The following is a 57,671-nucleotide window of genomic DNA, read 5'->3' on the forward strand; positions in this document are numbered from 1 at the left end:
ATAAGCATCCAAACTAAGTTCAAAAAAAATAGAGTCCGCGAGATTATTGTTTATGAATTGAAAATTTTTCTTACCTCATCGGCAATAATCTGCGCACCCTGCTCTACTACAGTGGCATCCTGACAATAAGTCACACGAATACACTCATGACAGTGTTGCCAATCACCCGCCAAACCGGGAAAGAAATGATGGCCGGAGACAACTAAAACACCGCGCACTTTTAATCGCTGATACAGCTCTTCACTGCTAATAGGCAAATCTTTAAACCAGAGCCACAGAAAAATCGCGCCTTCCGGTTTGTGGATATAACACGGCAAGTCGCCAAGATGTTTTTTAAAGGTTGCAACTGCGTGCTCCATACGCGCACGATAAAAAGGCGCAACGACCTCACGACTTAATTGCAAAATCTTTCCCTCTTCCATTAAGTGCCGCGCGAGTGCCGGGCCAAAATTCCCCGTAGCTAAACTTAAAATAGTATTGGCTTTAGCGAAGGCATTAATGATGTCAGGGTTTGCGATCACTATACCGGTACGCGCGCCGGGCAAACCCAATTTGGAAAGGCTGAGCACAAGAATAGTGTTATCGTTCCAATGAGGTTCAGCAGCGGCAAAAATAATATTCGGGAAGGGTGTGCCGTAAGCACCATCAACAATAAACGGGACTTGATGCACTCGCGCTAAAGCATCGAGCTTTAATAACTCTTCATCACTGATGACATTGCCAGTGGGATTAGTCGGGCGCGATGCACAAAGCGCACCTGTCTCGCCGGTAATCTTGAGCTGTGCAAAATCTACGTGATATTTAAAAAAACCATCGGGCAACATTTCGATACTGGGACGCGTGGCGGTAAAAAAATCCGCGCTGATACCTAAATCGCTGTAACCCAAATATTCCGGCGTAAGCGGTAATTGAATGCGCTTTTTAGAACCGTCGGCATAATCGCCGGCAAACAAATTAAACAACACAAAAAAGGCCGATTGGCTGCCGTTGGCGAGTGCAATATTCGCCCGTGTAATCGGCCATTGATATTCGTTGTGCAGCAAGTTGGCGATGCTATCCAGTAAGTCAGCATCGCCTTGTGGCGGTTGGTATACACCTAACAGCTGGTGGGTTTCATCAGGATTATTGAGTGTTGCACGCAGCGCCTCTTCAAACGCCTGCTCCATCGCAGGAATACGCGCGGGGTTACCGCCGCCCATAAAAATCATGTCGGGATTGACACGCAATGCTTCGCCCAAGTCATCCATCAAGGAGACTATGCCAGCATCGGTACAGAGTTTTTGCCCAAAGCGAGAAAATTGCATAAAAATACCGGTAGATTAGTTGCCGCAATTGAATGCGGGGCAATCTAGCGGGTCAGGTGAAAAAAAACTAGCGGATTGGATCAATCCAAATTTCTTTTTAGATCAATCCAAATTTTTTTAAAGTCGCCGCCAGTTTTTCTGGATTAACTGGTTTCTGAATAAACTCAATAGCACCCAATTGAGTGACGCGCGCATGAGCAGTCGGCTGAATATCGCCAGAGATGACGATAATCATGGTATCCAACCCTTCCGTTTTTACCGCTTCCAATACTTGATACCCGTCCATTTCCGGCATCGTCAGGTCAAGAAATACCATCTCGCCCTTGCCTTCACGAATAGCCTGCAAACCCTCGACACCGTTGGCGGCAAAGGTGATATCGACATCCCAGCCTTCAGGGAGGGAGCGCGCGACTTGCTTGCGCGCCATCATAGAATCATCACAAATCAGTAGAGGTGTCGCCATTGGGTAAACGTTTCTTTTAATTGGTGAAATGAGAGATACAGGTTAAATACTGACCTGACCATTTAGCACAAGAGTCAAAAATCAGTGAGCACTGAAGAGTATAGTCAGGGATTTTTACCCTGAGCGAGTTTTTTACCCAGCTTTGCGTTGCATTAATCAGCATTAAGCGCTTGACTGCGCGGTACAACAGGTTGCCGCTCAAAAAGCTCAGCCACTGAAACATTCAATAATTGTTTACTACACTCATCCACACCGCCCAAAACACGAATAGCCTCCCGCCCCCAAGGCACATGGACAAGGTCACTTTGATCCTCCGGAAGCTGACGGGGCAAGGCTACAATATCGCTCAACTGATTCAGGCTTAGTAGCTGAAGATTCTGACTGAGCAAATAGTCCCCTTGATAATCCGTACTAATCACATGCTTTTTCACCAATGCATCGCGGAGACGTTGCCACTGCCCTGCAGCCAACCCTTGCGCAAGCTCCCGTTCCGCTACCGCAGCCCCCTGCCCCGAAGCGCTATAACAGCGCCAAAGAATCATTAAACTGGCAAATAGATCCGGATAATTACGATCCCGCAGCACCACTTGGTGCGCGCCAATGGCATGCACAAAAACCGCGCCCCCCAAAATTACCGTCCAAATCAAATTGACCCATAACAAAAACAAGGGCAAGGCAGCAAAAGCGCCGTAAACCAGGGTGAATGACGAATGGCCGACAATCCAGCCAAACGCCGCTTTTAATCCCTGAAAGCCGAGCGTGGTAAAAAAACCGCCGATCATGGCGTGCCTTACTGACACCTTGCAATTAGGTACAGCGACAAACAACAGCGTGAATGCAGCCCAAGTTAGTACCCAAGGTGCAAACCGAAAAGTCCACTCAATAACACCCAAACTATCGTAAGGGCCGACTAACAGACGCAAAGAGGCAAGGTAGGTGCTCATGCCCAATGCGGCGCCGAGCAGTAGCGGCCCCAAACTCAGAATTGCCCAATAGAGTAAAAAATTGGCAACGCCGCGCCGACCGCGCGATACCCCCCAGATGCCATTAAAATTTTGCTCGATATTTTTGAGCATCAAATAGGCAGATACCAACAAAAATGCCAAACCAAATACGGTCAGATTGCGTGCTTGTGCAGAAAAGTCTTTCAGGTATTTACCCAAATCCTGTTCACTATTGGGCAAAAAGTGTTCGAACAACAATGATTGCAATTGATCGCCAAGATCCTGAAAGGCCGGGATAATCGAAAACATGGAATAGGTCACTGTCATCATCGGCACAGTGGCAAACAGGGTGACGTAGGTGAGCGATGCGGCACTCTTCTGGCATGATTTGGCTTGATACTGGCGTATCATCAGCGACAGAAATCCTCTCAACCAACGATATCGTGTATGGATAAACTCAACAAATGAGGATGAGCGAAGCATAACGTTAAATCCTTAAACCAAGTCGGGGGCGCAGCCGTTATAATCTGCCGCTGCCATTATGAATAAACCTTATCAAGAGACAATTATGATCACACTTTATCACAACCCGCGCTGCTCAAAATCGCGCGAGGCGCTGAGCCTGTTGCGTGAACAAGGGCAGGAACCCGAGATCATTCTCTATTTGGAAACACCGCCCAACGCTAAAACCTTAAAAGCCCTACTGAGCAAATTAGGCATAGGCGCGCGCGATTTATTGCGCAAAGGTGAAGATGCCTACAAAGAATTGAATCTTGCCGATGAAAAACTCAGTGAAACGGCGCTGATTAAAGCGATGGTAGAAAACCCTAAACTCATTGAACGACCGATTGCAATCAATGGCGACAAAGCCGTGATCGGCCGACCACCCGAACACGTAAAGACCATTCTATGACACCGTATATTTTAGTTTTGTACTACAGCCGCAACGGCTCAACCCTCGAAATGGCAAAACAAATTGCGCGTGGTGTTGAACAAGTCAGTGGCATTGAAGCGCGCTTGCGCACTGTACCTGCGGTATCCACCGTCACCGAGGCCACTGAAGCAGCAATTCCCTCTAGTGGTGCGCTTTATTGCAGCGAAGACGACTTAAAACATTGCAGCGGTTTAATCCTCGGCAGCCCTACTCGCTTTGGCAATATGGCCGCGCCGATGAAATATTTCCTCGATGGCACCAGTGGCCTTTGGCTAAATGGCGATTTAATCAATAAACCCGCCGCTGTGTTTACCTCAACCTCAACCTTGCACGGCGGGCAAGAATCCACTCTACTCTCCATGATGTTACCGCTGTTGCATCAGGGTATGGTGATTGCGGGCATTCCCTACAGCGAAGCGGCCGTCAGCAGTACACGCACGGGAGGCACACCTTATGGGGCATCCCATCTCGCCAGTGGCGATACACCCACCAAATTGAGCGGCGACGAAATTGCGCTGTGCCAGGCGCTGGGCAAACGTATCGCAACACTCGCGTTAAAACTTTCTCACTGAAACTTCGTACTGAAGCTCCCGTATAAAACACAAGGTTGATGTATGACTAACACACCAGAACACAATGACGCACACACCGCAGAAAAACCCAAAAAAGTTATTGTGATTAGCGATGCAGATTCAGTTGTACTGCATAAAAAATTGCGCATTGGTCAACTCCTGTGCAATAGCTGTTACATCGCACTGCTGATTGTGTTCACACTCAATTATGTTGTGAATGACAATGTAAAACTGGCAACTTGGTTAGTTTCAATATTTCCGCTGCTGATTTTTATTCCGGGGTTGCTCAAACCCAAACATCGCACCTACAGCTGGATGTGTTTTGTTTTGCTGATGTATTTCCTGATTATCATCCCGCTGCTGATGAGCAGCTGGCACTGGAGCTATTGGCTCATGACCATTCTTGTCTCTACGCTCTTTATCGCCGCGATGATGACCAGCCGCTGGCTGCAATACTGGAATTATTATTTGTCTACCAAAAGCAACCATTCATAAATTTTTCAGAAGGAAGTTATTGTGTCTGTGAATTATTACGAGCCACCTGCAGCGCCCGACTCTGCGCAACCCAATTCCGCGCAACCTAAACACACCGCACCGCAACTGCCCGTGCCAAAAAAACGCAGCGCCTGGAAGATTTTTTTTGGTGGGTTAGGCGCAGGCATTACCTGGTTTCGCAATGCACTGATGAACACTGTGTTTATCATTTTTCTGATTATTTTTATCGTCGCTATAAGTGCAAGTGCACCACAACCATTGCCAGACAGCTTTGCGCTGCGCCTTGCACCCACTGGTTTACTGGTCGATCAGCGCAGCCATATAGATCCAACCAGCATGCTCTTATCCGATGAAGATCCGGAAGAAAATGAAACAGTCGTAAGAGACCTTGTTAAGGCTATCAACAAAGCGGCAAAAGACAAACGGGTAACCATGCTGGTATTGGAACCCGGCCGCTTGCTCGGTGGCGGCATTAGCAAAATGGACGAGATTGGCCAAGCGTTAGAAAATTTTAAAAATGCCGGTAAAAAAATTATCTCGGTCAGTGACAATTATTCGCAAGACCAATACTACCTCGCCAGTTTTGCCGATGAAATTTATCTGCATGAAATGGGCATGATCGAAATTACCGGTTATGGCCGCTACATGAACTATTACAAAACTGCGCTGGATAAACTCGGCGTCACCATTCACGCCTTCCGTTCCGGTAAATACAAAGATTATTTGGAACCCTATCTGCGCGACGATATGTCGGCAGAATCGCGCGAACATAACGCCCAGTGGATCAACGAACTCTGGAGCAGTTATACCGGCAACATTGAAAGCCGCCGTAAATTACCGCCGGGTAGCATCAACGATTACATCAACAATATCGATGCACACATGGCGTTAACCACCGGCAATAGCGCTCAGCTCGCATTGGAAAAAGCATTAATCGACAAAGTGATCTCGCGTCAGGGCATGGAAAAAATGCTGCTCAAACAAGCAGGCAAAAGCCAAGACGGAGATTGGTATAACGGTGTTGGGGTTAAATCCTATCTTGCCGATATTCGCAAAACACCTTCAGTGAAAAAAGGTAAAGTCGCCGTCATTGTAGCCTCCGGCTCGATCGTCGATGGCCACCAACCCAATGGCAGCATCGGCAGCGAAAGCATGCTGGAACTACTGCGCCAAGTAAGAGATGACAAGAGCATCAATGCCTTGGTGATTCGTATCGACTCCGGCGGCGGCAGCGCCTTTGCCTCTGAAATTATTCGCTCGGAAGTTATCGCCCTGCGCGAGAAAAAAATCCCCATTTATATTTCCATGGGCACAGTCGCTGCATCCGGCGGCTATTGGATCGCCACCGCTGGCGATAAAATCTGGGCGCAACCCACCACTATCACCGGCTCGATTGGTGTCTTCGGTGCATTTCCGACTTTGGAAAATTCCCTGCAAAAAATCGGCATCAATACTGACGGTGTAGGCACCACCGAATTGGCCGGCACCATGCGCCTGGATCGCCCATTGTCAGACAAAGCCAGCAAAATAATTCAAATGGGTGTCGATCATATTTACCAACGTTTTATCACGTTAGTAGCCGATGCTCGCAAGCAAGAAATCAGTGCAATCGATGCAATCGCCCAAGGCCATGTATGGACTGGCAATAAAGCCAAAGAAATTGGTTTGGTCGATGAGCTGGGCACACTGAATGATGTCATTGTTGCAGTTGCTCAAGCCGCCAACCTCAGCAGCTATTCGGTTAAATTTGTGCAGCGCCCACTTTCGCCCAAAGAAGAATTGCTGCGCTCACTCACCGGCGGCCAAGCAGGCATGTTTGCACCTACATCCTTATTAGAAAAATTCACCTCGCTTAACGTATTAAATAATCTCGCCCCCGTGTTGAAACCACTCAGCGATTTACAACACATGAATGACCCGCAGGGAATTTATGTGCAATGTTTGGATTGTGTGGCGCCTTAACATTAAAAGTTGTGATTGGCGGGTGCACCTGCCAATCACCCTATTCTTTTCTCGCCGATCTATCTAATTGCAGCCAGTCAATCCACCAATCCAGGCTGCTATAACATCCACCGCATCCTGATCAACCAAATGCGAACCCAAGGGTGGCATTTGGTTGTCATCTCGCGCTTTCATACGCGCAAGCAATACTGAACGTTCGGGCTCACCCGGTGCAATGATACGTGCGTTACTGATACCCAAATCGCCCGCTACTGGTTGCATATTGCAAGTGAGGGTTGACGACAAAGCTGTGCTGAATCGCAAATCCAGATTTACTGGTGTGGGGCCGCTTGGGCTATGACAATTACTACAATTACTGTGCAAATAGCTGCGCGCACGTTGCGCGAGGGTTGCGCTGGTATCATCCAGCGCGAATAGTGTTTTTGTTTTTTGTGCAGCTGAAATCTCGGAGGAAAAGATATTGATATGGCCAAACGTATCCAATTGATGTGCAGTGACACCATTCGCGGTGTAGCGAATAGCATTATTGAGTTGCAGAGTTTCCAAACCCAATGCAAAGTTTGCGACCTGTGTATGACAAGTGAGGCATTGGCCGCGACTGGGGTATTGCCATTGAACACCTTCAATTAGTTTTTCTTTGCCGTCGGATAATAAGCGCGCGTCCGTTTGATCGTCGCGCCATTCGTAACTAAAACCCTGCCAGCCTAGTTCACCGCGTGCAAACAACCGTGTTTCTATATAACGGTTATTTAATTTGAAATGTTTCATCAACACACTGCCGACAGGAAATAAAAAATCACCGGCACTGGTTAAATCGATTGATGTGTTATTCGGCAGCGATAAATAGCGGTCTTTTTCTGCCGTATCAGACCAAAACGGGCTGGCAACTTTATAGGGGATCATAGCCGCAGCAGGCAGTGTTGGATTTGCCGAGTTGACACAGCCTGTTGCCGATAAACTCGCGGCCATTGTGCCCGGCTGCAATTCTCCACCAGTGGCCTGCATTTTTACGATTTGCGTACCGGCACCTGATTGGCCAAGTGCATACAGCTCACCTAAATTATCTTGCGCGAAAGACACTATATTGAGGGGCACATTACCGTGACTACTAACACTAACAGTGCCGCTGCTGTTACGTGTGATTGACTGCATGGTATTAACGCAGTAATCGGTGAAAAAATATTTTCCGTAAGCGGCAGGATATTGTGCCCCGCGATAAACATAACCGCCAATCACTGAGCACACGCCAGTATTGTGACTAATCGACAACACCGGTTTTATTTTATTAGCCCTAGAGCAATTGGCGCGTCCGCTATAGCAAAAGTCACCTTCCATATCACCCCAGCCGTAATTTCCTCCAGCGGTTACCAAATTAACCTCTTCCCATGCACTCTGCCCCACATCGCCCACCCACAATTCATTAGTTTCCCGATCAAAACTAAAACGCCAAGGATTGCGCAAGCCATAGGCCCAAATTTCAGCTGCACCGCCAGTAGTCGCAAATGGATTATCAGCAGGAATTGCGTAATTGCGCCCGCCACTGATGTTATTGACGTCAATGCGTAAGATTTTACCGAGCAGATTATTTTTATTCTGTCCGTTTTGCTGAGGATCACCCCCACTGCCACCATCACCGGAACTAATATATAAATATCCGTCGCTGCCAAACGCAACTTGTCCGCCGTTGTGATTCGAATAAGGTTGATTGAACCGCAGCAAAATAATTTCTGAATCGCGATTAATCACTCCATTGCTAGATACTTCAAATCGTGTCACGCGAGTCTCCAAATTATTACTCGCGTTGCGCCCAATATAATTGAAATACACATAGCGATTCACGGTGAATTGCGGATGAAACGCCATACCTAGCAAGCCAGTCTCACCGCCAGAAAAATCTACGCGATCTTCAATATTTAATACTTCGGTTAATGTATTGACGTTAGCATTATTTTGAAAACGCACTACCCTGCCCGACTGCCGTGTTGCGTACCAATAGCTATTGTCATTAGGTGCCTGCAATAAATTGGTGGCGTTAGCGATATTCGGCAGAGAAGGAAACACTGCTTGCCAACTAATACTGATCGGTGCACTGGCGGTAATTGGCGCAGGTGCAAGGCAAGTCGTATTGGATGGACGAACGGCCAAACCCGATACAATGCTCGCTGCACTGGATGAAAGAGCAGAAGAAAAAACAGCTGAAGAATTAATCAGGCTTGCTGAAGACTGTGCAGTGCTTGTTGCAATGGATGATGTGGATTTATTACCGGAACCTGAACTACCGCCACCACAGGAAATAAAACCCAAACAACTGGTAATAACTAGCCATTTTTTTACGCAGGTTTTCATAGTGATTACCTCGTAGTGCGATAAGCCGAATGGGAAAATTTAATGCTCAATCATGCGCTTCATTGCTCCATACAATCTTGCTAACCGATCACACTCTTATCGGTTGCTCATAAAAAAGCCAGCGCAATGGCTGGCGAACTGCTTATTTATTGTTTCATCGTCACTCCCGTTTGCGGGAGTCCAGCTTTTAGTAATTAAGCCTATGGATCCCCACTACGCGAGGATGACGACTCCCCAGATTAAAAATACATCTTTTCTATGTGATATTGATCTCGAGAAAACATCTCTATTATTTCGGCGTCAACGCCTCAATCGCCGCAGATACATACACCAAAGGCGCGTTCCAGTTAATAGCGATTTCATTACTCGCATAGCTACACCAATCGTCCAAATAGGATTTAGCGGCGATACTGGAAGGATAAGGCACATTACAACCGGATTTATCCTGCTGCCCCGGCTGCGGACCACCGGCGATAAAACCGGGAATAGGTTGCGCGATGCCATCGGCTTCCGACGGTCGGTGATGTGGATGCATTGTTGCTTTATCACCATAACCCGTTACAAACGACATATCCGTCGCGTTGCGACCGAGTACATAATCCAGCATCGCTTGCGCAGCATCCAGATAGTCGCGTTTACCGTTTAAACGATAGCCTTGCACCAACATCATTGCCTGCCCCAGCGCCACCGAGTTGCTGCCCCACACAAAATCATTTTTCTGCATAGTGACGCGATAAGCCGAAGCCGCCCAAACCGATTGTAAATTTGCCGCGAGGCTATCGATACGGTTGGCAATTAATTGTTTATCGGCGATTGCAGTTAAATTCTCGCGGTGATGCGCCAGTGAAATCCAACCCAAGCCGCGCACGTCCCCCCACGAAGGAACTGTGGCAAGGGTTTCCGTTGGTTTCATCGCGGTGTAATAAGCGTCTTTTTTACTAGTGATGTACAACTCAGCTGCGGCCCAAGCAAATTCGTCGCTGAGATTACCATCGCCGTATTCGCCAGTTTTTATATCGCTCGGTTGTTGATAAGTAATTGCAGGATTGGCAACTGCCCAACTCCACGCAGATTCTGCCGCAGCCAACATCTTGGCGGACATACCGGGCAATTGGGTTTCATATTGCGCAACAACGCGACTGGCCGTTGCCATAACGGCGGCAAAATCCAGCGCCGCTGCCGTGGTTTTTTGCACTACATAACGCTCGCTGGTCGCCTGGTGCGGCATCACTATGCCATCAAAATTTTTGTTGGTGAGCTTGTGATAAACACCGCCATCGTTAGGGTCCTGCATGGTCAACATCCACTCCAGATTCCACAGTGCTTCGTTAAGCAAATCGGGAATGGCGTCGCCACTTTCGGGGATGTTCAAATTTTGATTATCAAACACTGCGGGAAAATGTTCGTACGCCGCAAGCAGTGAATAGGTCGCAATGCCCGAGTTAACTATATATTTATTGTAATCGCCCGCGTCATACCAACCTTTGGGACTGGAAATTACTGTGCCCGCAGGACGCGCGGCGGTTGCTGCGGAAGCATGCACTAATACATTGGTGTCGGGGTGCCCAAGCGGACGCGCAAAAATCCCTGCGTGTGCAGTTAACAATTCAGCGCTATTGCGATTGAAATAAAAGGCTTTGATGCTCGCGGCGGTTAAAGCGCTGTAAACATCTGCTGCAATCGTAAAGGCATAGGAATCCTTCACGCCGTCAACCCGCAAGAGATAGTCTCCCGGTGTTTTTAGGCCGGAAAAATCGGCCAACTTGACGCTCTCTTCTGACGCGCTCCAAGTAGCGGCTGCGCTTAAATTACCGCTAAATACTTCTGCACTGGTAGTGGTACTGATCACTTTGAAACTGGTCGCACTGCCTGCAGGCACCACAGCCCATTTGGCCGACTCGGGCAAGAATCCGAGCTGATTGAGCTTAATGCTCCCAGCAATCACCGCGCTGGAACTGACAGCGGCACTGCTGCTAGCAACTGTCGCGGTGGATGAAGTCGCCTTAATTGAACTGGCACCCGTGCCGCCTCCGCCTCCGCCACTGCTGCCGCAACCAAGCATTAAACTGGATGCGCCAACAAGTGCCAGCGCCGACACCAAACGAGTCGGTATAAATAAAGCCATTGGGATTCTCCATTGCAAATCAGGCTCGTTCGAACCTGTTGTCGTTGTGATGAACGTAATCTGATTATCGTTATATAGTTAAGCTGAGTACGCGGAACAAGATTAGTGTATTACTAACTTATCTACGTCCCGCTTTATGTGAAAACCTAAAGTGGTGATCAGCTTTAGCCGAGTTTGGAGGTGAAGCAGAGGGAGATCAAATCGCTAATACTTTCTTTACAAAAGGAATGGTAAGTTTACGTTGCTCGGCAAGCGAGGCGTGATCAAGCCGCGCCAGCTGCCAAAAGAGCTCATTAGTGTCGCGCGGCAGGCGTTGAATAATGTATTGCGCCACATCCTCACTCAATTCCAACCCGCGCGCACGAGCGCGCATCTGCAGCGCTTGCTGTTTATCGTCATCACTCAAGCTGTGCACCTGATAAGTCAGTCCCCACTGCAAGCGGGAGCGCAAATCTTCCAAACTTAAGGCCAGCTCGCGTGGGCTGTGCTCAGCGGCAACCAACAAGCGTTTACCTTGGTCGCGCAGTTGGTTGTAAAGATTAAAAATCGCCAACTCCCAATCGGGGCGGCCAGCAACGGTAGGCAGGCAATCGAGACAAACCAGATCAACCATTTCCAAACCGGTAAATAATTCGTCCGGCGCATAACCGACCAAATCGCGCAGTGGCAAATACTGTACCGACATGCCCATACTTTGCGCTTGATGACAGGCAGCTTGTAACAGGTGCGTCAAACCGCAACCAGGAGCACCCCATAAATAGACAAAGGCTTCACCGCTATCATCCAACTGATCGCGCAAGCCTTTCACCACCATCGCGTTGTGCGTATGGGCGGGAGCATAGAAATTATCAAACGTGGCGTCATCATTCAGGTTGACGCTCAAGGACAATTGCTGGGGCAAGCTAACCATAACTACTTCTGCCACACATACATCAAAGGGTTTTCAACAGTGCCGCCATAAACAGGAGCTGTTTCCAGCGCCTGCGGCTCGGGAGTGATACTAGGGATTTGTTCATTCGCCAAGGCTTGATCCAGCTCCGCCATGGCGTCGGCATCGATACCTTCTGCTGTTGCCGGATCGGTAGCAGTATCGAGAGACGCTAATTCCTGATCATCTGCTGGTGCTGCCACCATAGGTGTTTGCGCAAGTGGGTCAGTCAAAGATTCAGATTGCAGCGGCGCCAAACGGCGCCCCAGCGCCAGCGTACTCATCAATAAGCGCGCATCGCCCTCAGTTGTTAAGCGCACGCGCAAACCTTCGGCATTAACCTGCATCACTTCCATTCGCTGCACCATCGCCAACTCACTCAGATAAGCCTGCACCTGCTTGAACGCGCCAAAACTGGTGATATTGCCAACGTGCAACACAATCGTTTGTGGCCCTTGATTGGTGGGCATGATGGCGTATTGATGGGCAAAATAATCAGCAGCATGATCAATGGCGGCGACAAACAAGCCTTTGATTTCTGGTGTTTCATCGGCAAAAGATTGATCGCTAGTTTCATGCAACAACTGCCAATCACCCATCCAAGGGCCGGGAATTGGCTCGGCCACCACAAGGTTATCGCCCGCTTGTCTAGAGCTTGCCGTCACTGAAGAGGAGGAAGCACTACTCGATGTTGCATATGCTGCATCGATCAAATCGTCAGTTTGCTCATCCGGGATCACCGGCGCGGGGATCACTCCCATACTGGAAGGCGTGTAGCGCCCAACCAAGATTGCATCTGCCTTGTAGCGCAGCGATGCCGCTTTTATTTTTTCAAGATTCAATTCCCACAAATCATTGGCACTGAGTGACAGGGTGTCTTCCAAATCCAACTTGGGGAAAACCAGTGGCAAGCCGCGATACTCCGCCTGCAACTGCATCGCCTGTAAATCGGTGAGCTCAGGTACCAACCGCAAACCGGCTGGGTCTTTGGCTACCAGCCACACCAGCACTTTCGGGCGAATAGCAGGCCACAGCGGCAATTGCGACTCACGCAATAATTGCTCAATCGCCAAAGGTTCATAGTTCAATTGCAAACCAACAGCCGGGAAGGTTTTACCATCGACAGTGATTTTTTCAGCAGAGGATTTGTAACTAAAACCAAATAGATAATTCTCTGCTTTTGGTAATGCAGCCTTGATAGCAGGATGCTCCAGCGCACTGGTCTGCCCGGAAACACGCACGATCAACTGGCCAAAGGTGGTACGGGCAGCGGCGTTGCGCTCGCGCTCGGATTGGGATTTCACCAGTGTATCGGTGCGATAGATATCGACCTTTTGCCCCGCATTTGCACCGCAGGCAAGCGCGACACTCAAGCATACAGACAAGGATGAAACCAGCAGACGTAGATGCAGAAAACGCAACAGAAATACCTCTAAATACAGTCAGCAACAAGCAGTGAGGCGGCATTGTAACAGGCTTAAACAAGTACGCGGCAGACCAAATTAGGGAAGCATTCAACAAAAACCCGTATTACCAGCACCCTATTCTTCAGCGGAAACAGAATTACTTGCACAGGCACTGCGCTTTGAACCTGCAAGCAACCATATAAGCTGTTAGAATGGCGGCCTTTTTTTCAACCAGTCCAACTGCCAGAGCTGTGAGCCCTTTCCTATGAGCCAAAACCAAAACCCTACCCCATCCCTTAGCTACAAAGATGCAGGCGTTGATATTGAAGCTGGCGATGCGCTGGTCGAGCGTATTAAGAGCGTCGCCAAACGCACCCGTCGCCCCGAGGTAATGGCCGGCCTGGGTGGCTTTGCCGCTTTGTGTGAGATTCCTGCGGGCTATCGCCAGCCGGTACTGGTATCAGGCACCGATGGTGTAGGCACCAAACTGCGCTTGGCGATGAACCTGCAAAAGCACGACACCATCGGTATCGATCTGGTTGCCATGTGCGTTAACGATTTGGTAGTCACCGGCGCTGAGCCGCTGTTTTTCCTCGACTACTATGCCACCGGCAAACTGAATGTAGATGTTGCTGCTGCAGTGGTATCCGGTATCGGCGACGGCTGCGAACTGGCAGGCTGTTCATTGGTCGGCGGCGAAACCGCTGAAATGCCCGGCATGTATGAAGGCGAAGACTACGACTTGGCTGGCTTCTGCACCGGCGTGGTCGAAAAATCTGACATTATCGATGGCAGCAAAGTGAAAGAAGGCGACACCTTAATCGCCCTCACCTCTAGCGGCCCTCACTCCAACGGCTACTCATTGATCCGCAAGATCATCGAAGTCACCAATGCCGATCTGACCCAAGACTGCGGTGGCAGACCTTTGGCAGACGCGCTGATGGAGCCAACCCGCATTTACGTGAAATCAGTCCTGAAGCTGATCAAAGAATCCAGCGTAAACGCCATGGCACACATCACCGGCGGTGGCCTGACTGAAAATATTCCACGGGTATTGCCCGAAGGCTGCAAAGCGGTTATCGATACCAAGAGCTGGACCTTTCCACCGGTATTCCAGTGGCTGCAAAAAGGCGGCAACGTGGATGTGCGCGAAATGTACCGCACCTTTAACTGCGGTGTGGGCATGGTGATCGCGATTCCAGCGAGCGAAACCGATAACGCGCTGAGCATTCTGCGCGCAGCGGGCGAAACTGCGTTTGTGATCGGCTCTATCGCTAAATCAACTGGTGACGAACACCAGGTTGAGCTGCAAGGCCTCTAACCACATGTCCGACTCCAACGTAAAAACCTTGAAGGTTGTTGTACTTATCTCCGGTAGTGGCAGCAACCTGCAAGCGCTGATCGATGGTGTAGCAGCAGGTGAGCTGCCCATCGAGATTGCCGCGGTAATCAGTAATCGCCCCGATGTAATGGGCTTAACTCGCGCGGCAACTGCAGGCATACCCACCGCTGTACTGGATCACAAAAGCTTTGCCAGCCGCGAAGCCTTTGATCAGGAATTGATGCGCACCATTGATGCCTATGCACCCGGTTTAGTGGTGCTGGCTGGCTTTATGCGCATCCTCACCCCTGAATTTACCCAACACTATTTAGGGCGAATGCTCAACATACATCCCTCGCTACTGCCTAAATTCCAGGGCCTGCACACCCATCAGCGCGCGCTCGATGCAGGCGAAAAAGAGCACGGAGTTACTGTACATTTTGTCACTGCCGAGCTGGATGGTGGTCCCGCCGCCATTCAGGCCGTGGTACCCGTACTGGCAAATGACGATGCCAATTTACTAGCTAAACGGGTACAACGTCAGGAGCATGTAATCTATCCACTCGCCGTAAAATGGTTTGCCCTAGGCGATTTGGTGATGACAGATGAAGGCAAAGCTGTGTTAAAAGGTGAAACTTTACCCGCGTGCGGCTATCAAATTAAGGCCAATGAGCCATAAAAGGAACTCCTATGCAATGCCTTCGCGCTATAGCGCTATGTGTCGCCACACTTGTATCACCCTTTGTCACGGCAGCAGATGCCCCAACAACCTTCGACAACCAATACAAAGCAAAACTCTACGGTTTTAATATCACCGTCACCAACCGTTTGAGCAAAACAGCAGACAATCAATACGATCTGTTATTTAAAGCTGAGTCCATGCTCGGCAGCATTACCGAGCAAAGCAAATTGCAGTGGAACCCGGTACAGCAAACCGTCAGTCCGCTGCATTACAGTTATGCACGGAGAGGTGTAGGCAAAGATCGCACCGCAGAATTATCGTTTGACTGGAAAAAGAAAACTGTCACCAACAACGTACAAAAAACCAGTTGGCAGATGGATATAGCGCAGAAAGTGCAAGATAAGCTGAGCTACCAAATCCAAATGCAACAGGATCTACTCAACGGACAAAAAAGCTTTACTTACCAAATCGCCGATGGCGGTCGCCTGAAAGAATACAAATTCACCATTGTCGGTGAAGAGATGCTGGATACCCCTCTGGGCAAAGTGAACACCATTAAAGTAAAGCGCAGCCGCGATAACGACGAACGTGTCACTTACGCTTGGCTCGCCAAAGACTGGAGCTATCTGCTGGTTCGTTTGCAGCAAGAAGAAAAAGGCGATGCGTATACCATTTACATTCACAAAGCATCGCGCAATGGCAAAGCCATCGAAAAATTTTAACGACTTACCAATATTGATTAACTCTATTCACTTAAACCTACTTACCTAAACCAAAAGGCTCTTTATGAATATCTCTGAAAATTGCGTTGCCAGCTTTCACTACACATTAACTGACGGCTCAGGCAAAGTGCTCGACTCTTCTGAAGGTCACGAGCCGCTGTCTTACTTGCACGGTGCGGGCAACATTATCCCCGGCCTGGAAGATGCACTGGTAGGCAAAGTAGTTGGCGACAAACTGAATGTATCCGTTAATGCGGCAGAAGCTTACGGCCTGCGCGATGACAGCTTGGTGCAAGAGCTGCCATCTAACATGTTCACCGGCATCGACAATATTGAAGTTGGCATGGAATTCCACGCTGAAACCGAACAAGGCTTGCAAGTCGTTACCGTAACCAAAGTAGAAGGCGACCAAGTAACTATTGATGGCAACCACCCATTGGCCGGTGTTGATTTAACCTTTGACGTTGAAATCACCGAAGTGCGCGCTGCTACCGAAGAAGAATTGAACCACGGCCACGCCCACGGCGCTGGCGGTCATCATCACCACTAAGTGCTGCTGCTGACCTAAATTAAAAAGGCTCCGCAATGGAGCCTTTTTTATGGAGTTTTTTACTACTGCGACACTTTATTTCAATTCTACTTTTTGCTCACCGCAGCGGCTGCATTTATAAATTGTCACCAACTTGCCCTGCTTTACATCAAATTGTTTTTCTTTCACCACTTCCCACTTATGAAAGCCACTGCGACACAGTGTTTTACCCTTGTGTTTATCAAATGGACTCGGCTTTTTAAATTGGATCACATCACCCATTATTTAACCCCTCTGACTATCCATTACTTAACCTCATCGATTAGCCAAATCCACTTACACATAAGTACCCGCCGCCACACCCGAGGCCCAAGCCCACTGAAAATTAAAACCGCCTAAATGACCGGTGACATCAACCACCTCTCCAATAAAAAACAAACCCGCCTGTGTTTTTGCTTCCATAGTTTTGGATGATAGCTGGTTGGTATCTACACCACCCAAGGTTACTTCAGCGGTGCGATAACCTTCAGTACCCGCAGGCATAATTCGCCACTCATGAAAGTGTTCAGCAATCATTTGCACTTCCTTTGGTGTGTATTGATTAATCGGGCGATTGCCACTCCATTGCTCAGCCCAATGATCACAAAAACACTGCGCGATATTTTTGGTAAGTAACTCACCCATAATGGTGGTGAGCAATACCTTCGGCCGCACCTGTTGTTGCTCGGTTAAAAAATCAACCAAATTTATCTGCGGCAATAAATTGATACTCAGCTCTTTTCCTGGCTGCCAATAAGACGAAATCTGCAGCATCGCCGGACCACTTAGGCCGCGATGGGTAAACAACATAGCTTCCGCAAAACTCATCTGACCATTTGCAGTTTCACAACTCACGTTAACATCGAGCGCGTTGCCAACACAGGGCGAAAATATCGCAAGCTGTGCCGGTGAAAGAGTAAAAGGAACCAAGCCCGCTGTGCGAACTTTTAGCGGTAACCCAAATTGCTCCGCCAATTCGTAACCAACGCCTGTTGCACCCATAGTTGGAATTGAAAGCCCGCCGGTTGCCACCACCAGAGACTCACAATAAATCGTACCCAGCGAGGTTTTCACCTTATAGCGCATAGGCAAGTCACTCTCTGCCAATGCAACAACCTGCTCTATATCGCACAATGTATAAATATCGGCGCCCGCTTGCGCGCACTCATCGAGCAACATAGACAAAATATCCTGCGCTTTGTTATCGCAAAATAATTGACCGAGTTTTTTTTCGTGATAAAGGATTTGATGTTTTTGCACCAGCGCGATGAAATCCCACTGGGTATAACGCGCAAGCGCAGATTTGCAAAAGTGTGAATTATCGGAGAGATAGTTTTTGGGCAGCACATCCATATTGGTGAAATTACAGCGCCCGCCACCCGACATAAGAATTTTTTTACCGACCTTATTGGCGTGATCGATCACCACCACTGCACGGCCACGCTGACCAGCAGCTGCTGCACACATAAGCCCTGCTGCACCAGCACCAATAATTAACACCTGGGTTTGCGAGGGTAATGCCATACCATGCACCATAAAAATTGGTGCATGGCACCTGCAAAAAATTATTTACGCTGAATTACTTGCACAAAAACCACCGGTGCAAGCTTAAGTGCGCGGCAGGGTTACACCACGCTGACCTTGATACTTACCGCCGCGGTCCTTATAAGAGGTTTCGCACACCTCATCGGTTTCAAAAAACAACATTTGCGCAACACCTTCGTTGGCATAAATTTTTGCAGGCAAGGGCGTGGTATTGGAAAACTCCAGGGTTACATGCCCTTCCCACTCAGGTTCCAGCGGCGTTACGTTAACAATGATGCCGCAGCGGGCATAGGTGGACTTACCCAGGCACACAGTAAGAATGCTGCGCGGAATACGAAAATACTCAACCGTGCGCGCCAGTGCAAAGGAATTGGGCGGGATAATGCACACATCACTTTTGATATCGACAAAACTTTTCTCATCAAAGTTTTTCGGGTCAACCACAGTGGAGTGGACATTGGTAAAAATTTTAAACTCATCGGCGCAGCGAACATCGTAACCGTAACTGGATGTACCGTAAGACACTATGCGCTGACCAGCAGCATCGTAACGAATCTGACCCGGCTCAAAGGGTTCGATCATACCGTGCTCTTCGGCCATACGGCGCATCCACTTATCGGATTTGATGCTCATAATTGCTCCACTTTCAAATAGTTAAACGGCGCGCATCATAGCCTTTTTCCGCCCAGAAAAACACCGACCACCGGTTAGTGATCAGCGCTCATCAGGCACATCGACCAGCGTAAATGCCATGGAAGAAGGCCTTTTCATCACAGGGGATTCAGTCACCGCCAGCTGATTGATAATTGCACAATCACTGGTATCGTCGCCCGCACACTCATTTGCCATAGTTATCAATGTCTCACGCATCGCATTCAGGGCAATTAATTGCTGATCGACTTGGATAATTTTTTCATTCACCAACGCCTTTACCTCGGCACAACGCCGCTGCGGATTACTATAGAGCGCCAATAATTCACGGCACGCATCCAAACTAAACCCTACCGCCCGTGCACGCTGTAAAAAGCGCAATTGCGCTATATCACCCGAGGAGTACACCCGGTAATCATTACCCTCTTGCCGCATGGGCACCACCAGACCGATTTCCTCGTAATAGCGAATGGTTTTATTCGGCAAGCCACACGCTTGCGCTGCTTGACTGATATTCATTACCCCTCCTTTTTAATCGCTCTTAGCAAAGATCTATCACCCCAAACATATCAGCAGCTGTAACGTTAATTAAGCATTATCACTTTAGTCATAGCTGCGCGTAACACATGCCGTAACGCTTTGTGCATTTGGTGCTACATTTTTTCCCATAAATATAAATTTATGCGCCACTTTTTTAGGAAAAGTCACTATAATAGGTGATGTAACACACACTTCTTTTTTAATTATTTTATAAAAATCATTAGGTTACTAATGTTTCTTGACAAAATAATTTAATAAACCAGAATAACTGAACAATATTTATCCTGATTCACTAATAAGCCTCAACCTGTTAAAGGAGAACTTATGGAATATCTAGACATCAACCACCCCGAATGGCAAAAAATGTGGGATGAGTTGGCCAGCTACCGGTTAAATGATGGCGATGTCCTGTGTGTTCATGAAGGTCACTGTTGGGAATATATGGGGTCAACCTTGGATCACCATCATTTACGTCACTCCTGCCATCCACTGACGAATAAAGCGGAATACATTTATATAGAACGCGCGGGAGTGGCGCTGCGTTGGGCATAGTATTGCGCCAGACTCGAACACCAAAACTCTATGCTATCCCTATCAATTTGCGTCACCCGCAACAAATTTTATACAACCGTCACACTCCCTCACTAAGCTACTATCAGCACTGAGAATTCCTACCGCTTTTGCGCTAAAAGTATGCTAATGTGCTGCGTTTTTACGACAGTGCCTTACTCACCATTCGTAACAATAACAACTCAATAGAATAACAATGAAACGCTTCGTCCTGTTTGTAGGTATTGGTGGCATATCCACCTTAATTCAGTTTTTATTGCTGATCCTGTTTGTCGAAAGTCGCTTATTGCCAGAGGTCATGGCCTCTGCCACTGGATATGTACTCTCGTCATTCTTTAACTACTGGGCGAACTACCACTATACGTTCAAGAGCTCTAGCAGCCACAAGCAGACGTTTCCCAAGTATGCGATTGCAGTTGCTATAGGCTTATCAACAAACACCGTGTTGTTTGCCGCCTTTTTATGGTTATTTGATAACTATCTCACCCTGCCATGGGTCGAGCATTATTTGGTTGCCCAATTTTTGGCTACAGGAATGACTGTAGTATTGAATTTTGTGGTACATAAATTCTGGATCTACAGGAATCACTAACATGACAACATCTATCCCATCACTTGCGGTTGTTATCCCCTGTTACAACGAAGAAGAGATGCTACCTAAAACACTGGCAACAATGCTGAACTTACGCGATGCCATGATCGCCAAAGGCAAAATCAATCAAGACTCAAAAATATACTTGGTTGATGATGGTAGCAAAGATAAAACTTGGAAAATTCTCGCCGAAGAAGCAGCAAACAATTCTGCACTTGTAGCGATAAAACTATCGCGCAACAAAGGCCACCAAAATGCGCTCTACGCGGGTCTGTGCACCACCACTGAAGACATTACCGTCAGTATCGATGCCGACTTGCAAGATGACCCACAAAATATTGAAGCCATGGTGGATGAATATTTAAAAGGTAATGATGTGGTTTACGGTGTGCGCTCTGCACGTCATACCGATACGTTTTTTAAACGCTTTACCGCCGAAGGTTATTACCACGTAATGAAAAAAATGGGCGTTGATTTGGTATTCAACCACGCCGATTTCCGCCTGCTCTCGCGCCGCGCGCTGGAATCCTTAAAAGAGTACGATGAATCCAATTTATTTTTACGTGGCATAGTGCGCGAAGTTGGCTATCCATCGTCTGTTGTCGAGTACGAACGTCAAGCGCGTGAAGCGGGTGAAAGTAAGTATCCGCTGAAAAAAATGTTGTCGTTTGCCTGGAAAGGCATTACCGCCTTTTCTACCGCCCCCCTGCGAATGATTACCGTGTTAGGCCTGCTCTCTGGTTTTGCATCCTTTAGTTTAATTGCTTGGGTTTTGGTGGTGCGTTTATTTACCGATAATGCAGCACCCGGCTGGGCATCGGTGCTTTTACCCTTGCTCTTTATCGGCAGCGTGCAATTACTCTGCTTGGGAATTATCGGCGAGTATTTGTCAAAAATTTATGAAGAAGTAAAAAGAAGACCGAAATTTCATATCAGCGAAACAGTAAGCAAAAAGGATTAAACTTTCATTAATACAGGTAAAATAAAATTAATAACATGAGCACCTTAGACGCTAACAATCTGAGCGATTCAACTGAACCCACGCCAGTGGAACAATCTGAAGTTGTCACTCAGGCGCCTCCGGCAATCGCGCCACTAGAAGATCTTGCACCGCTTGCAAGTAGCAAATTCTCACCGGATCTCACACGCTTACTGCAGTGCTATCTTGTGTTGGTAGTCGTCGCCAATTTCAGCCTGCTGTTTCTAAAAGGTTACAGCCAGGACCTTGGATACTGGCAAGACTGGGTGCGTCAATTATCCACTAACGGCTACGACGGCTTTAACGGCAACTATCCACCGCTTTATATACACTGGCTTTATTTAGTTGGAAAATTTTATACGCTGAGTGGAATACCACTTGAACATAACGACTTTTTAAAATTCCTTACCCAATTACCGGTCACGATTTTTCATTGCTTACTAAGCATCCTAGTATTTAGCCAATTAAAACGCTTTAACGCATCGCGATCCTTTTTGCACACGATGATGTTATTAACTGTATTAAATCCGGCAATTTTGATTAACGGTCCGATTTGGGGACAAGTAGATCTAATCCCAGCATTGATGGTCTTTGCTGCACTGCTACTCGCTGTCAATCAACACTTGAGTTTTTTATCCATCCCCGTATTTGTCTTGGCACTACTGACCAAATTCCAAATGATTGCATTTGCACCTGTATTCGGATTTTTATTTTTTCGTCATACCAGCAAACACCTAGCCGGAATAATAATTGCGATTGCAATAGGTGCACTGGTATTTTTACCATCTATTCTCGCCGGGCATTTTTTACAAGCATTCAAACAAGCCTACATAGACACGCTTGGTCAGTACCCTATGACCACATTCAATGCCGCCAACATCTGGATTTTGCTCACCGGCAACACAACACCAGATAACATCATTCTATTTGGTATCGCAGCAGACTCGGCACTCGCCACGGCATTTACTGCTAAATATTTTGGAATGCTACTGTTTTCACTCACCGCACTCTGCGTATTTCTACAGGGTATTCACTATCTGCTGAAAAATACTGCACAAGAAAACACCGAGCAACAAAAAGACCAAAACCTGCTAGCACACGCATTGTTTGCCGCAATGATCTGCGCAGTGGCCTTTTTTACTTTGCTTCCAGCCATGCATGAGCGCTACATGTTCCCCGCTGTGGTGATGGCATTGGCCTATACCGCTATTGCACAACAAAAATTAATTTACCCCATTATGATTAGCCTGCTATGCGGACTAAACATGCTAATCATTCTAGAGATAAACGGTTCCGATATTTGGCATGGCTTATCATGGCTAGTTGTCGCTGTATTGATATTAGGATTGCTAGAAATAGTTGTTGGCAACCGACTGTTTGCAGGCCTGACCTCAATCGCCCAAAAGGCCACCAAGACTCCCTTGTTAGCGCTCTGGATTTTTATCATTGCGACAAGCGGTATGACAGCCTACTTTACTGAGCGCTACCAAATACATCAGCTCTCACTTAACCCTAATCAAAAATTCCTGACTGACCTGACACTTGTTTATGCCAAACAAGACCACGGCACTATGACACTGCATCGCAGCTATGACGGAAATCATCTGTCACTCGCCAACCGCCGTTATGCACAAGGCATAGGCACTCACGCCAGCTCGGACATTCAATACCAGTTACCAGAAGGTGCTAGCGAATTTAGTTTCATGGTGGGTTTAGATGATGAAGTAGGCACAGCCGATGTGCAGTTTTCAGTTTGGGGGGATGACAAATTGTTATGGCAGTCAGAACCCTACTTAGGGCACGAACGTGATTTACCCACACACACCATTGATGTGAGCGGCGTACAAAAACTGAATTTAAAAATTGCCCCACTGAAAGATGACAAATGGGATCACGCTGACTGGGTAAATACTGTTATTACCTTTGCCACCGACATCACAACTCAAGCTGGCGCCATACCGGCAGATACAGCAACCCCAACTGAATGATTTTTTGAATTAAGGCTTAACAAATGCGCGAACGAATCCTAATAATTATCCCGGCGTATAATGAAGAAAAAAATATCGCCAAGGTGATCAAATCATTAAACGCTAGCAACTCCACTTATGAATGTTTGGTTGTTAATGACGGTTCAAAAGACAACACTCAACACGAGGCGGAGGCAAGCGGCATGGCAACCGTTATTCAACTGCCATCCAACTTAGGTATTGGTGGCGCAGTGCAAACAGGCTTTAAATATGCTTTTTATAATGATTTTGACTATGCAATACAATTTGACGGCGACGGCCAACACCTTGCCAGCGAAATACCGAAAATACTATCGCCATTGCAAACTAATGATTCCGACGTCTGCATAGGTTCCCGCTTTGTAGAGAAGACCATGGGCTTCCAATCTACTTTTATGCGCAGAATTGGCATCCGCATATTTGAATGGATGAGCCGCGCACTAATTGGTAAAACAATTACAGATAGCACCTCCGGCTTCAGAGCTTATAACAAACAAACAATTGCTTTTCTCGCGGCGAATTACCCAACCGATTACCCTGAACCAGAAACCGTTATTCTGTTAGGGAAAAATGACTTCCGCATTCGCGAAGTATCCGTTGAAATGATCGAGCGTCAGGGGGGTGAATCATCGATTTCGGGATTAAAGTCAGCGCATTATATGATCAAGGTCATTCTCGCAATGTTGATGACGGCCCAACGACAAAAAATTCGCAGGATTTAATCATGCTAAACGACACCATAAATTTTTTAATCGCTAACCGTATTCAAGTCTTCTCTGTGATCGGTAGCTTGTTGTTATTTTTATTTATCCTGAAACTGGTAAAACGTAAAAAACTGAAAGAAGAGTACTCCTTACTTTGGTTAGGTTTTGGGTTTATTTTTATCGCACTTTCTATTTTTAAACCACTATTGGAAATAGTCGCCACCACACTGGGGATTTTGTATGCGCCTGCGGCATTGTTGTTAATTCTGGTGCTTTCGGTGTTCTTTATTTTGATTCAATTTTCGGTTGTTATATCCAAACTGGCCGAAGGCAATAAAAATCTTATTCAGGAAGTAGGCATACTCAAGGCGGAGCTCAAAAAACTTCAGTTAAGCATTAAGGAAAAACAATAAAATGAAAGCCCTGACATATAGAACCTTAAGGTCAAAAACTCTTTATCTACTTATTATCACACTCGGGCTCATTGCCTATAACCTGAAATCTATTCAGCCGACGTTTTCTGACTTCACCTTAACCACCCCATCTGGCAATACCCAAATCATCGGCACTCCGGGTTTTATACAATCACCCGAAAGCGGCGTTTACCGTTTGGTCGGCACGGTAGAAATGACTAAGAACGCCAGCTCCACCCTGCGAATTATTCCCGATGACGAAATCTTATCGCTCTCAATTAATCAGCGCCCGGTAGACCTCAGTCATATTCCCTACGAACAACGCAGGGACTACAACAAAGGTTTTACCTATGATCTCAGTGAATATCTACACGACGGAAAGAACCAGATACAGATTCTTTACTCTGATCAGGGCGGTTTGATGGGCATAGTGATTAGTGCAGAGGGTGGCGAAGGCTTTACCAAATTAATTTATTTGTTGTTAACTATTCTTGCTGTACTGATTTCGCTCAAACTGATCAACACATTTAAGTTTTCGACTCCGATTAAAGTATTGTTTATCGGAGCGTTATTAATTCGCCTGGTTTATTTTATGGTAACACCGGGCGATGTTCGCGACCACGACTTGGGCGATCATATTGGATATAGCGAATACCTCACCCAACACTGGATGCCACCACCAGTCGATTACGCCACCGGCGGTGCCTTTTTCCATCCACCACTTTATTACTACACCGGCGCTATAGTTTATAAAGCGACGCAGTTGATTGAGCCTAATAATAAAGTTGCCATCTATCGCGTACAGCAGTTGTTAAGCCTTGTTTACTCCATGGGCTTTGTTTTATTTGGTTTAATGATTCTCAATGAATTACTCAACCGTTATCGCAAACCAAAAACAGAAATAATAATTTCAGGAGAGGAAGTACAAGAAGTACAAGAAGTACAAGAAGTACAAGAAGTACAAGAAGTACAAGAAGTACAAGAAGTACAAGAAGTACAAGAAGTACAAGAACAGCCTGGCTTTATCGCGCGCTTATGCAAATCATTCAAAGACGATAGCTTACTTTGGATTATTGGCGCTCTCTTTGCGTTCTGGCCTGTCGCGATCATTCACTCGGTACGTATCGGCAATGATCCGATGCTGTATTGTCTATTTACTGCCAGCCTTTATTTTATTGTCCGCTGGTATAGGCACGATCAAAAACGTGACCTGATGATCGCCAGCTTGGTCGGTGCTGCCGCCATTATCACTAAAGCAAACGGTGAGATATTAATAGCCGTACTCGGTGTTATTGGCTTGTACAAAATGATCAGCACCAAGCAATGGGCCACTTATTTCAAAATGGCAATTGTGCCCTGTGTAGTCATGTTGCTTGCCGTAGCTATTACCGTAGGCCCTGGCCTGATGTTAAAAATGCAAGGTAAACGAGACAAATTATATATCGACAATATTGATGGCCTGTCACAAGCAAATTTGGTGGGTAATACAGCAACGAATTATTTTTGGTTTGATGTGAAAATTTTTATTACCGAACCCTTTACCGACCCCTATGATGACCGTATGGGTCGCCAATTTTTCTGGAATTATCTAGGCAAAACTGGCTTGTTTGGTGAATTTAAATACCCCAGTCTGATGTCAGTAAACACCGCCGTATCGACCAGTTTTCTTGCGGTACTTATGTTCATCTACATGATCTGCGGGATTTACTATATGGCGAAAGAAGATTTTAAACGCATGGCTCCCATACTACTCTCAGGGTTTTTCTTGTGGGCAGGGGTGACTTATATGCGTATGACCTTTCCCGCTAATATTGATTTCCGTTATATAGTGCCGATCCTTGTGACCTTCTGTGGACTCTACGCGATCAGCATATTAAGCTTTGAACGAATCGGCGCAACACGCATGGCCAACATAGGCAAAGCGCTTTCAATTCTATTTTCAATATCCAGTGTTTTATTTATTCTAGGTATTGTTTAGTGATTCAATCGCAGCATGATCATTCAACTATATTTATGATCATGCTGCGCCTCGCTCTCGCGCTGCCACTCCCAAATACTGCCAATTGCCATTCTTCCAGCGCCAGTATTTAATCAATGCGCGAATAAACTCATCTAATACAGCAGCAATTAACAATCCATACAAACCTAGTTCGCTGGGTACAGCCAACACATAAGCAAGCGGCACGGAGAATAGCCAAATCACAGCGATACTGGAAATAGAGGTGAACGCAGCATCACCCGTGCAGCGCAATGCACTACCAATAGTAATATTCACTGTGCGCCATGGCTCAGCTAAAAAACTCAATAAAAATGCCCATAAACCGATCGCAATTACCGCTGGGTCATCGCTGAATATTTGCAGTATGGGCTTATTAAAAAGCAACCAGACAAATGCCAGCGCAGTTGTGCCGATTAGCGAAATTTTTAGAGTCTGCTGGAGTTGCTTATTAATTAATTCAAATTCTTGTCGCCCAACCCGCTGCGCAATAATGGCTTCTGTAGCCATTGCCAAAGCAATTGAAATCATCAAGCAGAATAAAAAAGTATTGTAGGCATAGACTTTTACTTTTAACGCAAGATCACCCACCTCAGCCGCAATCCAATTAAGTGCAATCATATAGGCTTGAAATGACATAGGTTCGAGAATAGATGGTGCGGCAATCATCACCACCGGAGCAATTAACACCGAAAAATTTCGCCAGCCTTCGCGCAGTGGAATATGAATACGCAACTTTGCATGCACTACTAACATCACAAATAATAAACTGGCACCCGCAGCAACAATACTCGCTATAGCAACACCCCAGACCCCGGATGGGGGAATACCCATAAATCCATAAACTGCAATAAAGTTTCCAAGCAGATTCACCAAAAATAAAACAAGATTACTGTAGGTATTCCACTGTGGTTCTCCGTAAATATTGAGTATAGTTTGATAAATTACCCGACAACCCCAGAGCGCCACCATCCAACCAATAATAGATAAATAGGTTCGCGCATGCTGCTCTACGTCAACGCTTAGGGACATGGCCGATGCGACCCAAGGGCCACCGTGATTTAATGTAAGCGCTGCAATCAACGCCAGCACCACAACAAATATTGTATAGGCAGCGATAGTGGCATTGCCGCGCTGATAATCATTGGCACCAATACGCTGGCTCGCAATACTCGCACCGGCAAATGCGCTTACAATTAAAAACGCATTAGCAACAAAAACCAAAGGTGTAATAGCACCAACCGCAGCAGCGGCGCTATCGGATATACGGCTGAGAAAATACATATCCACTAATGGAATGGTATAAGTCACTGCCTGATCGAGAAACATAGGGCGACTCATGCCCCAAAGGCCTTTTTCGAGCACGCGGCTCTGCGGCACTTGTTTAGGTGCAGATTTCATAGAGACTTTTGTCGAGTAATAATAGGAGCGCCTGTCGAGCAATAAAATGATCAAGCGAAGATAAGCATACTCCGCTTGATCTGGCTGTACATAGGGAATTATGCGGCTTCGCGCAAGACAACCGCTGGTGGTGTTGTGACCGTATGTCGACAGCAGATATAGCCTAGCGCAGAAACAAAAACGGCGCCGCTCAAAGGCGATAACAGCCAATAAATATAATGCGGTTGTATCGGGGTTTGCAGGACAAATTTTTGCAGACTGATGAGTAAAATTTCTGTCCCGATAATTGCAATCAATCCGGCCAGAAAACCCAGTATGGCAAACTCTGCGCAAATACTGCCCACAATCAACCGGCGCGGACTACCGAGTGCGCGCAGCAAACCAGCCTGCTGTTTACGTGCGGCAATACTGCCCATTACCGCGGCTAACAACACCAAACAGCCGCCAATCAATGTCAGCCATAGTACCAACAACACACCATCGCTGACTTGATTCACGATGCTGCGTATCTGCTCAATAATCCGGTCTAGTTCCATTACCAAAATAGTGGGATGATCTAATAACAATTCGTTGATAAAAGATTTTTGCTGCGCCGGTAAATAAATACTAGTGATAAAGGTGGGTGAGTAGGCATCCAGCGAACCAGGTTCAAAAATAAAAAAGAAATTGGGCCTCATACTGCGCCAATCAAGGCTGCGAAAGCTGGCAACTTCGGCCTCTAACAATAAACCACCAAAGGAAAATTGAAGTTTATCGCCAAGTTTTAATCCGACTTCTTTTGCCGTGTTTACCTCGACTGATACGCCCGGCAAATTCGCTTCACTGCGCTGCCACTTATCCCACCAGAGACCTTCAAGAATTTTATTGTCCGCCGCCAACGCATCAGCCCAGGTCACATTTAATTCACGCCGCAGTGCATTGCTCAGTGAGCGCTGTTCCTCTGTTGTTTCTACATCATTAATATGCGTCAGGCGTGCGCGCATCATGGGATACAGCGGCTCAGGGCGCACCTTAGCTTGCTCAAGTAGCTGCTGCACCTGCGGCAATTCTGCTGGGGGAATATTCACCAAGAAATGATTGGGGGCATCATCAGGCACTTGCACTCGCCACTCTTCAATTAAGGATGTGCGCACGATGGTGAGTGTAAACAGCAACATAATCGCAATGGAAAATACCAAAATCTGGATCAGACTTTGGCCGCGCTGACGCTGCAAGTTAGCAAATGCCAAACGCCAAAAACCGCCCAACCTCAATACCATTTTTTTACTGAGCGACAACAATCCATAGGCAGCGATAATCGTTACCAAAATAACAGCCAACACTGCACCGCTAATACTTAATGCCAGCTCCAGATCGCGGCTAAACAATATGACCAGTGTTAATACGGCAAATAAAGCCAATGCAGCTTGTTGCCATACTTGTGGCATATTAACTGCCAACTCACGGCGCAAAATTTTAAGTGGCGGCACTGTAGGTAAATACCAGAGCGCAGGTAAAGCAAAAAATACCAAACACATCAGTCCACTAAAAAAACTTAACCCATAGGGATAAAAACTGGCAGCACCTAAACGTATTTGATACACCTGCTGCAAACTGGTGGCTACCGTGCGCTGTAATAATTCACCAAACCCCAATCCTATTAGCGATGCAATGACACCCAAGAAAATTAACTGCGCAAAATACAGTGTGCGAATTTGTACAGCGCCCGCGCCAAGGCTTTTCATTAACGCAACTTGATCTGTATGGCGCGCCGAAAATTGTCGCGCAGTAATTGCAATCGCCACACCTGCCAACAACACAGCAATTACCGCTGATAACAATAGAAATTGTCTGCTGGTTTGTAGGGTGCGCCCTACTCGCTCTTGCGCGGACTCTATATCAATTAAACGCTGATGCTTACTCAGCTGCGGCTTTAGTTGCTCGACAAAACGTTTTAATTGGCTGTTGTTGTCCGATGCAATTAACCATTGATAATCCACCCGACTGCCCGGTTGCACAACCTGAGTTTTGGCAAGATCTGCCATATTCATAATCAGACGCGCGCCAGTCATGCTAAACGGATTGGCGCTATCGGGTTCACGAATCAATACATGCGTCACGGTTAACTCGTATTCACCTACAGCAACTTTATCGCCCAATTGAATTTTTAGTAGCGGCAATAAACGTGAATCAACCCAAGCTTCGCCGGGCGCTGGAATTGTTTTAGCAATTTCGATATCGGCAAGATCCATGGCAAAAGGCACACGGCTAACTTCAAACTGGCCGCGCAGGGGGTAACCCGCGTCAACGGCCTTAACTGACGCGAGATGCATTTCATCGCCCGCAAACACCATAGAGGCAAATAACGCAGCTTGCGTCTGCTGGATGCCTTCTTTTTCTGCAGCGCTTGGCCATTCCGAGTTGTGGGGTTGGGAACCTCGTACTATATAATCTGCACCCAGCACGCTATTACTTTCGCTAATTAATGTTGCTTCCAAGCGATCAGTAAAAATAGAAATACCGCTCAATACCGCAACCGCGAGCAACAATGATAAGCCCAATAATTTTAATTCGCCGCTGCGCCAATTGCGCCTTAATAAATTAATCGCCAATATCATATTAATTACTCCCGCCCAGACACTATAGCGCCCGCTGCCAATTCCATTCGATGTTGACACAACTGCGCCAAACGCTCTTCATGGGTAATTAAAATCAAGGTTGTACCTTGCGCGCGATTTAATTCGAATAATAATTCGATGATACGCGCACCTGTCGTGCTATCCAGATTTCCCGTAGGTTCATCGGCAAATAACACTTTGGGTTCACTGGCAAAAGCCCGCGCAATTGCTACTCGCTGCTGCTCGCCACCGGACAACTGCTGGGGGTAATGATGCAAACGTTGCGCTAAACCCACACGTTCCAAAAACTCCCGCGCTTTGCTGCTCGCCGCTTTATCGCCACGCAGCTCCAACGGCAACATGACATTTTCGTGCGCGCTTAGCCCGGGCAATAGCTGGAATGATTGAAAAATGAAGCCTACGTTGCCCGCGCGAACTTTTGCGCGCCCTTCCTCGTCTAATTGCGAGAGGTTATTGCCATTAAGGATGACCTCGCCAGTGCTGGGCACATCCAACCCAGCGAGAATGCCCAGCAAAGTGGACTTGCCTGAGCCAGATGCACCGGTGATCGCCAGCGACTCACCGGCCATCACTCGCATTGAAATTGGGTGAAGAATTGTTAAGGTACCTTCTTGCGTATTAACCTGTTTGGTAACTGAATTCGCTTGAACCATAGCAACAGCAGACATAATTGAGTAACCTTTATATAAGAGCAGTAAACACGACCACGTTAATAAAATACGAATGATTCATTCTATTGGCATAGGATTTTGATAACCATGCACAAACTAAAGATTTACCTGTTTTTACTCCTGACAATTGTCACCAGTCTCACCTATGCGCAAAACGCACCGGCAAATGCAACAAAAATACTGGTGATGGGTGACAGCTTGAGTGCCGCTTATGGCATTGATATTCAACAAGGCTGGGTAAATCTGCTGGAACAAGCGTTAACGAAAAAATATGCAGTTCAGATCATTAATGCAAGTGTCAGCGGCGAAACCAGCTCTGGCGGCAATACTCGCCTGCCCGCACTGCTCGCAGAACACCAGCCGAATATTGTTATTTTGGAATTAGGTGGCAACGATGGCCTGCGCGGCCAACCGCTGAAACTTTTGGAAAAAAATTTGCAAGCGATGATAGATGCAAGCAAAAAAGCCAACGCAAAAGTATTGCTCGCAGGAATGCAGATTCCACCGAATTATGGTGCACGCTATAGCAATCAATTTAAAGATCTTTACGGCAAACTCGCCGAACATAATGATGCGGAATTAATTCCCTTTTTATTGGAGGGGATTGGCGGCAATGAAGCACTAGTGCAGCGCGATGGCATTCACCCCACCGCTGAGGCACAACCGATCATTGTCAGCAATGTATTGCCTGAATTGGAAAAAATGCTGGCAAGATAAAAAACATTAACTGAATTAGCAGCCTTAGTGCGCTGCTAATTCCAAATAATCCACCAGCAATTGCACTGTTGTATTGCCGCGAAATTCGTTGATATCCAATTTATAGGCTACGCGAATTTTTTGGGCTTGCGGATTAGGCCAAATCGCTGGGTCTATATTAAACGCAATGGCATCCACCAAATTCTGCCCTTGTACATCATGGGCAAGCGTCATTTTTAAATGTTTTTCTCCCACCAGTTTTTGTTGCACCAGATAAAACTCACCATCAAAAATCGGCTCGGGAAAATGTTGCCCCCAAGGGCCAGCTTCGCGCAATTGCGTGGCAATTTGCAGTGAAAACTCTTGCGCAGTCAGTTCGCCGTCACTCACCACCACCGCTTGTAAATCATCGGCGCTTAGCTGCCGCCGCACCTCTTCATCAAACGCTTGTGCAAATGCTGCAAAATTAGCGCGCGTTAAACTCATACCGGCCGCCATGGCATGTCCGCCAAATTTTTGCAGCAACTCCGGGTGACGCGCTGCGACAGCATCCAGCGCATCGCGTATATGAAAACCGGGCACAGAGCGCGCAGAGCCTTTGATATCGCCTTCACCGGCATCGGCAAATACAATCGTCGGGCGATGGTATTTATCTTTAATGCGCGACGCCAAAATACCAATCACACCTTGATGCCAGGTTTCATCAAACAAACACAAACCCCAAGGCAAACTTTCTGCATCCGCCTGCACCGTTTTTTGCAGCATGGTCATCGCCTCTTGCTGCATGCCAGTTTCAATAGCTTTGCGATCGCGATTCAACTCATCGAGCTGCGCTGCCATTTCACGCGCGAGATTTTCGCTCTCGCACATCAAACACTGAATGCCGAGCGACATATCATCCAAGCGCCCTGCCGCATTTAAACGCGGGCCTAGCGCAAAACCAAAATCACTTGCCACCAATTTGTTCGCCTGCTTACCAGACACTTCCAGCATGGCTTTAATACCGGGGCGACAAACACCGGCACGAATACGCTGTAAACCCTGCGCCACTAAAATGCGATTGTTGTAATCCAGCGGCACCACATCGGCCACTGTGCCGAGCGCCACCAAATCCAAAAAGCTCGCCATATTTGGCTCTGCAATACCGCTCTCTTCAAACCAACCCATTTGGCGCAACTCGGCGCGCAAGGCATTCATTACATAAAAAATGACACCGACGCCGGCCAAATTTTTACTGGGAAATTCACAACCGGGTTGATTGGGATTTACAATCGCATCGGCATTCGGCAACTGCGCGCCCGGCAAATGGTGATCGGTAACCACTACTGCGATGCCCAATTCACGCGCGGCTTCAACACCTTCAATACTGGAGATGCCATTATCAACCGTGATAATAATATCCGGCTGTTGTGCAGCGGCGACGGCAACAATTTCCGGCGTTAAACCATAACCATATTCAAACCGATTAGGCACTAAAAAATCGACATTATCTAAGCCCATCGCCCGCAGCGCCAATACTGCTAATGCACTGCTGGTTGCACCATCCGCATCAAAGTCACCCACAATAATAATTTTTGCCTGCGCAACCACGGCATCCGCCAACAGGCTAACGGCATCCTGCAATCCTTTAAAATTCGGCTTATGCAAATTCGCCAGTTGATATTGCAACTCGCGTTCATGCTGCACACCACGCGCGCTGTAAATGCGCTGCAGCAGCGGGTGAATGGCAGTTTGAAATTCAACTGGCTGAACTGGATTGCGACGGCGTATAGTCTTTTGCATAAATTAGATTCTAAAGAAAAAATAGCGGCAGAAATAAAAACGCCGCATTAGTAAACCAATGCGGCGTTTTGTGAACATAAAGCCTAGCGATTACTTGCGCACATTGGCCGCAACAAATTGCTGCACCTTGGCCAGATCTTGGGGGAGTACAGTGAAGCGCTCTTCACGCTCGAACAAATCCTGCATGTGATGTGGCAACGCGGGGTCTGCATCCTGCCCTGCTTTACGCACAGCTTCCGGGAATTTTGCCGGATGCGCAGTAGCGAGCACCACCATTGGAATATCCTGACGGCGACGGGTTTTGCGCGCGGCATCTACACCAATGGCGGTATGTGGGTCGAGCAGGTATTCGGTGCAATCAAATACACTGCGAATCACGTCGATAGTGACTTCATCGCTCACACCGTGACTGGTAAATAATTCACGCGCGCGAACCAATGCAGATTCTTTTAAGATCATGCTGCCAGATTTAAAATCTTCCATCAGCTGACGAATCGCATTGCCATCGCGGTCATACAAATCAAACAACATACGTTCAAAGTTGCTCGATACCATAATGTCCATACTTGGCGACAAGGTGTGTTGCAATTGATTTTTGCTGTGGTCATTACTGCTGATACAACGATGCAAAATGTCATTGCTGTTAGTCGCAATCACCAACTGATCAATCGGCAAGCCCATTTGTTTAGCCAGGTAACCGGCAAAAATATCGCCAAAGTTACCGGTGGGAACTGAAAACGCAATGGGGCGATGAGGCGCACCCAACGCCAAACCGGCGTAAAAGTAATAGACGATTTGCGCCATGATGCGCGCCCAGTTGATTGAGTTGACTGCAACCAACTGACGACCTTCCGGCAGAAACGACTGATCGCCAAAACTGGCTTTCACCATATTCTGACAATCATCAAAGTTACCTTCGAGTGCGATATTGAATACATTGGGCGCAAGCACAGTGGTCATCTGGCGACGCTGTACATTGGACACGCGATTGTTCGGGTGCATGATAAAAATATCGATGTTATCGCAGCGACGGCAACCTTCGATTGCAGCAGAACCTGTATCACCTGAAGTAGCACCCATCACTACAACTTTTTGATTGCGCTTTTTCAGCAAGTGATCGAGCAAGTGACCCAAAAACTGCAACGCGAAATCTTTAAACGCGAGAGTTGGCCCTTGGAATAATTCCAAAATCCATTCGTTGTGACCGGTCTGCACCAAGGGCGCAATCGCATCGTGACGGAAAGTCGCGTAGGACTCGGCAATAATTTGTTTGAATTCTTCGTCGCTAACCGCACCGGCAACAAAAGGTTTCATCACATTAAAGGCGAGTTCTTGATAGGACAGGCCAGCCCAGGAAGCAATTTCTTCTTTGCTAAATTTAGGCAGAGTTTCTGGTACATACAGACCGCCATCGGGGGCTAAACCGGTCAGTACCACTTCTTCAAAACTGAGTGCGGGCGCTTGGCCGCGAGTGCTGATGTATTTCACAATAGCTAACCTTTAAAAAATTTTTAATTTCGCTTATTTCAATGCTTCAACGCGAATACGTTGCACCGGCCCGGCAATTGCGTAGAGCGACTCAATACCGCGAATCGCAGCAGCCAGTTTCTTTTCTTGTACCTTGTTAGTGAGCAAAATCAGCGGCACGGTAAGCTCGCCTTCTTTTGCTTCTTTCTGAATCATCGCTTCGATACTGATGCCGGCATCGCTGAGAATGGTCGCGATCTTGGATAGCACACCGGGTTTATCTTGCGCTGACATGCGCAGATAGTTAGCAGTTTCCACATCGTCAATCGACATGATCGGCTGCTCGGTTACAAAGTCGGTACCGAAACCTAAATAGGGAACTCGATGCTCAGGTGCAGCGGTCAATGTACGCGCGACATCAACTATATCGCCCACAATCGATGAACCGGTTGGCTCGGCACCGGCACCAGCACCGTAATACATAGTGGCGCCCACAGCGTCACCTTTTACCAATACTGCGTTCATCACACCATCAACATTGGCGATCAAACGTTTGGCTGGGATTAATGTGGGGTGTACACGCAACTCAATGCCCGCTTCAGTACGACGTGCGATACCCAGATTTTTAATGCGATAACCCAATTCTTCGGCATAGACCACATCTTCGGTGGCGATTTTAGTAATGCCTTCAGTAAATACTTTGTTAATTTCCAATGGAATACCAAACGCCAGCGAGGCCAAAATCACTAACTTGTGTGCGGCATCTATACCTTCCACATCAAAAGTCGGATCAGCTTCGGCATACCCCAAGGCTTGCGCTTCGGCCAATACATCTTCAAATGAACGGCCTTTATCGCGCATTTCGGTCAAAATAAAATTGCCGGTGCCGTTGATAATGCCCGCCAACCATTCAATCTTGTTGGCCGCCAAACCTTCGCGGATAGCTTTAATAATGGGAATACCGCCTGCAACCGCTGCTTCAAATGCTACAGTCACACCTTTGGCGTTTGCTGCCGCGAAAATTTCATTTCCATGATGGGCAATTAGCGCTTTGTTTGCGGTAATAATGTGCTTACCGTTTTCAATGGCCTTGAGAATCAGATCTTTGGCTACGGTAGTACCGCCCATAACCTCAACCAGCACATCGACATCGGGGTTATTTGCAACATCAAACACATCGCGCGTTACGTTGAAATTTGAAGTATCACAGTTAGGGTTATCGCGACGAGCACCAATCTGCACGATGGTAATGTCACATCCGGCACGAGCATCAATCAGCGCTTTGTTGCGCGTGAGAATATTAACTGTACCGCTGCCCACGGTGCCCAGACCGCAGATACCAATTCTTACCGGATTCAAGGTGGATTCCTCGTCAAATGCTAGTGAAATTTAGGCCAATATTAAAAAAGACGGCCACCATACTCATGGTGGCCGTCAGTGTCAATTGCGCTTTGGAGCGGCTGCTCAATATAGTAAAGATGGTGCTTTCAAGCACGATCAATCATTAAATACCTAGAGTTTTTGCCAGCTCTTCTGGGGGCGTGTAGCCAGGCACCAGTTTGCCATCAGGCAAGAATAATGCGGGTGTACCATTCACACCTAATTGACCACCCAATTGGAATTGCGCCGCGACCGGGTTATCACATGTGGCATTGGGAACTGACTGATCAGACTTGAGTTTGGTCATTGCATCCAGCTTATCTTTTGCGCACCAAGTAGAAATCAACTTATCGGCCGACGGGCTGGGAATTCCTGCACGCGGATAAGCAAGATAGCGGATCTCGATACCCAAATCGTTGTAGCCGGGTTTCTGTTGGCCGCCTTCATTATAAGTGTGCATTTGACTATGCAGCTTACGACAATAACCGCAGTCGATATCGGTAAATACATAGACAACTGCTTTGGTCTTGCCCTTTGGTTTGAAGTTGATGCTCTTTTTACTATCGAGACCAGCCAGTGCTTTCTTGCGCTCTTCGATAACATAGGGGTCTTCAATTTTAGCGAAACCGTTGCTATCAATACCAAAGATCTCACCCGCAATAAATTTATCGCCCTCGGGGGTTACATATAAAACTGGGCCACCCGGAACTTGTACCTGATACAAGCCTTTAATCATAGAGGGGCGCGGCTGACCAAAATTAATATCCGGTCGCGCCTTACTCAGACTTTCCAAAATTGTCTCCTCAACCGTTTTACGCTTGAGCAATTCACCTTGTGCAGACGCCATCGGAACCGCCATCAAAGCAGACAAAGAGAAGCTCACCACAGCAGCAAAGCCAAGCGTTTTTAATGTTTTTATCATAATCATATCTCTTACAGGTTTATAAATTTTTGATTGCTAACTTAACCGCGCGGATGATGTTGCGCGTGCTGTTGCTTCATGCGCAACTTAGCCACATGCGTATAAATTTGTGTCGTCGATAAATCACTGTGCCCTAAGAGCAACTGTACCACACGCAAATCGGCACCGTGATTCAATAAATGAGTCGCAAAGGCGTGGCGCAAGGTATGCGGCGACAATTCTTTTTTGATGCCAGCCAGCATCGCCCAATGCTTGATACGATACCAGAAAGTCTGGCGAGTCATCGGCTGGGCACGCATGCTGGGAAATACTACCTCATCCGGCATATTATTCAGCAACACAGGTCGCGCTTCGCGTAAATATCGCGCCAACCATGCTGCAGCCTCCTCTCCCATAGGAATCAAACGCTCTTTACTGCCTTTGCCCATGACCCGCACAACATTCTGGCGCAGGTTAACTTGCGGCATAGTCAATTCCACCAACTCAGTTACACGCAAACCACAGGCATAAAGCACCTCTAACATGGTTCGATCACGCAACCCGATTGGATCGGATAAATCTGGCGCATTAAGCAAAGATTCGACATCGCTTTCGCTTAAAGATTTCGGCAAAGGGCGTGATAATTTCGGATTATCGACCAAAGCAACAGGATTTTCGCCAATTCGACCCTCACGCAACAAATAGCGATAAAAACCCCGAACACAGGAGAGAAAGCGAGCCGATGTGCGGCTCGACAGTTTTTGCTGCAGGCGCACCTCCAAGTATTCCTGCACCAGCGCTGCATCAACCCCAATTAACTGCTGCCCCTGCTGATTTAACCAGAGGGCAAATTGCTCCAGATCACGCCGGTAGGATTCCTGGGTATTGTCGCTTAGCCCTTTTTCCATCCAAATCGCATCCAAATACTCAGCAATAAGCTGCGTATCTGCAAGTACCGGAGTTAATTCCAACGACTTAGCAGCAACCATAATCCAAACCAAAAGCGAAAAACCGACTGTAACCACTCGCCCTTAGTAAGGCAATCAAAAAGCAAGGCAAAGAAAAGCAAAAAGCCGAAGCGGTTTCCCGCTTCGGCTTTCTGAAAATCGATATGAATATCGATTTGATCTTATACCAGCTTCTCTTTAATACGAGCTGCCTTACCAGTAAGGTCACGCAGGTAGTAAAGTTTAGCTTGACGCACATCACCACGACGCTTCAGGGTTACACTGTCGATCATGGGGCTGTGAGTTTGGAAAGTACGCTCAACGCCTACGCCGTGAGAAATTTTACGCACGGTGAATGCAGAGTTAAGGCCACGGTTACGAATAGCGATTACAACACCTTCATAAGCCTGTACACGCTCACGATCGCCTTCTTTAACTTTCACGTTTACAACAACGGTATCGCCTGGTGAAAATTCAGTAAGGTTTGCTTTCAGTTGCTCGTTTTCCAACGCCTGAATAATTGGGTTACTCATTGATATTCTCCTAAGAGTCTATAGCTTCACAGCTAGAGTTTGTCGTATCAAGGTCACGACGATATTCCGTCAACAGCTTTTGCTGCTCCTCGGTTAAATTTATTGCGTGCAATAAATCAGGCCTTTTCAGCCAAGTTCGCCCTAGCGCTTGTTTCAAGCGCCAGCGCCGAATCAGTTCGTGATTACCAGATACCAACACCTCCGGTACACGCATTCCTTCAAATTCTTCAGGACGGGTGTAATGAGGGCAATCTAATAATCCATCGGTAAATGAATCCTGCTCTGCCGATTGCGCATGCCCAAGAGCACCCGGAATCAACCGTGTTACCGCGTCGATCAGCACCATTGCGGGCAGCTCACCGCCACTTAACACATAGTCACCGATGGACCATTCCTCATCGATAACTGTTTGTATTAATCGCTCGTCGATACCTTCGTAACGACCAGCCACCAATACCATATTACTGTAGCTTGCCAATTCAGCGACACCGGACTGATCCAATGTTCTACCTTGGGGTGACAGGTAAATGACTTTTGCATCATCGCCTGCCCAAACCTTTGCTGCTGCGATGGCATCACGCAGCGGCTGCACCATCATCACCATTCCAGGACCACCGCCGAAAGGGCGATCATCTACCGTTGAATGACGATCATGAGCAAAATCCCGTGGTGTTATTGTTTTTAACTCCACCAGACCTTGTTTAATCGCGCGACTGGTTATCCCAAAGCCGGCAATCGCGTTAAACATGTCAGGAAAAATGGAAACAACCGCAATTTTAAGCAATTGACGATTACCCCTCTCGCCTCACAGCGTTTACGCCAAAATAAAGTTGAGCTCTAAACTTTTAATTTATAAAGCTTAAAACTCGGGATCCCAATCAACCAGCACTTCACCAGCGTCGAGATCAACAGCCAGCACAAACTGCTCAGGCACATAAGGTATCAAGCGCTCACGCTGATCGATACTTTCTGCATCCGCCGTTACGACGAAAACGTCGTTTGCGCCAGTTTCCATCAATTTGGAGATTACCCCGAGACGCTTACGCCCACCATCAAACTGAGTAAACACCACCAAGCCTTCAAGCTGACTCCAGTAATATTCACCATCATCCAATTCAGGTAATAAATCGCGCTCAACGGCTATATCTGCAGCGGTGTATTGCGCAGCCAAATCGCGGTCATCAACACCGACAATATGAGCAACAAATGCATCACCATGAGGACGCGCCTCATCTATCTCAATTTTTTTGACCCCATGCTTGGTTTTTAACCACCAAGGATGGTATTCAAATAAATTTTCTTGCGGCTCGGTGTAAGAGTGGACTTTCACCCAACCCTTTACACCATAAACAGCGGTAATTCGCCCGACATTAACTAAATTGGATTCCGCAGACATCAGGCGCCTTCGACTATTTATTTAGCGAGGCTATTAAGCCGCTTTTTTGCTTTCTTTAACCAGTTGTTCAACGCGCTCAGACAACTGTGCACCTTGACCAACCCAGTGAGCCAAACGGTCAGCATCAACACGCAAACGCTCTTCTTGACCACGAGCAACTGGATTGAAGAAACCAATACGCTCGATGAAGCGGCCGTTACGGGCGCTGCGGCTGTTGGTTACGGTCAGATGATAAAACGGGCGCTTTTTAGAGCCACCACGTGACAGACGAATAGTTACCATTGAGGTCTTCTTCCTGTGTTTACTTATGGGGGAAAGCGAACCTTCCCAGTTAAAAATCGACTTTAAGGTTAAAAAATCGTTAGTCGCACAATAAGCTGTGCGAAAGGCGCGGCATTTTAAGGGAAAGATTGGGCTTTGTATAGGCTAATAAATTATTAAGTAAGATAACCTCACCACCTTACCGATGGGGTGAGGTATTTTTTACCACAATATCTAGTCACACATGTCCGCAAAACGGTTACCAAAGGTGAGATCAATCGCCTGCGCAAACCCAGGCAGACTCAGATGCTTTTGATCAACCTGAATCAGAGCTTCATCAATCAACCCTTCACCAAAGTGATAAATGGTCGCAAAACTGCCCTGCAAAGCAGCCTGATCATAGGCCGACGCCGCCGCGCGCACTTGCTCGCGCTTATCTTTGTAGCGATTAAATATTGCATCGCCATAACGACGCGCCAGCATAGACTCCACCACATGAGGCGCAAAAATGCTTGCCGTTGCATTGTTGCCACCAAACCCTTTCGAGTTAAGGAAGGCAACATCCAAAGGCTGACTGCACTTTTCATCCTTTGTGGAAATCTGCAAACGCTCAGCAAAAACATCATCGGCGACCTTGTCGATGGTTTTAATGCCGGGAATCAAACCGTATTTGAAAATACCGAGACTGGCGATCAACTGCTCACCGCTGGCAGCCGACAAGGAATGACCTACGTAGGCTTTTACTGCAGACACAGGCCAACTGGTGATATTAAATACCTGTGCGATCTGATCAAAAATTTGCGATTCAGTCACCCGATTTTGCGGTGTACTGGAACCGTGCGCCTGCACCATCGAGCGCAGCCGAATCGATTCATCACCCAAAATGGCACGCGCCGAAGCCACAGCTTTTGCCATGGTGATGTAATTTCCCGGGCCCGGAGCTGAAATCGACTTTTTAAAACCGTCGGCGTTGATAAATACATCACCTACCGCGCCGTGAACATCAGCACCCAGCTCGATAGCCAGAGCATCGTCCATCAACACCACATATTGACTGGCCTCAGCCATAGTAAAACCAGCATTTTCACCAAACGGACGACTGCTACGGCGCAGGTCAGCCTCTTCAACCCCGTCCAGTTTTCTCAGTTTTTCTTCACTGGCAAGCGCCCCCATAGTCGCATAACCATCGATAATCTCCGGAACGATTGGCGCCTCTGCGCAGCCCACTACCGCAACACGGCATTTGCCGGATGCTATGTCATCAGCTGCTGCCTGTAAGTTATAGAGGAATGATGCACAAGCACCGGTGATTGCGCCCGTCTGACCAACACTCCCCAAAAGATAGGCATTCACAAAATCTGCTGGCATGGTATTCAAACCCAACGGACACTGCTTGGCGCTAACCCGCGAGCCCTTAAGGCGCGATTGCAGCAAACCACCAAACCCATTTTCATCCATCTGGCTCATCACATTACTGGCATACACTCCAACCTGATCAGGCTTAATCGCATTCATTACTGTCTGCCACGTCAACCCGGTAGATTGAATTGCATCAGAGGCACCAATTACCGCTAACTGCAATGCGCGAGGATGATAGTGCGAGTTGTACAGCGCCCCCGGATTAAAACCCTGCGGCAGCTGTCCGGCTGACTTTACCGGCAGGTCGCGATAACTGTCGAACTTAACCTCAAACCCAGATGCCGCAATGACACGCACGCGATCATCGTCGATAGATTCCACTTGCCAATCTGCAGGCATAGGCTCAGGTAAATCGCGCTTGCGCATCTCCACCACCAAAGGTGAATCACCTGCACCCAAGGTGGCCGACTTTTGCCAGTGCGCAGCATCAACATCAAAAAACTCTTTATCGATTCGACGTATCAAGGTGCCATTTAATATCTGCTCGCCAAAACGGATTTCCAAATCAGCCAAGCTAAGAGCCGCTCCCTCAGCGTCGCGATAGCTGTTATCTTCAAACCTAACCAAACCCATCATAACCGCTAATCCAGCCATAGTTTCTTGTCGATCTGATGGCTGCAGACTTTCAATTACCATGCGACGATAAGCATGATGACCGGAACTGCGACCCGCTGCATTGAACCCACCAAAGCCCACAATCACCGGCAAACGCGCAACAGACATAACAACTCCCAAGATTCGCAAGGTTAAAAACTCGATAAAGTGTAAGAGTATTAAATCTGAATGTCCCTGTTAATTTGGTCATTATCGATGGTAAATTGGCCACAACAGACTCACTCATACCATGCGACCACTCTATGAGCAAAAACCCGCCAATCCGTATTCACTTTTTGCTCTGCGAGCGCATGCTCGCCACCAGCAGCACTCTGCCAATGGAAATGCTGCTCGCAGCTGAGAGCGCTGTGACCAGCATGCTGCCCAAAGATCAGCAGCGCCCTCTCGATATCAAAACCATCAGCCTAAACCCTGCCCCCATCACCAGCCGCACTGGGCTTTTATGGCAGCCCGATGTAACCATCACCAGCAAACCAGCCAGCGATTTGATTTACATTCCAGGCTTGTGGCGCAACCCCCGCCCAGTAGTACAACAACACGGCGAAACGCTGGAGTGGCTACGCGAACAACACCAAAACGGAGCAATTATTAGCGCTGTCGGCACGGGAGTTTGTTTTCTGGCAGAAGCAGGATTATTAGATGGCAAAGCAGCAACAACTCACTGGCACTACTTTGATCAATTTCAAAAAGACTATGCCGCCGTACAACTGAAGCGCCAATATTTCATCACCCAAGCAGGCAATCTTTATTGTGCGGCAAGCGTCAACTCACTGGCCGATTTAACCGTGCATTTTATCCAGCGTTTTTTTGGTAAAAAAATTGCCAGCCATGTAGAGCGGCATTTCTCCCACGAAATTCGTCAGGCTTATGAGACAAGAGGTTTTTTTGAAGCACAAGAAAATCGACACCCAGATGAAGACATTACCCAAATACAAATCTGGCTACAGGACAATTACCAGCGCGAGATTTTATTTCCACAAGTCGCCCTGCGTTTTGGCATGAGTGTACGCACGCTAAATCGTCGTTTCAAAAATGCACTAGGGCAAACACCGCTGGATTATTTACAAGAAATTCGCATCAACATCGCTAAGGATTTATTAAAAACCAGTAATTTGTCGATTAACGAAATTGCCGACAAGGTGGGCTATCAAGACACTGGTTACTTCACCATTCTTTTTAAGAAAAAACTAGCAACCACACCCAATGCCTACCGGGATACAGTGCGCGCAAAATTATTCAGCACCTGATTTTTTGCATCAATTATAAAAAATAACCCCAGCATCAATGATACCAGGGTTATTTTGAAGGCATATATTACGCCGTCTTATGCCGCATCTGCACCGGCAGACACAACCGTCAACTTATCTGCGGTTTGCACACCAATTGGAATAGTGCGTGGTTTCATCGATTCTGGAATCACGCGCTGCAAATCTATATGCAGCAATCCACTTTCATAATTGGCCGATTTAACTTGCACATGATCAGCCAACTGAAAGCGCCGCTCAAAACTACGCGCCGCTATGCCCTGATGCAAGTAGGTGCGCTGCTGCTCATCAGCAGCCTTGTTTGCTGAAACCGTTAAATTATTTTGATTCACCTCGATATTTAACTCAGACTGATCAAAACCGGCAACAGCCATAGTAATTCGGTATTTATCTTCGCCCGTCAGTTCAATGTTATAAGGCGGATAACTGGGTTGATTCTGTTCTGCGCGAGATAGGCTATCTAGCAAATTAGCCATACGATCAAAACCAATGGCAGAACGATAAAGTGGAGTGAAATCAAAATTACGCATAGTCAATATCCTCAATTGAGCAATATAAAGAGTTGGACTTATTTTATCGATCAAGTCATTTAAATCACGTGATCCTCTACCGAGCCATCACACAAATGAGATAAGGACATACAAAATCATTTCAAGGAAAATTCAAAAAAATAATTATTCAACCAAATGTCAACACCTCACCAATAGACAATAAACAACCGAAAAGACAGCCAGCAGGCACAGAGGCCAAACAGAACTGAGACGGTAAAAGCTGACATGCTTATGGCCGCTAAGATCATTAGCTTTTAAACAAAGATCGAAATGTTATTAAGAAGTTTCAACAAAAACTTGCTATTCGGCGGAAGATCACCAATATAGATAGGGAGGGTCGGGATTGTTCGCGGAACTCAATGCAGAACCCCTGCCCCCTAACATAAACGTTAAGGAGTCTTACGATGAAACCTGCTGTCGACGTTGTATATCGTGATTTGGATTCTTCAGTTGCATTTTCCGCTCTAAATGACATCATCACCAAGAAGCTTGAAAAGCTCAGCCGCTATACCGACCAAATTGTTCATAGCCGCGTAGTTCTTGACACCCCCCATCACCACAAGCACAAAGGTAAACAATTCCGAGCCTCTATTGAGCTGGATATAGTCGGCCACCCAATGGCCATCACTCAGGATGACGAATCCATACACGTTGCAGTGCGTGATGCTTTTTCAAGTGCAGAACGCAAAGTTAAACAGCTGGTCGCTCGCCAACGCAACACTCGTTAAATCACAGACCAAAGCGCCAAACGATTTCATTTCCCCCAAATGAAAAAAGCCGGGATCATGACTGATCCCGGCTCTGACACTATCAATAGGCAATATACCTGCTTAGCTTACCGCACCCAACTTGGCTGATTTTTTACTGATCAGGTGATTCAGGTTGGCCAGTGACTGCATATGGCTATAAATCAATTCCAAACCGTCTTTTTTGAATAAATCCAACGCTTCTGCATCGCCCAAAGCCTTAAGCTTTTCACGCTTCACTACGTAAAAGCCCATCAAATTCATATTAGACTCTTCGCGTCCTTTGAATGTAATATTTGCTTGCATTGGCTCCAACAAATCAAGCTCATGCAAACGCTTACAAAACACTTTCGTCATTTCAGCGCGATATTGATAATCCTTCAAAAACTCTACCACTTCTTTTAAATGAGCTGATTGTTCACCATTTTCCTCAAACAAACGACGCCCTTTGCTGCCATCTTTCAATACAGTTTGGCTGTCGGCGTCAATACACAATGCCATAGTGTCTGCGTTTTTATCACCACCCAACACAAACGGATAACGACGAATAAAAGCAGGAATATAACGCGAGGTGAACTGGAAGTTTTCATCCAAAGAAAGGTTTTCGCCCTCCTTCAAACCCATAATCGCCAAGGGAATATATTCACCCTCGTTTGCCGTTGCAGAAAACACAATGGGAAACTCACTTGCGGCAAATGGAATTTCTGTGGCCAACAAGGGGGCAGAAATCATATGCGATACAAATGCATAGTTATCAACCTGAACAGACCAATTGCGATGAACATCGGATGACAGTGGTTGAATGTTGTCATAAATCATGAGTTGTTTTGCCACGAGGATACCTCTATTTATTGTCTCGGCTTGGAAAAAACACTAGGGATGGAAAGCAAAAAATAAAGCCGCATGGTAGCACTTTCACAAACGACTGCCACAGCGAGAAGAACATTAATCAACCTTAGCGTAAACATAAATTACAAATACAAAAAAGCCTGCTAAAAAGCAGGCTTTTAAGTTATTGATTCTTAATTAAAAATGGTCGGAACGGCGGGATTTGAACCCACGACCCCTACACCCCCAGTATAGTGCGCTACCTGACTGCGCTACGCTCCGATATTTTTTGCGAACACAAACTTTAGCGCCTGTATCGCGAGGGATGGGCATAATACCTTAATTTATTGTCAATGCAATCAAAGAATTAAGAAATAACACCGATGCTCAATTAACAAACAATCACTTGAAAAAGAACTGCTATAAAGCTCACTTTATTTAATCTTCAATAGGTCTAGCAGATGTTCCAAGTCATCAATCATGCGCACAACCAATTGATTTAACTGGCCCGATTCGGACGGAGTATTCTCGCTTGACATCTGCAGACGCGCACCACCGATAGTAAAACCCTGATCGTATAAGAGGCTGCGAATCTGGCGGATCGTTAGCACATCCTGACGCTGATAATAGCGACGATTCCCCCGGCGCTTAACTGGTTTTAACTGAGGAAATTCCTGTTCCCAATAACGCAGCACATGTGGCTTTACCGCACACAATTCACTAACTTCACCAATAGTGAAATATCGCTTGCCGGGAATTACGGGAAGTTCGTCGTTATGACTCGGTTCCAACATATGTTTCTACTCGTGCCTTAAGTTTTTGTCCTGGACGGAAAGTAACCACACGCCGGGCGCTGATAGGAATCTCTTCACCCGTCTTAGGGTTCCTGCCCGGACGCTGACTTTTATCGCGCAATTCAAAATTGCCGAAACCTGAAAGTTTGACCTGTTCATTATTTTCCAAAGCGTGGCGGATCTCTTCAAAAAAGAGTTCCACCAATTCTTTGGCTTCCCGTTTATTGAGTCCGAGATCCTCATAAAGTTTCTCGGCCAAATCAGCTTTGGTCAGAGCGCCGTCCGACATAATTATTATTCCCTATCTGAGGGTAGCGGAAAAATTCACCCCCAGATACTGAACAATCGAGTCAATGGAGGCGTTGATCTCATCTTCATTAAGAGTGCGTGAAGGATGCTGAAAGGTCAACCCCATTGCAATACTTTTTCTATGTGGATCAATACCTTTGCCCATATATACGTCAAATACCTTTAAGTCGATAAGGTAGTCTCCCGCCTGTTCTTTAATCGCATTTAACAACTGCTGAGCAGCCACATCGCGATCCACCAAAAGTGCCAAATCGCGGCGCACTTCAGGGAACTTTGACAAAGGAGTAAAGGCAGGAATTCGCGCTTTTAGCAATGAACTGAGACGCACTTCAAACAAATAGACTGATTGAGGAATATCCAACTGTTGCAGCAAACTGGGGTGCAGCGCACCTATAACACCCTGCCATTCGCCATCGCGATAGATATCGGCCGTCTGGCCAGGATGCAGCGCCGAATGAGAACCTGACTGAATCGTGAATGCAGACTCATCACCAGTTAGGGCCAAAAGTGACTCAAGGTCGCCCTTGAGATCAAAGAAATCGACAGTTTCTGCAGCATTCGCCCAAGACTCAGGCGCACGACTGCCGTAAATAAGACCGGCAAGCATGGCTTCTTGCTTAAGGCCATCGGCAGATGGAACAAAGCGCAAGCCAGACTCAAACAAGCGCACGCGATTTTGTTGGCGGTTCAGATTGTTGCGCAGCACACTCACCAAGCCCGGCATCAAACTGGTACGCATGGCCGCCATATCGGCACTGATCGGGTTGCGCAGCAGGACTGGTGCAGTATTGGGGTCAAACAGAGCCGATAATTTTGGCTCAATAAAGCTGTAGGTGATTGCCTCTTGATAACCGCGTGCGATCAGCTGATTACGCAACGCAGGCAAGCCCATTTTCGCCTCGGGATGCGGCTCTATATCGAGCGGTGCCGCCAAGCTACGAGTAGGCAAACGATTATAGCCATACACACGAGCCAACTCTTCCAGCAAATCCGCTTCAATGGAGATGTCAAAGCGATAACTGGGCACTGAAAATACCCAACCTTCCGGATTTTGCGATAGCAACGTCAAACCCAAACGCGCCAGAATATCGACCACTTCATCATCGGCCATTTCCAGACTCAAACCGCTGACAATACGCGCCTTACGCAAGCTGACTTGGCGCTCCTGTGGCAAATGTTCGTTGGTCACATGGACAACCGGACCAGCTTCACCACCGACAATTTCCAGCAGCAGAGCGGTAGCTCGCTCAATGGCATCCAACTGCAAGCTGTAATCTACACCTCGCTCAAAACGATGGGATGAGTCGGTATGCAGACCGTATGAGCGGGCACGACCGGCAATCGCCAATGGATTAAAGAACGCGCTTTCCAGGAAAATATCGCGCGTTGTCTCAGTTACTGCCGTTTCTTCACCACCCATAATGCCCGCAACGGCCAAGGCCTTGTGTTGATCGGCAATTACCGTGGTATCGGCATTGAGTTTGATTTCCTGGCCATCCAGCAAGCGGAGCAACTCCCCCTGTTGCGCCATACGCACATGAATTGCATTGCTCAGTTTGGACAGATCAAACGCATGCATAGGCTGCCCCAACTCAAGCAGCACATAGTTAGTCACATCCACAACCGCATCAATGCTACGCAAGCCGGAACGGACTAATTTGTCTTGTAACCATGCTGGGCTTGGGCGGTTAATATCAATATTGCGGATCACACGACCCACATAACGACTACAAGCGGAACCGGCTTCGAGATACACCGGGAATTCATCGGCTATAGAAGCTGCAACAGCGGGAATAGCAGGTGCAGTCACTGGGGCGCGATTCAATACACCCACTTCGCGCGCTATACCTTTTACGCTCAAACAGTCACTGCGGTTGGGAGTCAAGTCAACTTCGATTAATTTGTCATCGAGATTCAAGTACTCACGCAAATTAGCACCCACAGGCGCGTCAGCTGCCAACTCCCACAGGCCTGTATCGTCGTCACCGGCCTTCAATTCTGTTTGGCCGCAGAGCATGCCAAAAGATTCAACACCGCGCAGCTTGGCCTTTTTGATCTGGAAGTCGCCTGGCAATTGCGCACCTATAGTGGCAAAGGGGATTTTAATTCCAACACGCGCATTAGCCGCACCGCAGACCACCTGCGTGGGACCATCAGGCAGACCAGCCACTTGGCAAACACGCAGTTTGTCTGCATCCGGGTGCTGCTCGCAGCCGACAATCTCACCGACGATCACGCCAGTGAAATCGCCCGCAACAGATTCAACTGCATCCACTTCAAGCCCGGCCATGGTCAGCTGAGCAATTAATTCATCGGTACCTATGGCTGGATTAACCCACTCGCGCAGCCAGGATTCACTGATTTTCATAATTCATTCGTTCCATTAAAACTGTTTTAAGAAGCGCAGATCGTTTTCAAAAAACAGTCGCAAATCATTTACGCCATAGCGCAACATAGCGAGACGCTCTACCCCCATGCCAAAGGCAAAACCGGTATAGGTTTCTGGATCAACGCCACTGGATTTAAACACTTCTGGGTGAACCATGCCGCAGCCGCCCACTTCCAGCCAGCCAGTGTTTTTACACATGCGACAACCCTTGCCGCGGCATTGGGTGCACTGGATATCCATCTCGGCCGATGGCTCGGTAAAGGGGAAATAAGAGGGGCGGAAACGCACGGGAACATCAGCCTCAAAGAAGGCTTTGAGGAATTGATCCATGGTGCCTTTTAAATCGGCAAAACTGATATTTTTATCGACCACCAAACCTTCAACCTGATGAAACATCGGCGAATGGGTTACATCGGAATCGCAGCGATACACACGACCAGGGCAAATCACCCGAATCGGTGGCTGTTTGTTTTCCATAGTGCGCACTTGCACTGGTGAGGTATGAGTGCGAAGTACGTGGGTATTGTCCACGTAGAAAGTGTCGTGCATCGCCCGCGCAGGGTGATGAGACGGAATATTGAGCGCTTCAAAGTTGTGGTAGTCATCCTCAATTTCAGGACCCACTTCAACGCTGTAACCGACTGCAGCAAAAATTTCTTCAATGCGCTGCAAGGTGCGGGTTACCGGATGCAGGCCGCCCGTGTACTGACCACGGCCAGGCAAGGTCACATCAACGACTTCACTCGCCAGCTTGGCATTAATCGCCTCTTGTTCTAATAGCGCCTTGCGCAGATTAAGCGCTTCTTGCACGGAATCCTTGGCTTTATTAATTTCAGCACCTGCAGCAGGACGCTCCTCTGCGGATAATTTACCCAACGTTTTCATCAACGCGGTGATGCTGCCATTTTTACCTAAATAATTTACCCGCACCGCATCCAGCGCAGTCAGATCTTGGGCATCGGCAACGAGTTTGAGCGCTTCTTGGGTAAGCGCAGCGAGATTTTCCATCTGCTTTTCCAGTATGTAATCGTAAAGATAATGAATAGAGTTCCAGCTTTGGATTAACCGGAGAGAGCCGCTCCTGCGCGTCCTGCGCCCGCGGCATACCGTTCATCCTGAACATAAAAAAAGGGAAGAACCCTAAAGCCCTTCCCCTTTTCATCGCGTTCGCAAAAGCTCTTGCGAGCTTAAGGTTGTTGGACGATTAAGCAGCCAGAGCTGATTTAGCCTTCGCAACAACAGCAGCAAATGCCGCTTTGTCGTACACAGCCAAATCAGCCAGTACACGACGGTCGAGAACGATGCTCGCCTTTTTCAAGCCAGCAATCAATTGGCTGTAGGACATGCCTTCAGCGCGCGATTGAGCATTGATACGAGTGATCCACAGAGCACGGAAATTACGCTTTTTAACGCGACGATCGCGGTAAGCATACTGACCTGCTTTGATAACGGCTTGCTTGGCAACACGGAATGTACGCGAACGTGCACCGTAGTAACCTTTAGCTGCTTTTAAAACTTTCTTGTGACGACGACGCGCCTCTACACCACGCTTAACACGGGCCATATCTCTATCCTCTCAAAATTCGCAATTAGCGCTGATTAATTAGCACGGAACAAACGTTTTACGCGTGGTACGTCGGCTGCATCAACGATGCTGGTGCCGCGCAATTGACGCTTACGTTTGGTGGTCATTTTGGTCAGGATGTGGCTTTTGTTAGCGTGCTTGAACTTAAAGCCCGCGCCAGTCTTTTTGAAGCGCTTTGACGCGCCACTGTGTACTTTAGCTTTGGTTGCCATGTGATGAAACTCCACACATTTAGGTAAATAGTATTAATAATCAAGGCAGCTAAAAGCCCGACTATTTTCTCTTTTTGGGGGCGATAACCATGGTGAGCTGCTTACCTTCCATCTTGGCAGCCTGCTCAACGGTACCCATTTCAGCCAGATCGGTCTCGATGCGTTGCATCATTTCCATCCCCAACTCTTGGTGGGCGAGCTCGCGGCCACGGAACTTTAACGTCACCTTGGCCTTATCCCCATGCTCTAGGAAGCGCATCAGAGCCTTTAATTTGACCTGATAATCAGCTTCCTCCGTCCCTGGGCGAAACTTCATTTCCTTCACCAACTGCTGCTTTTGCTTCTTTTTAGCAGCAGCTTTGGTTTTTTTGATTTCAAACAGATGCTTGCCGTAATCCATAATCTTACAGACTATTGGATCGCTATCAGCAACGATCTCCACCAGGTCCAGCGTTGCCGCTTGCGCCTGAGCGAGTGCATCACTCAGGCTCACAATACCGACTTGCTCGCCTTCTGCGTTGATTAAACGAACCTGCTTGGCTTCGATCTGATCGTTGATCCGCGCTTTTTTAGAATTGCCTTTGGCTGCGGGAGCGTTATCTCGTTTGATAGTTGTATCTCCAGTAAATTAATAAAAACAAATCTTTTTTCGCTTTAGCGATCTATTCGTCAAAAAAATTTCTTTTAGGCAGAAATATTTCGACCTCGACGCGCTATATCGGCGGTCAAGTGCGCGATGAAAGCTTCCAGATTCATTACACCCAAATCTTGTCCGTCCCTTGTGCGAACTGCAAGTGATTGATTTTCAACCTCTTTATCGCCAATGACGAGCAGGTAGGGTACCCGCTGAATTGTGTGCTCGCGGATTTTAAAGCCGATCTTCTCATTTCTCAAGTCCGGAATGACGCGAATGCCCTTTTCACGCAAGGCTTTTTCGATCATTTTGACGTAATCTGCCTGATTATCGGTAATATTCATCACCGCAACCTGGGCTGGCGCCAACCAAGTTGGAAAGGAACCTTCATAGTGTTCAATGAGAATACCGAGAAAGCGTTCGAAAGAACCAAGAATGGCGCGATGCAACATCACTGGACGCTTACGGGCATTATCTTCTGCCACATACTCCGCATCCAAACGCTCAGGCAGGACAAAATCGAGCTGTATGGTACCACATTGCCAGAAGCGACCCAGCGCATCCTTAATTTGATATTCAATCTTGGGGCCATAAAAGGCACCTTCGCCCGGTAATTCTTCCCACTCAAGGCCAGATTCACGCAGCGCATGGCGCAGGCCATCTTCCGCTTTATCCCAAACCTCATCACTACCGGCACGCTTTTCGGGGCGCAAAGACAATTTCACCGCAACATCGGTAAAGCCAAAGTCATCGTAAATTGATTTGAGCATTTGGTTGAAGTCAGATACTTCGCTGACGATATGATCTTCAGTACAGAAGATATGCGCATCGTCCTGCACAAAACCGCGCACGCGCATAATACCGTGCAACGCACCTGAAGCTTCATTGCGATGACAGGAACCAAATTCTGCCAAACGCAAAGGTAAATCTTTATGCGAGCGAAGACCGTGATTAAAGATTTGTACGTGGCCCGGGCAGTTCATCGGTTTAACCGCAAAATCGCGCTTTTCCGATTCAGTGGTAAACATACCTTCGCGATAGTTTTCCCAATGGCCGGATTTCTCCCAGAGCACACGATCCATAATCATCGGGGTTTTTACCTCTTGATAACCCCAATCATTTTGTTTGGCACGCATGTACTGCTCGATTTGTTGCCACAGAGTCCAGCCCTTGGGGTGCCAAAACACCATGCCCGGCGCTTCATCTTGCAGATGGAACAAATCAAATTTTTTCGCCAGTTTGCGGTGATCGCGTTTGGCCGCTTCTTCGAGTAGATTCAAATAGGCTTTTAATTGTTTGGCATCGGCAAACGCAGTGCCGTAGATGCGCTGCAACATTTTGTTGTTGGAGTCGCCGCGCCAGTAGGCACCCGAGGTGCGCATCAATTTAAAGTTTAAGCAGAAGCGCATGTTGGGCACGTGTGGGCCACGGCACATGTCGACGTATTCTTCGTGGTGGTACAAACCGGGAGTCGCGTCTTTAGGCACGTCGCGATCCAAAATCTCCAGCTTGTAAGTCTCGCCACGCGCAGTGAAAACGTCGTAGGCTTCTTGCCAGCTAACCACTTTTTTCACTACGTCATATTCAGTTTTGGCCAATTCCAGCATGCGCGCTTCAAGGCGGGCAACATCTTCATCCGTCAGTTTTTGCTCAAGGTCGATGTCGTAATAAAAGCCGTTGTCGATGGTCGGGCCAATGGCCATTTTCACATCGGGAAACAACTGCTTGATCGCATGACCGAGCAAGTGCGCACAGGAATGACGAATAATTTCCAAACCGTCTTCGTCTTTCGGGGTGAAGATCACTAAGTCAGCATCGTCAGTAATCAAGTCATGGGCATCAACACGTTGACCATTGACACGGCCACCTAGCGTGGCTTTTGCCAAACCAGCACCAATTGAGGCGGCAACTTCATAAACAGAAACGGGATGATCGAAAGGACGTTTGGAACCGTCAGGGAGAGTAATAACAAGCATGATAAACCTCTGTCAGTGGTGACCCCTACCAAAGGTCACGTGATAAAAAGCGGGAACCGCAAATAAAAAAAGCCCGCACCTACGATTGTGCGGGCTGGGGAGTATAGGGGAGCTTAAGCACTGGAGGCAACGAATGGAGCCAAAATCACACTAAATTATTCCGTTTAAATCTGCCATGCCAAGGTGATTGCACCAAAGTTTTTCCGTGCAGTTTGGCTTTTATTTGGTTCCGTATCCGATTGGTACGACACGCAAACACTCGCGCGTTGCCACGCATAGGTAAACCCTGCCATTAACGAATACTGGTAATGCTCCAAACCTTTGGAGGCACTCCGACCAAATTCATTACCATCCACCAGAATCTGATTGTGGACATAGTTTCCGGTACCACCCAAATACACATACCAACCTTCGGAAGCGGCGATCGGTGTACTAATGCGGCTTGATATGAACCCCATCGTCGAATAGCTTCGCGCAAGGCTATTACCAGCCCTTAAGAAAAGCCCTGCACCCGCCAATGATTCCAGATTTCCCACCGCTACATTACCCAGCAAAACAGCATCAACTGGACTGGAGTCACTAGTAGAGAAGCGCCACACAGCCGTGCGCTGTAATTGCCAAACAAATTCATCATCTAACTGGTATTCCCAACCTTTAGGCTGATCGGCATCTACTACTCTGTGAACAAATTTTTGCACCTCCTCTGCACCCGAAGACGGGCCAATAATCCCGACCAATGTGGCCACATGATCAGCAAAATCATTTTCGACTGCGACATAGCTGGAGCGCCAATACAATAAGCCCGCGTAAGGGGCATCGCTAGGGTCGGGAATTTCTTTGGTGATGTCATTGGGAGTCACCATTGCCTGTCCCAGTGAGTGCAGCTTATAGGCGTATGTGGGTTCATCATTAACCATCCAAGCTAACGGCAATGTCAGCAAGGGTGGCTTGGTGATAGCCTCGCCCTCTTCATTGCGCCGCCCCCAGGACAAATAAATGCCGTTGGTATAGCCGCCACCGTCTTTTCCAGCAAAAAAATCATTGTCCCAGCTGGCCGAAATCCAATCGCGTTCAGCAAGTACGCTATGACTGCTCGCAACTATAAGACTGATAAAAAAGTAGCGTGACAGCCTCACCCAAATATTCGTAAAAACAGCAGCTGCCACTCCAAACACTCGATCCGACATAACATCCACACTCGATTAATTATTTCTGATAAGAAAACGATAATAAGAAGTAATTAATGGTAATCGACGTAACGCTGGAACCTCTGTTCGCTAAAGAACGAAATTTGCTATTCGAGGGTTAACAACAAGCAATAGACAATCAGGTGAGGTTAATAAACATCGCGACAATAACGCTGCGCGTCGGCGAGAGATTCCAATTCATCGGCACCCAAAATTTTGGCTAACGCAGCGTCAACACCCTGCGCCATTCCCTGTAAACTGCCGCATACAAAAATGGCAGCACCGTCAGCAACCCAGCGCTGAATTTCTTCTGCATTAGGCATTAATAAATCCTGCACATAACGCGGCGCATTAGGTTGTTCATTGAGCGGTACATCGCGCGAAAATATTTTATTGACGCGTGTTAACCGACCAGATTGCTGCCAGCTGTGCAGGTCTGCACTAAAAAAATCATCGGCCAATTCACTTCGCTCGCCAAAAAACAACCATTGACGCGCATTGGCACGCTCAGGATTTGCAATATGCGCGCGCAACCCGGCGATGCCGGTACCATTGCCAATTAAAATCAGCGGGCATGAATTTACTGGGGGATGAAAATGTGAGTTGGTACGAATACGCAAACGAATAGCTTGATTCAAACCCGCGTAGTGCGTTAACCAACCGGAGCCCAAGCCTAACTGATTATTGCAATCACGCACTTGACGCACTAACAAATCCAGCGAGCCTTCGCTGGGAACTGAAGCAATTGAGTATTCGCGATGTGGCAATTCGCGGAGCGATTCAAGCAATAGCTGATCATCCTGCGTTTTCAGTTCAGCGAGTTTTTCGTCGCTGATCGATAAGCTGCGGGTGATTAATAATTCCGGGGCAATGGGTCGCCCGAGTCGCTGTAAAAAAGTATCGATTGCTGCGCGCGAATTACAGGGCCCGATTTCAACCAGATCACCCGCCCGCCACAAATCAGGCGTAATTTCCCCTTGCACAGGCTGCAATTGAATATGAAATGCAGGAGCACCGACCCCGTTAGGGTTAACGCATTCGCGCGCTACAATCCCCCACTTTTCATAGGTCGGCGTACTCCAATCGCTGAAGTGAGTATTGCCGGAAAGCTGACCTAGATAATATTGCCAATGACGCAGTGCGCTTTCATCAAGGCGATCAACTTCAATCACATCGGCCATAAGATGCGCTCCACGCTCATGCAACGCATGCTGCAGTTGATGTGCAAAGCCACAAAAATAGTCATAACTGGAATCGCCCAGCCCGAGAATTAATACTTGTTGATGTTGCAAACTTTTGGCGTCAAGCCCATGCAATGTACGAGCAATAAAACGGTTGCCATTATCAGGCGCTTCACCTTCACCATAAGTACTGGCAATCAGCAGTAGCTTAGCGGTTTGTGTGAGCAATTCAGATTCAATTTGATTTAGCGGCAATAGGGTTACCGACTTACCCGCCTGCTCTAACTGCTGCGCCGTCTGCTGGGCAATACGGGTAGCGCTACCAGTTTGGCTGGCGTAACCAATCAAAATGCAGTCCGCACCCTCTATTTCGCCCGCTACAGCAACGCCCTGCTTGCGCCGATATTGCCGCCAACACAACCAACAAAAAATAAGATAAGAAAAAATTAATACACTTGCGGCAAGATAACGCACACTGCTCTCGCTTGTATCAGAAGTTAAATAAGCAGGCTCACTATGGTTTTAGGCTCAACCTGACCTTACCTAATTCCTTGCGACCGTTTTGATTATGCTCTGCCACTTTTTCGACAGGCCATGTAAAAGGAATTTTAATTAATTCGCGTCCACCGACTTCGCGTGCAGCCTCAACCATCAATGTATATTTACCTTGTTTCAAGCTGCCTAATGGCAATTGCCCTTCAGGGAATATGAATAGATGTTTTCCTGGCCCACGGGTTGCGCCGCTAACACCATCAATCGGCATAGCCCTATTGCGCCCATCGCGGCGCCACCACTGGCGCAAATCTTTTAACCAATCCTCACCGTGATCACTCTCCTCCCCATCTTCGTGGGTTTGGTAAAGCACTGCAAGATTAATGGGCGAAGAGTCTGCGCCATCAATCCAAATGGCGACATAAGGCCGATGATACTCAGCCACATCAAGGCGCGGAATCTCAAGCGACACCTCAAGCTCACCCGCCATTGCAGGTACAAACAAAAATAGGTTGAAGAAAAAAGACCCGCACAAAAACAAATAACGACACATAAAATTCCCTACCAATGAATAATTCAACACTTATAAAAAATCAGTGCATAAACAACAATATGAGCAGCCAAGGCAATACAAGCCCTAAGCCCACTAATGGCCAAGTTGCAAAGC

At 47.4% G+C, this 57,671-nt stretch carries 57 protein-coding genes and 1 tRNA gene (2 of these 58 cut by a window edge); 19 read left to right on the forward strand and 39 right to left on the reverse strand.

Annotated elements, in window-relative coordinates:
* A protein-coding gene (locus tag AC2CG4_RS09790) for a cytochrome b (RefSeq protein ID WP_484486085.1) crosses the window boundary here: on the forward strand, positions 1 to 17 show its 3' end. 538 nt of this gene lie to the left of the window's left edge; only the last 17 of its 555 coding nucleotides appear in the window; the start codon falls outside the window, past its left edge; its stop codon occupies positions 15 to 17.
* A 33-nt stretch (positions 18 to 50) separates the two neighbouring features.
* Here the strand turns inward: AC2CG4_RS09790 and AC2CG4_RS09795 are convergent, their stop codons facing one another.
* The 3 genes from AC2CG4_RS09795 to AC2CG4_RS09805 all read right to left on the reverse strand — a co-directional run bounded on the left by AC2CG4_RS09795 (position 51) and on the right by AC2CG4_RS09805 (position 3,194).
* Complete coding sequence (locus AC2CG4_RS09795) at positions 51 to 1,304, reverse strand: valine--pyruvate transaminase (protein ID WP_484486086.1); 1,254 nt, start codon at positions 1,302 to 1,304, stop codon at positions 51 to 53.
* A 97-nt stretch (positions 1,305 to 1,401) separates the two neighbouring features.
* Positions 1,402 to 1,767 (reverse strand): response regulator, encoded by a 366-nt coding sequence (locus AC2CG4_RS09800; RefSeq protein WP_484486087.1) that lies wholly within the window; start codon positions 1,765 to 1,767, stop codon positions 1,402 to 1,404.
* A 152-nt stretch (positions 1,768 to 1,919) separates the two neighbouring features.
* A complete protein-coding gene (locus tag AC2CG4_RS09805; RefSeq protein ID WP_484486088.1) occupies positions 1,920 to 3,194 on the reverse strand; it encodes a YihY family inner membrane protein in 1,275 nt (424 codons plus the stop codon).
* 85 nt (positions 3,195 to 3,279) lie between these two features.
* On the opposite strand from AC2CG4_RS09805, the gene arsC reads away from it, so the two are divergent.
* From arsC to sppA, 4 genes are read left to right on the forward strand one after another with little or no spacing between them, the layout of a single operon-like run.
* The gene (gene arsC, locus AC2CG4_RS09810; protein ID WP_484486089.1) at positions 3,280 to 3,624 is read left to right on the forward strand and encodes an arsenate reductase (glutaredoxin); all 345 of its coding nucleotides are present in this window, start codon (positions 3,280 to 3,282) and stop codon (positions 3,622 to 3,624) included.
* A complete protein-coding gene (gene wrbA / locus AC2CG4_RS09815) occupies positions 3,621 to 4,217 on the forward strand; it encodes an NAD(P)H:quinone oxidoreductase (protein ID WP_484486090.1) in 597 nt (198 codons plus the stop codon). Before arsC ends, wrbA begins: the two co-directional genes overlap by 4 nt.
* A 42-nt stretch (positions 4,218 to 4,259) precedes the next feature.
* Positions 4,260 to 4,712 (forward strand): DUF2069 domain-containing protein, encoded by a 453-nt coding sequence (locus tag AC2CG4_RS09820; RefSeq protein ID WP_484486091.1) that lies wholly within the window; start codon positions 4,260 to 4,262, stop codon positions 4,710 to 4,712.
* Between the two features lie 21 nt (positions 4,713 to 4,733).
* Positions 4,734 to 6,674 (forward strand): signal peptide peptidase SppA, encoded by a 1,941-nt coding sequence (gene sppA, locus AC2CG4_RS09825; protein WP_484486092.1) that lies wholly within the window; start codon positions 4,734 to 4,736, stop codon positions 6,672 to 6,674.
* A 63-nt stretch (positions 6,675 to 6,737) separates the two neighbouring features.
* On the opposite strand, the gene AC2CG4_RS09830 is transcribed toward sppA, so the two are convergent.
* The 4 genes from AC2CG4_RS09830 to AC2CG4_RS09845 form a co-directional block, all read right to left on the reverse strand.
* Positions 6,738 to 9,020 (reverse strand): PQQ-dependent sugar dehydrogenase, encoded by a 2,283-nt coding sequence (locus AC2CG4_RS09830; RefSeq protein WP_484486093.1) that lies wholly within the window; start codon positions 9,018 to 9,020, stop codon positions 6,738 to 6,740.
* A gap of 289 nt (positions 9,021 to 9,309) precedes the next feature.
* The gene (locus AC2CG4_RS09835; RefSeq protein WP_484486094.1) at positions 9,310 to 11,145 is read right to left on the reverse strand and encodes a glycoside hydrolase family 9 protein; all 1,836 of its coding nucleotides are present in this window, start codon (positions 11,143 to 11,145) and stop codon (positions 9,310 to 9,312) included.
* Positions 11,146 to 11,341: 196 nt separating this feature from the next.
* Entirely contained in the window at positions 11,342 to 12,055 is a 714-nt protein-coding gene (gene hda, locus AC2CG4_RS09840) for a DnaA regulatory inactivator Hda (RefSeq protein ID WP_062058826.1), read from the reverse strand.
* Positions 12,056 to 12,057: 2 nt separating this feature from the next.
* Positions 12,058 to 13,494, reverse strand: coding sequence for a DUF2066 domain-containing protein (locus AC2CG4_RS09845; protein WP_484486095.1), 1,437 nt, complete (start codon positions 13,492 to 13,494; stop codon positions 12,058 to 12,060).
* 250 nt (positions 13,495 to 13,744) lie between these two features.
* On the opposite strand from AC2CG4_RS09845, the gene purM reads away from it, so the two are divergent.
* From purM to AC2CG4_RS09865, 4 genes are all read left to right on the forward strand, one after another.
* On the forward strand, positions 13,745 to 14,800 hold the full coding sequence (gene purM, locus AC2CG4_RS09850) for a phosphoribosylformylglycinamidine cyclo-ligase (protein WP_484486096.1): 1,056 nt from the start codon (positions 13,745 to 13,747) through the stop codon (positions 14,798 to 14,800).
* 4 nt (positions 14,801 to 14,804) lie between these two features.
* Positions 14,805 to 15,479: a phosphoribosylglycinamide formyltransferase gene (gene purN / locus AC2CG4_RS09855; protein ID WP_484486097.1), complete on the forward strand. Its 675-nt coding sequence runs from the start codon at positions 14,805 to 14,807 to the stop codon at positions 15,477 to 15,479.
* 11 nt (positions 15,480 to 15,490) lie between these two features.
* Entirely contained in the window at positions 15,491 to 16,204 is a 714-nt protein-coding gene (locus AC2CG4_RS09860; RefSeq protein ID WP_484486098.1) for a DUF3108 domain-containing protein, read from the forward strand.
* Positions 16,205 to 16,268: 64 nt separating this feature from the next.
* Positions 16,269 to 16,754, forward strand: coding sequence for an FKBP-type peptidyl-prolyl cis-trans isomerase (locus AC2CG4_RS09865; protein WP_062058841.1), 486 nt, complete (start codon positions 16,269 to 16,271; stop codon positions 16,752 to 16,754).
* A gap of 75 nt (positions 16,755 to 16,829) precedes the next feature.
* On the opposite strand, the gene AC2CG4_RS09870 is transcribed toward AC2CG4_RS09865, so the two are convergent.
* The 4 genes from AC2CG4_RS09870 to AC2CG4_RS09885 all read right to left on the reverse strand — a co-directional run bounded on the left by AC2CG4_RS09870 (position 16,830) and on the right by AC2CG4_RS09885 (position 19,487).
* Positions 16,830 to 17,015, reverse strand: coding sequence for a hypothetical protein (locus tag AC2CG4_RS09870; RefSeq protein WP_062058844.1), 186 nt, complete (start codon positions 17,013 to 17,015; stop codon positions 16,830 to 16,832).
* Between the two features lie 54 nt (positions 17,016 to 17,069).
* Positions 17,070 to 18,296: a BaiN/RdsA family NAD(P)/FAD-dependent oxidoreductase gene (locus AC2CG4_RS09875; protein WP_484486099.1), complete on the reverse strand. Its 1,227-nt coding sequence runs from the start codon at positions 18,294 to 18,296 to the stop codon at positions 17,070 to 17,072.
* An 84-nt stretch (positions 18,297 to 18,380) separates the two neighbouring features.
* Positions 18,381 to 18,950 carry a dCTP deaminase gene (dcd, locus tag AC2CG4_RS09880; protein WP_062058851.1) on the reverse strand — a complete coding sequence of 190 codons (570 nt, stop codon included), beginning with the start codon at positions 18,948 to 18,950 and terminating at the stop codon, positions 18,381 to 18,383.
* 81 nt (positions 18,951 to 19,031) lie between these two features.
* Positions 19,032 to 19,487 carry a MerR family DNA-binding protein gene (locus AC2CG4_RS09885; RefSeq protein ID WP_484486100.1) on the reverse strand — a complete coding sequence of 152 codons (456 nt, stop codon included), beginning with the start codon at positions 19,485 to 19,487 and terminating at the stop codon, positions 19,032 to 19,034.
* A gap of 345 nt (positions 19,488 to 19,832) precedes the next feature.
* Here AC2CG4_RS09885 and AC2CG4_RS09890 point away from each other — a divergent pair, with 345 nt between their 5' ends.
* From AC2CG4_RS09890 to AC2CG4_RS09920, 7 genes are all read left to right on the forward strand, one after another.
* Positions 19,833 to 20,060, forward strand: coding sequence for a 4-diphosphocytidyl-2C-methyl-D-erythritol kinase (locus AC2CG4_RS09890; RefSeq protein WP_484486101.1), 228 nt, complete (start codon positions 19,833 to 19,835; stop codon positions 20,058 to 20,060).
* Between the two features lie 214 nt (positions 20,061 to 20,274).
* On the forward strand, positions 20,275 to 20,670 hold the full coding sequence (locus AC2CG4_RS09895; protein ID WP_484486102.1) for a GtrA family protein: 396 nt from the start codon (positions 20,275 to 20,277) through the stop codon (positions 20,668 to 20,670).
* Between the two features lies 1 nt (position 20,671).
* A complete protein-coding gene (locus AC2CG4_RS09900; RefSeq protein WP_484486103.1) occupies positions 20,672 to 21,631 on the forward strand; it encodes a glycosyltransferase family 2 protein in 960 nt (319 codons plus the stop codon).
* A gap of 35 nt (positions 21,632 to 21,666) precedes the next feature.
* Positions 21,667 to 23,637 (forward strand): NPCBM/NEW2 domain-containing protein, encoded by a 1,971-nt coding sequence (locus AC2CG4_RS09905; protein WP_484486104.1) that lies wholly within the window; start codon positions 21,667 to 21,669, stop codon positions 23,635 to 23,637.
* A gap of 23 nt (positions 23,638 to 23,660) precedes the next feature.
* The gene (locus AC2CG4_RS09910) at positions 23,661 to 24,377 is read left to right on the forward strand and encodes a glycosyltransferase family 2 protein (protein ID WP_484486105.1); all 717 of its coding nucleotides are present in this window, start codon (positions 23,661 to 23,663) and stop codon (positions 24,375 to 24,377) included.
* Between the two features lie 2 nt (positions 24,378 to 24,379).
* A complete protein-coding gene (locus tag AC2CG4_RS09915; RefSeq protein WP_484486106.1) occupies positions 24,380 to 24,772 on the forward strand; it encodes a DUF2304 domain-containing protein in 393 nt (130 codons plus the stop codon).
* Between the two features lies 1 nt (position 24,773).
* Entirely contained in the window at positions 24,774 to 26,750 is a 1,977-nt protein-coding gene (locus tag AC2CG4_RS09920) for an ArnT family glycosyltransferase (RefSeq protein WP_484486107.1), read from the forward strand.
* A 39-nt stretch (positions 26,751 to 26,789) separates the two neighbouring features.
* Here the strand turns inward: AC2CG4_RS09920 and AC2CG4_RS09925 are convergent, their stop codons facing one another.
* The 3 genes from AC2CG4_RS09925 to AC2CG4_RS09935 form a co-directional block, all read right to left on the reverse strand.
* Positions 26,790 to 28,169: an MATE family efflux transporter gene (locus AC2CG4_RS09925; protein WP_484486108.1), complete on the reverse strand. Its 1,380-nt coding sequence runs from the start codon at positions 28,167 to 28,169 to the stop codon at positions 26,790 to 26,792.
* Positions 28,170 to 28,267: 98 nt separating this feature from the next.
* A complete protein-coding gene (locus AC2CG4_RS09930) occupies positions 28,268 to 30,826 on the reverse strand; it encodes an ABC transporter permease (RefSeq protein WP_484486109.1) in 2,559 nt (852 codons plus the stop codon).
* The gene (locus tag AC2CG4_RS09935; protein WP_484486110.1) at positions 30,772 to 31,455 is read right to left on the reverse strand and encodes an ABC transporter ATP-binding protein; all 684 of its coding nucleotides are present in this window, start codon (positions 31,453 to 31,455) and stop codon (positions 30,772 to 30,774) included. The genes AC2CG4_RS09930 and AC2CG4_RS09935 overlap by 55 nt, the downstream gene beginning before the upstream one ends.
* A 90-nt stretch (positions 31,456 to 31,545) precedes the next feature.
* On the opposite strand from AC2CG4_RS09935, the gene AC2CG4_RS09940 reads away from it, so the two are divergent.
* Complete coding sequence (locus AC2CG4_RS09940; RefSeq protein WP_484486111.1) at positions 31,546 to 32,175, forward strand: arylesterase; 630 nt, start codon at positions 31,546 to 31,548, stop codon at positions 32,173 to 32,175.
* 24 nt (positions 32,176 to 32,199) lie between these two features.
* On the opposite strand, the gene recJ is transcribed toward AC2CG4_RS09940, so the two are convergent.
* The 10 genes from recJ to AC2CG4_RS09990 form a co-directional block, all read right to left on the reverse strand.
* On the reverse strand, positions 32,200 to 33,936 hold the full coding sequence (gene recJ, locus AC2CG4_RS09945; protein ID WP_484486112.1) for a single-stranded-DNA-specific exonuclease RecJ: 1,737 nt from the start codon (positions 33,934 to 33,936) through the stop codon (positions 32,200 to 32,202).
* A gap of 90 nt (positions 33,937 to 34,026) precedes the next feature.
* A complete protein-coding gene (thrC, locus tag AC2CG4_RS09950) occupies positions 34,027 to 35,424 on the reverse strand; it encodes a threonine synthase (RefSeq protein WP_484486113.1) in 1,398 nt (465 codons plus the stop codon).
* A 33-nt stretch (positions 35,425 to 35,457) separates the two neighbouring features.
* Positions 35,458 to 36,762 (reverse strand): homoserine dehydrogenase, encoded by a 1,305-nt coding sequence (locus AC2CG4_RS09955; protein ID WP_484486114.1) that lies wholly within the window; start codon positions 36,760 to 36,762, stop codon positions 35,458 to 35,460.
* 145 nt (positions 36,763 to 36,907) lie between these two features.
* A complete protein-coding gene (locus tag AC2CG4_RS09960; RefSeq protein WP_484486115.1) occupies positions 36,908 to 37,705 on the reverse strand; it encodes a DsbC family protein in 798 nt (265 codons plus the stop codon).
* A 41-nt stretch (positions 37,706 to 37,746) separates the two neighbouring features.
* Positions 37,747 to 38,673: a site-specific tyrosine recombinase XerD gene (gene xerD, locus AC2CG4_RS09965; protein ID WP_484486116.1), complete on the reverse strand. Its 927-nt coding sequence runs from the start codon at positions 38,671 to 38,673 to the stop codon at positions 37,747 to 37,749.
* Between the two features lie 140 nt (positions 38,674 to 38,813).
* The gene (rplS, locus tag AC2CG4_RS09970; protein ID WP_255321701.1) at positions 38,814 to 39,170 is read right to left on the reverse strand and encodes a 50S ribosomal protein L19; all 357 of its coding nucleotides are present in this window, start codon (positions 39,168 to 39,170) and stop codon (positions 38,814 to 38,816) included.
* Positions 39,171 to 39,174: 4 nt separating this feature from the next.
* Positions 39,175 to 39,948, reverse strand: coding sequence for a tRNA (guanosine(37)-N1)-methyltransferase TrmD (trmD, locus tag AC2CG4_RS09975; protein WP_484486117.1), 774 nt, complete (start codon positions 39,946 to 39,948; stop codon positions 39,175 to 39,177).
* 75 nt (positions 39,949 to 40,023) lie between these two features.
* On the reverse strand, positions 40,024 to 40,560 hold the full coding sequence (rimM, locus tag AC2CG4_RS09980; RefSeq protein ID WP_484486118.1) for a ribosome maturation factor RimM: 537 nt from the start codon (positions 40,558 to 40,560) through the stop codon (positions 40,024 to 40,026).
* Between the two features lie 33 nt (positions 40,561 to 40,593).
* Positions 40,594 to 40,842, reverse strand: coding sequence for a 30S ribosomal protein S16 (gene rpsP / locus AC2CG4_RS09985; RefSeq protein WP_062064010.1), 249 nt, complete (start codon positions 40,840 to 40,842; stop codon positions 40,594 to 40,596).
* 213 nt (positions 40,843 to 41,055) lie between these two features.
* Positions 41,056 to 42,963 (reverse strand): beta-ketoacyl synthase, encoded by a 1,908-nt coding sequence (locus tag AC2CG4_RS09990; protein ID WP_484486119.1) that lies wholly within the window; start codon positions 42,961 to 42,963, stop codon positions 41,056 to 41,058.
* A 134-nt stretch (positions 42,964 to 43,097) separates the two neighbouring features.
* On the opposite strand from AC2CG4_RS09990, the gene AC2CG4_RS09995 reads away from it, so the two are divergent.
* Positions 43,098 to 44,102 carry a GlxA family transcriptional regulator gene (locus tag AC2CG4_RS09995; RefSeq protein ID WP_484486120.1) on the forward strand — a complete coding sequence of 335 codons (1,005 nt, stop codon included), beginning with the start codon at positions 43,098 to 43,100 and terminating at the stop codon, positions 44,100 to 44,102.
* Positions 44,103 to 44,179: 77 nt separating this feature from the next.
* On the opposite strand, the gene AC2CG4_RS10000 is transcribed toward AC2CG4_RS09995, so the two are convergent.
* Positions 44,180 to 44,650, reverse strand: a complete 471-nt coding sequence (locus AC2CG4_RS10000) for an Hsp20 family protein (RefSeq protein ID WP_484486121.1) — start codon at positions 44,648 to 44,650, stop codon at positions 44,180 to 44,182.
* A gap of 425 nt (positions 44,651 to 45,075) precedes the next feature.
* On the opposite strand from AC2CG4_RS10000, the gene AC2CG4_RS10005 reads away from it, so the two are divergent.
* Positions 45,076 to 45,399 carry an HPF/RaiA family ribosome-associated protein gene (locus AC2CG4_RS10005; RefSeq protein ID WP_484486122.1) on the forward strand — a complete coding sequence of 108 codons (324 nt, stop codon included), beginning with the start codon at positions 45,076 to 45,078 and terminating at the stop codon, positions 45,397 to 45,399.
* Positions 45,400 to 45,501: 102 nt separating this feature from the next.
* On the opposite strand, the gene AC2CG4_RS10010 is transcribed toward AC2CG4_RS10005, so the two are convergent.
* The 14 genes from AC2CG4_RS10010 to AC2CG4_RS10075 form a co-directional block, all read right to left on the reverse strand.
* Complete coding sequence (locus AC2CG4_RS10010; RefSeq protein ID WP_062064020.1) at positions 45,502 to 46,251, reverse strand: SapC family protein; 750 nt, start codon at positions 46,249 to 46,251, stop codon at positions 45,502 to 45,504.
* 199 nt (positions 46,252 to 46,450) lie between these two features.
* A tRNA-Pro gene (locus tag AC2CG4_RS10015) sits at positions 46,451 to 46,527 on the reverse strand.
* Positions 46,528 to 46,679: 152 nt separating this feature from the next.
* Complete coding sequence (locus tag AC2CG4_RS10020) at positions 46,680 to 47,039, reverse strand: MerR family transcriptional regulator (RefSeq protein WP_394984233.1); 360 nt, start codon at positions 47,037 to 47,039, stop codon at positions 46,680 to 46,682.
* Complete coding sequence (gene ihfA, locus AC2CG4_RS10025) at positions 47,020 to 47,328, reverse strand: integration host factor subunit alpha (protein WP_049629182.1); 309 nt, start codon at positions 47,326 to 47,328, stop codon at positions 47,020 to 47,022. The genes AC2CG4_RS10020 and ihfA overlap by 20 nt, the downstream gene beginning before the upstream one ends.
* Positions 47,329 to 47,340: 12 nt before the next feature.
* A complete protein-coding gene (pheT, locus tag AC2CG4_RS10030) occupies positions 47,341 to 49,716 on the reverse strand; it encodes a phenylalanine--tRNA ligase subunit beta (protein ID WP_484486123.1) in 2,376 nt (791 codons plus the stop codon).
* 15 nt (positions 49,717 to 49,731) lie between these two features.
* Entirely contained in the window at positions 49,732 to 50,745 is a 1,014-nt protein-coding gene (pheS, locus tag AC2CG4_RS10035; protein ID WP_484486124.1) for a phenylalanine--tRNA ligase subunit alpha, read from the reverse strand.
* A gap of 196 nt (positions 50,746 to 50,941) precedes the next feature.
* Positions 50,942 to 51,301, reverse strand: a complete 360-nt coding sequence (rplT, locus tag AC2CG4_RS10040; protein WP_007642208.1) for a 50S ribosomal protein L20 — start codon at positions 51,299 to 51,301, stop codon at positions 50,942 to 50,944.
* Between the two features lie 35 nt (positions 51,302 to 51,336).
* Positions 51,337 to 51,534 (reverse strand): 50S ribosomal protein L35, encoded by a 198-nt coding sequence (gene rpmI / locus AC2CG4_RS10045; RefSeq protein ID WP_062064028.1) that lies wholly within the window; start codon positions 51,532 to 51,534, stop codon positions 51,337 to 51,339.
* Between the two features lie 61 nt (positions 51,535 to 51,595).
* Positions 51,596 to 52,144 carry a translation initiation factor IF-3 gene (gene infC / locus AC2CG4_RS10050; protein WP_078043326.1) on the reverse strand — a complete coding sequence of 183 codons (549 nt, stop codon included), beginning with the start codon at positions 52,142 to 52,144 and terminating at the stop codon, positions 51,596 to 51,598.
* Positions 52,145 to 52,218: 74 nt separating this feature from the next.
* Entirely contained in the window at positions 52,219 to 54,144 is a 1,926-nt protein-coding gene (gene thrS / locus AC2CG4_RS10055) for a threonine--tRNA ligase (protein WP_484486125.1), read from the reverse strand.
* Positions 54,145 to 54,308: 164 nt separating this feature from the next.
* Entirely contained in the window at positions 54,309 to 55,310 is a 1,002-nt protein-coding gene (locus AC2CG4_RS10060) for a lipid A deacylase LpxR family protein (RefSeq protein WP_484486126.1), read from the reverse strand.
* A 170-nt stretch (positions 55,311 to 55,480) separates the two neighbouring features.
* Positions 55,481 to 56,986: a sulfite reductase subunit alpha gene (locus tag AC2CG4_RS10065; protein WP_484486127.1), complete on the reverse strand. Its 1,506-nt coding sequence runs from the start codon at positions 56,984 to 56,986 to the stop codon at positions 55,481 to 55,483.
* A gap of 40 nt (positions 56,987 to 57,026) precedes the next feature.
* Positions 57,027 to 57,557, reverse strand: a complete 531-nt coding sequence (locus AC2CG4_RS10070) for a DUF2271 domain-containing protein (RefSeq protein WP_484486128.1) — start codon at positions 57,555 to 57,557, stop codon at positions 57,027 to 57,029.
* 40 nt (positions 57,558 to 57,597) lie between these two features.
* Positions 57,598 to 57,671, reverse strand: the final stretch of a protein-coding gene (locus AC2CG4_RS10075) for a PepSY-associated TM helix domain-containing protein (RefSeq protein ID WP_484486129.1). The gene runs 535 nt beyond the window's last position; 74 of the gene's 609 nt are visible here — the last part of the coding sequence; its start codon lies off the right edge, out of view — the gene reads right to left on this strand; the stop codon is at positions 57,598 to 57,600.

Source organism: Cellvibrio sp. ATLC23, from assembly GCF_057196725.1.

Bases quoted from the DNA above. Each gene is read 5' to 3' on its own strand.
- AC2CG4_RS09870 (WP_062058844.1), bottom strand. From the start codon at position 17,015: ATGGGTGATGTGATCCAATTTAAAAAGCCGAGTCCATTTGATAAACAC.
- AC2CG4_RS09820 (WP_484486091.1), top strand. From the start codon at position 4,260: ATGACTAACACACCAGAACACAATGACGCACACACCGCAGAAAAACCC.
- AC2CG4_RS09925 (WP_484486108.1), bottom strand. From the start codon at position 28,169: ATGAAATCTGCACCTAAACAAGTGCCGCAGAGCCGCGTGCTCGAAAAA.
- AC2CG4_RS09795 (WP_484486086.1), bottom strand. From the start codon at position 1,304: ATGCAATTTTCTCGCTTTGGGCAAAAACTCTGTACCGATGCTGGCATA.
- arsC (WP_484486089.1), top strand. From the start codon at position 3,280: ATGATCACACTTTATCACAACCCGCGCTGCTCAAAATCGCGCGAGGCG.
- AC2CG4_RS10000 (WP_484486121.1), bottom strand. From the start codon at position 44,650: ATGCGTAATTTTGATTTCACTCCACTTTATCGTTCTGCCATTGGTTTT.
- rimM (WP_484486118.1), bottom strand. From the start codon at position 40,560: ATGTCTGCGGAATCCAATTTAGTTAATGTCGGGCGAATTACCGCTGTT.
- AC2CG4_RS09990 (WP_484486119.1), bottom strand. From the start codon at position 42,963: ATGTCTGTTGCGCGTTTGCCGGTGATTGTGGGCTTTGGTGGGTTCAAT.
- AC2CG4_RS10020 (WP_394984233.1), bottom strand. From the start codon at position 47,039: ATGTTGGAACCGAGTCATAACGACGAACTTCCCGTAATTCCCGGCAAG.
- AC2CG4_RS10070 (WP_484486128.1), bottom strand. From the start codon at position 57,557: ATGTGTCGTTATTTGTTTTTGTGCGGGTCTTTTTTCTTCAACCTATTT.
- pheS (WP_484486124.1), bottom strand. From the start codon at position 50,745: ATGGAAAATCTCGCTGCGCTTACCCAAGAAGCGCTCAAACTCGTTGCC.
- recJ (WP_484486112.1), bottom strand. From the start codon at position 33,936: ATGCAAAAGACTATACGCCGTCGCAATCCAGTTCAGCCAGTTGAATTT.
- AC2CG4_RS09935 (WP_484486110.1), bottom strand. From the start codon at position 31,455: ATGTCTGCTGTTGCTATGGTTCAAGCGAATTCAGTTACCAAACAGGTT.
- xerD (WP_484486116.1), bottom strand. From the start codon at position 38,673: ATGGTTGCTGCTAAGTCGTTGGAATTAACTCCGGTACTTGCAGATACG.
- dcd (WP_062058851.1), bottom strand. From the start codon at position 18,950: ATGAGCATCAAATCCGATAAGTGGATGCGCCGTATGGCCGAAGAGCAC.
- ihfA (WP_049629182.1), bottom strand. From the start codon at position 47,328: ATGTCGGACGGCGCTCTGACCAAAGCTGATTTGGCCGAGAAACTTTAT.
- AC2CG4_RS09905 (WP_484486104.1), top strand. From the start codon at position 21,667: ATGAGCACCTTAGACGCTAACAATCTGAGCGATTCAACTGAACCCACG.
- rpsP (WP_062064010.1), bottom strand. From the start codon at position 40,842: ATGGTAACTATTCGTCTGTCACGTGGTGGCTCTAAAAAGCGCCCGTTT.
- AC2CG4_RS09830 (WP_484486093.1), bottom strand. From the start codon at position 9,020: ATGAAAACCTGCGTAAAAAAATGGCTAGTTATTACCAGTTGTTTGGGT.
- purN (WP_484486097.1), top strand. From the start codon at position 14,805: ATGTCCGACTCCAACGTAAAAACCTTGAAGGTTGTTGTACTTATCTCC.
- rplT (WP_007642208.1), bottom strand. From the start codon at position 51,301: ATGGCCCGTGTTAAGCGTGGTGTAGAGGCGCGTCGTCGTCACAAGAAA.
- AC2CG4_RS09890 (WP_484486101.1), top strand. From the start codon at position 19,833: ATGGAATATCTAGACATCAACCACCCCGAATGGCAAAAAATGTGGGAT.
- AC2CG4_RS09805 (WP_484486088.1), bottom strand. From the start codon at position 3,194: ATGCTTCGCTCATCCTCATTTGTTGAGTTTATCCATACACGATATCGT.
- AC2CG4_RS09910 (WP_484486105.1), top strand. From the start codon at position 23,661: ATGCGCGAACGAATCCTAATAATTATCCCGGCGTATAATGAAGAAAAA.
- pheT (WP_484486123.1), bottom strand. From the start codon at position 49,716: ATGAAAATCAGTGAATCCTGGCTGCGCGAGTGGGTTAATCCAGCCATA.
- purM (WP_484486096.1), top strand. From the start codon at position 13,745: ATGAGCCAAAACCAAAACCCTACCCCATCCCTTAGCTACAAAGATGCA.
- rpmI (WP_062064028.1), bottom strand. From the start codon at position 51,534: ATGGCAACCAAAGCTAAAGTACACAGTGGCGCGTCAAAGCGCTTCAAA.
- AC2CG4_RS10005 (WP_484486122.1), top strand. From the start codon at position 45,076: ATGAAACCTGCTGTCGACGTTGTATATCGTGATTTGGATTCTTCAGTT.
- AC2CG4_RS09885 (WP_484486100.1), bottom strand. From the start codon at position 19,487: ATGAATATCAGTCAAGCAGCGCAAGCGTGTGGCTTGCCGAATAAAACC.
- wrbA (WP_484486090.1), top strand. From the start codon at position 3,621: ATGACACCGTATATTTTAGTTTTGTACTACAGCCGCAACGGCTCAACC.
- AC2CG4_RS09920 (WP_484486107.1), top strand. From the start codon at position 24,774: ATGAAAGCCCTGACATATAGAACCTTAAGGTCAAAAACTCTTTATCTA.
- thrS (WP_484486125.1), bottom strand. From the start codon at position 54,144: ATGCTTGTTATTACTCTCCCTGACGGTTCCAAACGTCCTTTCGATCAT.
- AC2CG4_RS09960 (WP_484486115.1), bottom strand. From the start codon at position 37,705: ATGATAAAAACATTAAAAACGCTTGGCTTTGCTGCTGTGGTGAGCTTC.
- AC2CG4_RS09995 (WP_484486120.1), top strand. From the start codon at position 43,098: ATGAGCAAAAACCCGCCAATCCGTATTCACTTTTTGCTCTGCGAGCGC.
- AC2CG4_RS09835 (WP_484486094.1), bottom strand. From the start codon at position 11,145: ATGGCTTTATTTATACCGACTCGTTTGGTGTCGGCGCTGGCACTTGTT.
- AC2CG4_RS09800 (WP_484486087.1), bottom strand. From the start codon at position 1,767: ATGGCGACACCTCTACTGATTTGTGATGATTCTATGATGGCGCGCAAG.
- AC2CG4_RS09915 (WP_484486106.1), top strand. From the start codon at position 24,380: ATGCTAAACGACACCATAAATTTTTTAATCGCTAACCGTATTCAAGTC.
- hda (WP_062058826.1), bottom strand. From the start codon at position 12,055: ATGGTTAGCTTGCCCCAGCAATTGTCCTTGAGCGTCAACCTGAATGAT.
- AC2CG4_RS09860 (WP_484486098.1), top strand. From the start codon at position 15,491: ATGCAATGCCTTCGCGCTATAGCGCTATGTGTCGCCACACTTGTATCA.
- AC2CG4_RS09940 (WP_484486111.1), top strand. From the start codon at position 31,546: ATGCACAAACTAAAGATTTACCTGTTTTTACTCCTGACAATTGTCACC.
- AC2CG4_RS09895 (WP_484486102.1), top strand. From the start codon at position 20,275: ATGAAACGCTTCGTCCTGTTTGTAGGTATTGGTGGCATATCCACCTTA.
- AC2CG4_RS09900 (WP_484486103.1), top strand. From the start codon at position 20,672: ATGACAACATCTATCCCATCACTTGCGGTTGTTATCCCCTGTTACAAC.
- AC2CG4_RS09865 (WP_062058841.1), top strand. From the start codon at position 16,269: ATGAATATCTCTGAAAATTGCGTTGCCAGCTTTCACTACACATTAACT.
- AC2CG4_RS09875 (WP_484486099.1), bottom strand. From the start codon at position 18,296: ATGGCATTACCCTCGCAAACCCAGGTGTTAATTATTGGTGCTGGTGCA.